Annotated in this window: 51 protein-coding genes and 5 pseudogenes (1 of these 56 only partly in view); 33 read left to right on the top strand and 23 right to left on the bottom strand. The window is 67.0% G+C overall.

Annotated elements, in window-relative coordinates; translation table 11 throughout:
- The 5 genes from ACFWGJ_RS06155 to ACFWGJ_RS06135 form a co-directional block, all read right to left on the bottom strand.
- A protein-coding gene (locus tag ACFWGJ_RS06155) for a cation-translocating P-type ATPase (protein ID WP_387321382.1) crosses the window boundary here: on the bottom strand, positions 1-2,608 show its 5' portion. The gene continues 128 nt to the left of window position 1, outside the view; 2,608 of the gene's 2,736 nt are visible here — the first part of the coding sequence; it begins with the start codon at positions 2,606-2,608; the stop codon falls past the left edge of the window.
- Entirely contained in the window at positions 2,605-3,522 is a 918-nt protein-coding gene (locus ACFWGJ_RS06150; RefSeq protein ID WP_387321381.1) for a polyphosphate kinase 2 family protein, read from the bottom strand. The genes ACFWGJ_RS06155 and ACFWGJ_RS06150 overlap by 4 nt, the downstream gene beginning before the upstream one ends.
- Before the next feature lie 802 nt (positions 3,523-4,324).
- Positions 4,325-4,930 carry a hypothetical protein gene (locus ACFWGJ_RS06145; RefSeq protein ID WP_387321380.1) on the bottom strand — a complete coding sequence of 202 codons (606 nt, stop codon included), beginning with the start codon at positions 4,928-4,930 and terminating at the stop codon, positions 4,325-4,327.
- Positions 4,931-5,354: 424 nt separating this feature from the next.
- Complete coding sequence (locus ACFWGJ_RS06140; RefSeq protein WP_387321379.1) at positions 5,355-6,059, bottom strand: phosphotransferase; 705 nt, start codon at positions 6,057-6,059, stop codon at positions 5,355-5,357.
- Positions 6,060-6,116: 57 nt separating this feature from the next.
- Positions 6,117-6,269 carry a hypothetical protein gene (locus ACFWGJ_RS06135; RefSeq protein WP_387321378.1) on the bottom strand — a complete coding sequence of 51 codons (153 nt, stop codon included), beginning with the start codon at positions 6,267-6,269 and terminating at the stop codon, positions 6,117-6,119.
- Between the two features lie 363 nt (positions 6,270-6,632).
- On the opposite strand from ACFWGJ_RS06135, the gene ACFWGJ_RS06130 reads away from it, so the two are divergent.
- The 3 genes and pseudogenes from ACFWGJ_RS06130 to ACFWGJ_RS06120 form a co-directional block, all read left to right on the top strand.
- Positions 6,633-7,073 carry a hypothetical protein gene (locus ACFWGJ_RS06130; protein WP_387321377.1) on the top strand — a complete coding sequence of 147 codons (441 nt, stop codon included), beginning with the start codon at positions 6,633-6,635 and terminating at the stop codon, positions 7,071-7,073.
- A 194-nt stretch (positions 7,074-7,267) separates the two neighbouring features.
- The gene (arr, locus tag ACFWGJ_RS06125; protein ID WP_387321376.1) at positions 7,268-7,678 is read left to right on the top strand and encodes an NAD(+)--rifampin ADP-ribosyltransferase; all 411 of its coding nucleotides are present in this window, start codon (positions 7,268-7,270) and stop codon (positions 7,676-7,678) included.
- A 37-nt stretch (positions 7,679-7,715) separates the two neighbouring features.
- Positions 7,716-7,865, top strand: a pseudogene (locus tag ACFWGJ_RS06120) (transposase); the annotation flags it as partial.
- Positions 7,866-7,920: 55 nt separating this feature from the next.
- Here ACFWGJ_RS06120 and ACFWGJ_RS06115 read toward each other — a convergent pair.
- Both ACFWGJ_RS06115 and ACFWGJ_RS06110 read right to left on the bottom strand, forming a co-directional pair.
- The gene (locus ACFWGJ_RS06115) at positions 7,921-8,112 is read right to left on the bottom strand and encodes a hypothetical protein (RefSeq protein ID WP_387321375.1); all 192 of its coding nucleotides are present in this window, start codon (positions 8,110-8,112) and stop codon (positions 7,921-7,923) included.
- Between the two features lie 325 nt (positions 8,113-8,437).
- Positions 8,438-9,424, bottom strand: coding sequence for a helix-turn-helix transcriptional regulator (locus ACFWGJ_RS06110; protein ID WP_387321374.1), 987 nt, complete (start codon positions 9,422-9,424; stop codon positions 8,438-8,440).
- Between the two features lie 218 nt (positions 9,425-9,642).
- Between ACFWGJ_RS06110 and ACFWGJ_RS06105 the strand changes: the two genes are divergently transcribed.
- Positions 9,643-10,329 carry an alpha/beta fold hydrolase gene (locus tag ACFWGJ_RS06105; protein ID WP_387321373.1) on the top strand — a complete coding sequence of 229 codons (687 nt, stop codon included), beginning with the start codon at positions 9,643-9,645 and terminating at the stop codon, positions 10,327-10,329.
- 239 nt (positions 10,330-10,568) lie between these two features.
- Here ACFWGJ_RS06105 and ACFWGJ_RS06100 read toward each other — a convergent pair whose 3' ends face one another.
- On the bottom strand, positions 10,569-11,012 hold the full coding sequence (locus ACFWGJ_RS06100; RefSeq protein ID WP_387321372.1) for a winged helix-turn-helix transcriptional regulator: 444 nt from the start codon (positions 11,010-11,012) through the stop codon (positions 10,569-10,571).
- 92 nt (positions 11,013-11,104) lie between these two features.
- Here ACFWGJ_RS06100 and ACFWGJ_RS06095 point away from each other — a divergent pair, with 92 nt between their 5' ends.
- From ACFWGJ_RS06095 to ACFWGJ_RS06075, 5 genes and pseudogenes are all read left to right on the top strand, one after another.
- Positions 11,105-11,944 carry an SDR family oxidoreductase gene (locus tag ACFWGJ_RS06095; protein WP_387321371.1) on the top strand — a complete coding sequence of 280 codons (840 nt, stop codon included), beginning with the start codon at positions 11,105-11,107 and terminating at the stop codon, positions 11,942-11,944.
- 503 nt (positions 11,945-12,447) lie between these two features.
- Positions 12,448-13,368 carry a helix-turn-helix transcriptional regulator gene (locus tag ACFWGJ_RS06090; protein WP_387321370.1) on the top strand — a complete coding sequence of 307 codons (921 nt, stop codon included), beginning with the start codon at positions 12,448-12,450 and terminating at the stop codon, positions 13,366-13,368.
- Between the two features lie 912 nt (positions 13,369-14,280).
- Positions 14,281-14,574: a hypothetical protein gene (locus tag ACFWGJ_RS06085; RefSeq protein WP_387321369.1), complete on the top strand. Its 294-nt coding sequence runs from the start codon at positions 14,281-14,283 to the stop codon at positions 14,572-14,574.
- A complete protein-coding gene (locus ACFWGJ_RS06080; RefSeq protein ID WP_387321368.1) occupies positions 14,574-15,755 on the top strand; it encodes an amidohydrolase family protein in 1,182 nt (393 codons plus the stop codon). Before ACFWGJ_RS06085 ends, ACFWGJ_RS06080 begins: the two co-directional genes overlap by 1 nt.
- 231 nt (positions 15,756-15,986) lie before the next feature.
- Positions 15,987-16,067 (top strand): annotated as a pseudogene (locus ACFWGJ_RS06075) (hypothetical protein); the annotation flags it as partial.
- A gap of 297 nt (positions 16,068-16,364) precedes the next feature.
- On the opposite strand, the gene ACFWGJ_RS06070 reads toward ACFWGJ_RS06075, so the two are convergent.
- A complete protein-coding gene (locus ACFWGJ_RS06070; protein ID WP_387321367.1) occupies positions 16,365-17,336 on the bottom strand; it encodes an aldo/keto reductase in 972 nt (323 codons plus the stop codon).
- A 147-nt stretch (positions 17,337-17,483) separates the two neighbouring features.
- Between ACFWGJ_RS06070 and ACFWGJ_RS06065 the strand changes: the two genes are divergently transcribed.
- The 6 genes and pseudogenes from ACFWGJ_RS06065 (at position 17,484) to ACFWGJ_RS06040 (ending at position 23,014) form a co-directional block, all read left to right on the top strand.
- Positions 17,484-18,089: a TetR/AcrR family transcriptional regulator gene (locus ACFWGJ_RS06065; protein ID WP_387321366.1), complete on the top strand. Its 606-nt coding sequence runs from the start codon at positions 17,484-17,486 to the stop codon at positions 18,087-18,089.
- 200 nt (positions 18,090-18,289) lie between these two features.
- Positions 18,290-18,682: an ester cyclase gene (locus ACFWGJ_RS06060; RefSeq protein WP_387321365.1), complete on the top strand. Its 393-nt coding sequence runs from the start codon at positions 18,290-18,292 to the stop codon at positions 18,680-18,682.
- The gene (locus ACFWGJ_RS06055) at positions 18,675-19,772 is read left to right on the top strand and encodes a Gfo/Idh/MocA family protein (protein WP_387321364.1); all 1,098 of its coding nucleotides are present in this window, start codon (positions 18,675-18,677) and stop codon (positions 19,770-19,772) included. The genes ACFWGJ_RS06060 and ACFWGJ_RS06055 overlap by 8 nt, the downstream gene beginning before the upstream one ends.
- Positions 19,773-19,941: 169 nt before the next feature.
- Positions 19,942-20,522: pseudogene (locus ACFWGJ_RS06050) on the top strand (transposase family protein); the annotation flags it as partial.
- 224 nt (positions 20,523-20,746) lie between these two features.
- Positions 20,747-21,532 carry a 3-beta hydroxysteroid dehydrogenase gene (locus tag ACFWGJ_RS06045; protein WP_387321363.1) on the top strand — a complete coding sequence of 262 codons (786 nt, stop codon included), beginning with the start codon at positions 20,747-20,749 and terminating at the stop codon, positions 21,530-21,532.
- Positions 21,533-22,105: 573 nt separating this feature from the next.
- Positions 22,106-23,014, top strand: coding sequence for a LysR family transcriptional regulator (locus tag ACFWGJ_RS06040; protein WP_387321362.1), 909 nt, complete (start codon positions 22,106-22,108; stop codon positions 23,012-23,014).
- A 141-nt stretch (positions 23,015-23,155) separates the two neighbouring features.
- On the opposite strand, the gene ACFWGJ_RS06035 is transcribed toward ACFWGJ_RS06040, so the two are convergent.
- Positions 23,156-23,374 carry a hypothetical protein gene (locus ACFWGJ_RS06035; RefSeq protein ID WP_387321361.1) on the bottom strand — a complete coding sequence of 73 codons (219 nt, stop codon included), beginning with the start codon at positions 23,372-23,374 and terminating at the stop codon, positions 23,156-23,158.
- A gap of 149 nt (positions 23,375-23,523) precedes the next feature.
- Positions 23,524-24,267 carry an alpha/beta hydrolase gene (locus ACFWGJ_RS06030; RefSeq protein ID WP_387321360.1) on the bottom strand — a complete coding sequence of 248 codons (744 nt, stop codon included), beginning with the start codon at positions 24,265-24,267 and terminating at the stop codon, positions 23,524-23,526.
- Positions 24,268-24,335: 68 nt separating this feature from the next.
- Here ACFWGJ_RS06030 and ACFWGJ_RS06025 point away from each other — a divergent pair.
- The 4 genes and pseudogenes from ACFWGJ_RS06025 to ACFWGJ_RS06010 form a co-directional block, all read left to right on the top strand.
- A pseudogene (locus tag ACFWGJ_RS06025) lies at positions 24,336-24,602 on the top strand (winged helix-turn-helix transcriptional regulator); the annotation flags it as partial.
- 474 nt (positions 24,603-25,076) lie between these two features.
- Positions 25,077-25,817 carry an SDR family NAD(P)-dependent oxidoreductase gene (locus ACFWGJ_RS06020; protein ID WP_387321386.1) on the top strand — a complete coding sequence of 247 codons (741 nt, stop codon included), beginning with the start codon at positions 25,077-25,079 and terminating at the stop codon, positions 25,815-25,817.
- A 295-nt stretch (positions 25,818-26,112) separates the two neighbouring features.
- A complete protein-coding gene (locus ACFWGJ_RS06015; protein ID WP_387321359.1) occupies positions 26,113-26,886 on the top strand; it encodes an alpha/beta fold hydrolase in 774 nt (257 codons plus the stop codon).
- 721 nt (positions 26,887-27,607) lie between these two features.
- A pseudogene (locus ACFWGJ_RS06010) lies at positions 27,608-27,824 on the top strand (siderophore-interacting protein); the annotation flags it as partial.
- On the opposite strand, the gene ACFWGJ_RS06005 reads toward ACFWGJ_RS06010, so the two are convergent.
- Complete coding sequence (locus tag ACFWGJ_RS06005) at positions 27,802-28,701, bottom strand: helix-turn-helix transcriptional regulator (protein ID WP_387321358.1); 900 nt, start codon at positions 28,699-28,701, stop codon at positions 27,802-27,804. The pseudogene ACFWGJ_RS06010 and the gene ACFWGJ_RS06005 sit on opposite strands and share 23 nt — an antisense overlap.
- Before the next feature lie 201 nt (positions 28,702-28,902).
- On the opposite strand from ACFWGJ_RS06005, the gene ACFWGJ_RS06000 reads away from it, so the two are divergent.
- From ACFWGJ_RS06000 to ACFWGJ_RS05990, 3 genes are all read left to right on the top strand, one after another.
- Positions 28,903-29,064, top strand: a complete 162-nt coding sequence (locus tag ACFWGJ_RS06000; RefSeq protein WP_387321357.1) for a hypothetical protein — start codon at positions 28,903-28,905, stop codon at positions 29,062-29,064.
- A gap of 148 nt (positions 29,065-29,212) precedes the next feature.
- Complete coding sequence (locus ACFWGJ_RS05995) at positions 29,213-30,127, top strand: MBL fold metallo-hydrolase (RefSeq protein WP_387321356.1); 915 nt, start codon at positions 29,213-29,215, stop codon at positions 30,125-30,127.
- 100 nt (positions 30,128-30,227) lie between these two features.
- Positions 30,228-31,715, top strand: a complete 1,488-nt coding sequence (locus tag ACFWGJ_RS05990; RefSeq protein WP_387321355.1) for a carboxylesterase/lipase family protein — start codon at positions 30,228-30,230, stop codon at positions 31,713-31,715.
- A gap of 577 nt (positions 31,716-32,292) precedes the next feature.
- On the opposite strand, the gene ACFWGJ_RS05985 is transcribed toward ACFWGJ_RS05990, so the two are convergent.
- The 3 genes from ACFWGJ_RS05985 to ACFWGJ_RS05975 all read right to left on the bottom strand — a co-directional run bounded on the left by ACFWGJ_RS05985 (position 32,293) and on the right by ACFWGJ_RS05975 (position 34,843).
- Complete coding sequence (locus ACFWGJ_RS05985; protein ID WP_387321354.1) at positions 32,293-32,646, bottom strand: helix-turn-helix domain-containing protein; 354 nt, start codon at positions 32,644-32,646, stop codon at positions 32,293-32,295.
- A 307-nt stretch (positions 32,647-32,953) separates the two neighbouring features.
- On the bottom strand, positions 32,954-33,439 hold the full coding sequence (locus ACFWGJ_RS05980; protein WP_387321353.1) for a winged helix-turn-helix transcriptional regulator: 486 nt from the start codon (positions 33,437-33,439) through the stop codon (positions 32,954-32,956).
- A gap of 657 nt (positions 33,440-34,096) precedes the next feature.
- Positions 34,097-34,843 carry an SDR family NAD(P)-dependent oxidoreductase gene (locus ACFWGJ_RS05975; protein ID WP_387321352.1) on the bottom strand — a complete coding sequence of 249 codons (747 nt, stop codon included), beginning with the start codon at positions 34,841-34,843 and terminating at the stop codon, positions 34,097-34,099.
- A 411-nt stretch (positions 34,844-35,254) separates the two neighbouring features.
- On the opposite strand from ACFWGJ_RS05975, the gene ACFWGJ_RS05970 reads away from it, so the two are divergent.
- From ACFWGJ_RS05970 to tpx, 5 genes are all read left to right on the top strand, one after another.
- Positions 35,255-35,950, top strand: a complete 696-nt coding sequence (locus ACFWGJ_RS05970) for an SDR family oxidoreductase (protein WP_387321351.1) — start codon at positions 35,255-35,257, stop codon at positions 35,948-35,950.
- 101 nt (positions 35,951-36,051) lie between these two features.
- Positions 36,052-36,315, top strand: coding sequence for a type B 50S ribosomal protein L31 (locus tag ACFWGJ_RS05965; RefSeq protein WP_387321350.1), 264 nt, complete (start codon positions 36,052-36,054; stop codon positions 36,313-36,315).
- Positions 36,316-36,455: 140 nt separating this feature from the next.
- Positions 36,456-37,298, top strand: coding sequence for an aldo/keto reductase (locus tag ACFWGJ_RS05960; protein ID WP_387321349.1), 843 nt, complete (start codon positions 36,456-36,458; stop codon positions 37,296-37,298).
- Between the two features lie 52 nt (positions 37,299-37,350).
- Positions 37,351-38,133 (top strand): MBL fold metallo-hydrolase, encoded by a 783-nt coding sequence (locus ACFWGJ_RS05955; protein WP_387321348.1) that lies wholly within the window; start codon positions 37,351-37,353, stop codon positions 38,131-38,133.
- Between the two features lie 39 nt (positions 38,134-38,172).
- Positions 38,173-38,679: a thiol peroxidase gene (tpx, locus tag ACFWGJ_RS05950; RefSeq protein WP_387321347.1), complete on the top strand. Its 507-nt coding sequence runs from the start codon at positions 38,173-38,175 to the stop codon at positions 38,677-38,679.
- 497 nt (positions 38,680-39,176) lie between these two features.
- Here tpx and ACFWGJ_RS05945 read toward each other — a convergent pair whose 3' ends face one another.
- The 6 genes from ACFWGJ_RS05945 to ACFWGJ_RS05920 form a co-directional block, all read right to left on the bottom strand.
- Entirely contained in the window at positions 39,177-39,587 is a 411-nt protein-coding gene (locus tag ACFWGJ_RS05945; RefSeq protein ID WP_387321346.1) for a hypothetical protein, read from the bottom strand.
- A 262-nt stretch (positions 39,588-39,849) separates the two neighbouring features.
- Complete coding sequence (locus ACFWGJ_RS05940; RefSeq protein ID WP_387321345.1) at positions 39,850-40,197, bottom strand: UBP-type zinc finger domain-containing protein; 348 nt, start codon at positions 40,195-40,197, stop codon at positions 39,850-39,852.
- Positions 40,198-40,335: 138 nt separating this feature from the next.
- Positions 40,336-41,196 carry an enoyl-CoA hydratase/isomerase family protein gene (locus tag ACFWGJ_RS05935; protein ID WP_387321344.1) on the bottom strand — a complete coding sequence of 287 codons (861 nt, stop codon included), beginning with the start codon at positions 41,194-41,196 and terminating at the stop codon, positions 40,336-40,338.
- Between the two features lie 40 nt (positions 41,197-41,236).
- Positions 41,237-41,659 (bottom strand): OsmC family peroxiredoxin, encoded by a 423-nt coding sequence (locus ACFWGJ_RS05930; RefSeq protein ID WP_387321343.1) that lies wholly within the window; start codon positions 41,657-41,659, stop codon positions 41,237-41,239.
- 654 nt (positions 41,660-42,313) lie between these two features.
- Complete coding sequence (locus ACFWGJ_RS05925; RefSeq protein WP_387321342.1) at positions 42,314-43,792, bottom strand: MFS transporter; 1,479 nt, start codon at positions 43,790-43,792, stop codon at positions 42,314-42,316.
- Positions 43,793-44,202: 410 nt separating this feature from the next.
- The gene (locus tag ACFWGJ_RS05920; RefSeq protein ID WP_387321341.1) at positions 44,203-44,712 is read right to left on the bottom strand and encodes a hypothetical protein; all 510 of its coding nucleotides are present in this window, start codon (positions 44,710-44,712) and stop codon (positions 44,203-44,205) included.
- Positions 44,713-45,173: 461 nt separating this feature from the next.
- Between ACFWGJ_RS05920 and ACFWGJ_RS05915 the strand changes: the two genes are divergently transcribed.
- On the top strand, positions 45,174-47,264 hold the full coding sequence (locus ACFWGJ_RS05915; protein ID WP_387321340.1) for a SpoIIE family protein phosphatase: 2,091 nt from the start codon (positions 45,174-45,176) through the stop codon (positions 47,262-47,264).
- An 81-nt stretch (positions 47,265-47,345) separates the two neighbouring features.
- On the opposite strand, the gene ACFWGJ_RS05910 is transcribed toward ACFWGJ_RS05915, so the two are convergent.
- Complete coding sequence (locus tag ACFWGJ_RS05910; protein ID WP_387321339.1) at positions 47,346-47,840, bottom strand: winged helix-turn-helix transcriptional regulator; 495 nt, start codon at positions 47,838-47,840, stop codon at positions 47,346-47,348.
- Between the two features lie 1,361 nt (positions 47,841-49,201).
- Here ACFWGJ_RS05910 and ACFWGJ_RS05905 point away from each other — a divergent pair.
- From ACFWGJ_RS05905 to ACFWGJ_RS05885, 5 genes are all read left to right on the top strand, one after another.
- Complete coding sequence (locus ACFWGJ_RS05905; protein WP_387321338.1) at positions 49,202-50,866, top strand: FAD-dependent oxidoreductase; 1,665 nt, start codon at positions 49,202-49,204, stop codon at positions 50,864-50,866.
- Between the two features lie 97 nt (positions 50,867-50,963).
- Positions 50,964-51,764: an alpha/beta hydrolase gene (locus tag ACFWGJ_RS05900; protein ID WP_387321337.1), complete on the top strand. Its 801-nt coding sequence runs from the start codon at positions 50,964-50,966 to the stop codon at positions 51,762-51,764.
- 52 nt (positions 51,765-51,816) lie between these two features.
- On the top strand, positions 51,817-52,656 hold the full coding sequence (locus ACFWGJ_RS05895) for an enoyl-CoA hydratase/isomerase family protein (protein WP_387321336.1): 840 nt from the start codon (positions 51,817-51,819) through the stop codon (positions 52,654-52,656).
- Positions 52,656-53,930, top strand: coding sequence for an MFS transporter (locus ACFWGJ_RS05890; protein WP_387321335.1), 1,275 nt, complete (start codon positions 52,656-52,658; stop codon positions 53,928-53,930). Before ACFWGJ_RS05895 ends, ACFWGJ_RS05890 begins: the two co-directional genes overlap by 1 nt.
- 14 nt (positions 53,931-53,944) lie before the next feature.
- On the top strand, positions 53,945-54,652 hold the full coding sequence (locus ACFWGJ_RS05885) for an alpha/beta fold hydrolase (protein WP_387321334.1): 708 nt from the start codon (positions 53,945-53,947) through the stop codon (positions 54,650-54,652).
- 20 nt (positions 54,653-54,672) lie between these two features.
- Here the strand turns inward: ACFWGJ_RS05885 and ACFWGJ_RS05880 are convergent, their stop codons facing one another.
- Complete coding sequence (locus ACFWGJ_RS05880; RefSeq protein WP_387321333.1) at positions 54,673-55,269, bottom strand: TetR/AcrR family transcriptional regulator; 597 nt, start codon at positions 55,267-55,269, stop codon at positions 54,673-54,675.
- Between the last annotated feature and the right edge of the window lie 213 nt (positions 55,270-55,482).

Below are 55,482 nucleotides of genomic sequence, written 5' to 3'. Positions count from 1 at the left end.
GGATCCGGTTGAAGACGTCGGCCTGCACCACCAGCACGGCGAGGACGCCCTCGACCAGCAGCGTCCGGTTGAGCTGCCTGCTGTCGAAGGTGTCCGTGCTCAGTACCGTCCCGAGCGGGCTGCGGCACTCCAGCGCGGAAACGATCAGGCAGAGCGCGAACGCGGTCAGGGCGATCGAGTTGCCCACGGCGAGGGAGTCGTAGCGCTTCTCGCCGAGGACGAGCACGCCCAGCAGCGCGGCGGCCGTGAACGTCCCCGCGAGGCCGACCGTCACCATCAGCGGACGCGTCATCACCGGTTCGCCGCGCGGCCGCGGACGACGCGTCATCAGCCCCGGGCTCACCCGGTCGAAGCCCAGCGAGAAACCGAAGGCCGCGTTGACGAAGAAGTGGATCCACAACACCTGGGCGGGAGCGAACGGCTCCCCGTCCGCGATGTCGAACAGCACCGCGCCGAGGAACGTCAGTACGAACACGACGAGCAGGATCAGCACGAACCGGATGTACTTGGTGAGGTTGTCGTAGATCTTCCGGCCCTGCTCCACGGCGAAGACGATCGTGGCGAAGTCGTCGTCGGAGAGGATCATCCGCCCCGCGTTCTTCGCGACGTCCGTGCCGGAACCCATCGCGATGCCGATGTCGGCCGCCTTGATGGCCGGCGCGTCGTTGACACCGTCCCCCGTCATCGCCACCACGTCGCCCCGCTGCTTCAGCGTGTCCGCCAGCAGCACCTTGTGCTCGGGCGCCACCCGGCCGAGCACCCCGATGCGGTCGATGCGGGCCAGCCGTTCCTCCTCGTTCAGGGCCGCGAAGTCGGCCCCCAGCATCGCCTCGCCCTCGATGCCGACCTGCCGGGCCACGGCGGCACCGGTGACGACGTCGTCACCGGTGACCATGCGCACCCGTACACCTGCGGCCTGGGCGGCGTCGACCGCCTCGCGCGAGTTGTCGCGCGGCGGGTCGACCATCCCCACCAGGGAGGTCACCCGCAGCCTGGTGACGTACGCCAGGAGATCGCCGTCCGCGTGGAACTCCGCCGGGTCCAGGTCCCGGGCGGCGGCGGCCATCACGCGCCGTCCGGCCCGCCCCATCCGTTCCAGCTCCTCCTGCGCGCGCCGGCGCAGCGCCGCGTCGAACGGAACGCTCTCCCCGGCCGACAGGGCCGTCTCCGTGCGTTCGAGTACGGCGGGCGCGGCGCCTTTGACGAAGCAGCGCACCACGTCCCGGCCCTTGGCGTCGCGGGCCGCGTGGAAGGTCGCCATCAGTTTGTACGCGGGGTCGAAGGGCAGCGTCGCGAGCCGTGGCAGCCGCTCACGGGTCTCCGTCACGTCCAGACCGGCCTTGTGCCCGAGGACGATCAGAGCGCCCTCCGTGGGGTCCCCGACCACCTGCCCGTCGCTGGTGAGCGTCGCGTCGTTGGCGACCAGGTACGGCAGGATCGCCCCCTCGATGTCCGGAGTGCTGCCCGCCGCGTGCCGGACCCGGCCCTCCAGGCCGTACCCGGTGCCGGAGACGGTGTACCGGTCGTAGGGGTCCACCACCTCCACGACCGTCATCTGGTTCATGGTCAGCGTGCCGGTCTTGTCGGAGTTGATGGCCGAGACGAAACCCAGGGTCTCGACCGACGGCAGGTCCTTGACGATCGCGTGCCGCCTGGCGAGATCCAGCCCGCCCAGTGACAGGATCGTCTGCGTCACCGTCGGCAGCGCCTCCGGCACGGCGGCGATAGCCAGGGACACCGCGCTCACGAACAGCACGTCCCACGCCTCGCCCCGCTCCCGGCCCAGCCAGAACATCATGATCATGGTGAGTCCGGCCGCGCCCACGATCCACAGGGTCAGCCGGTCCAGCTCGCGGGTGAGCGGCGAGGGCGCGCGCCGGGTCGCTGACAGCATCCCGGATATCCGGCCCAGTTCGGTGCCCGCCCCGGTCGCGGTGACCACGAGCACTCCGCTGCCGTGGGTGACCGGGGTGTTCATGAACGCCATGTCCGACTGCTCGCCGGGCCCCGGGGCCGTACTCCGCACCACGGCGGTGTCCTTGGCGGCGGGCACGCTCTCCCCGGTCAGCGCCGACTCGTCGATCTGCAGCGCGACCGCCCCCACCAGCCGCCCGTCCGCGGGCACCTCGTCCCCCGCGCTGAGCAGCACCACGTCGCCGACCACCACCTCCTCGGCGGGGACCTCCCGCTCGGTCCCGTCCCGCCGCACCCGCGCGGTCACCTTCGCCATCGCCTTCAGGGCGTTCATGGCGCTCTCCGCCTTGCCCTCCTGGCGCAGCCCGATGACGGCGTTGAGCAACGTCAGCGCCAGCAGCACCACCGCCGTGCCCCACTCCTGCACGAGCAGCGACACGACGGCGGAGGCCACCAGGATGATCTGCATGTACGAGGTGTACTGGCCGGCGAACCGGCGCCAGCCGGGCACAGCCCGTTCCTCCGGCAGCGTGTTGGGCCCGTCCTCGGCCAGCCGCCGCTCGACCCGCTCGCCGCTCAGCCCCACGGCCGGATCGACGTCCAGCGCCGCGGCCACCTCGTCGGCCGTCCGCGCCCACCAGTCCCGCGCCGCCGGCGCGGCGGACGCGGCGGTCCCCGGCGCCCGCGCGGTCATCGGGCGGAACTCCCGTCCGGCCTCTCACTCTCCAACTGCTTCCGCGCCAGCTGCAGATCGTGCCGGGCGGCGTCGTCGATCTCCGGATACCGCGGGTCGAGTTCGATCAGCGTATGGGCGAGCACCGCCGCCGCGCAGGTCCTGGCGAACCACTTGTGGTCCGCGGGCACCACGTACCAGGGCGCCCACTCGGTGCTCGTCGCGGAGAGCATCGCGGAGAACGCCGACTGGTACGCGTCCCAGGAGGCGCGCTCCCGGACGTCCGCCGCCGAGAACTTCCAGTTCCGCTCCGGCACGTCGATCCGCTTCAGGAACCTGACCCGCTGCTCCTCCCGGGAGAGGTTCAGGAACAGCTTGACGATCCGGAAGCCGTTGTCCGTCAGATACCGCTCCCAGTCGTTGATCTCACGGTAGCGCCGACGCCACAGCGCCTTGCGTGGACGGTCCGGCAACTGCTGCCGCGCCAGCAGTTGCGGGTGCACCCGTACGACAAGGACCTCCTCGTAATAGGACCGGTTGAAGATCCCGATCTCCCCGCGGCTCGGGAGCCGACGGGCGTAGCGCCACAAGTAGTCGTGGCCCAGCTCCTCGGCCGAGGGCACCTTGAAGCTCGACACCCGCACTCCTTGCGGGTTCACACCGCTCATGACGTGCCGGATGGTCCCGTCCTTGCCGCCGGCGTCCAGCGCCTGCAGGCACAGCAGCACCCCGTGACTGCTCTGCGCGGCCAGCCTGCGCTGGTGGTCGGCGAGCAGCGCGACACCGGTGCGGAGCAGCTCCTGACCGTGCTTCTTGTTCGCGATGCCGGCGCGGTGGCCCGGATCGAAGTCTTCGGCCAGGCGCACCTTGCGACCGGGTTCCACCCGCAACGGGGCGATGAACTCGGCGATCCGCTTCGCACGTTTGTCCTTCATGGGACACCTCGTAACCGACTAGTAGCAGCTCTTCCGGCGCACCACGCGCGACGACCGAGAAGCCCTCGACGACCAGGTGGATCAAGCCCCGGGCGGCGAGGAAGACCTTGTCCTCCACCACGGACATCGGGCCCTGTACGAAGTCCAGGGTTCCCGGGATGAACAGCGGCACCGAGGCGAGGCCTGTGAGGCCGCAGACAGCCACCTGCTCGGCCTGGGGGCGTCGGTACCGGCTGCTCGTGTCCGCCATCGCGGGCCTCCGTGCTCGGGAGCCGGTGCGGTATGCACCGCCGTACACCGAAAACTGCCCCGGCCCGCCGGTGCGGGCATCACCCTCCCGGGGTGACGCCCGGACCGCCGGGAAGCGGACCGCGCCCCGAGGAACAGATGACGGCCGAGCTTGATCATCTGCTTTCGACAGCGGTCGGCCGATCGCGTCGTACGGTGGCCGCCCGGCAGGTCACGCGTGGGAGCGGATGCGCCGTACCGGAGGGACGAACATGCTCGGTCCTGTCCGGTCGCAGTGCACGCGCGAGGGCGGGAACATTCGCGGGCGCGTGCTGGTTAGACGAGGTGTGGTTATGGAGGGGGACAGTGTCCCCGGGCCTCACCTATAGCCCATGAGGACGATCGTTCGGCTGAAGCCTCATGGAGCCTTTCGCCGCGTAGGCGACCGCCCCTCCACAACCACGCCTTACGTGACAGCCGATTCTGCTGTTCTCGGCCGTATGCCGATCAGGTCGGAGATCAGTGTGGGCGGCAGGTCGGCTGGGGGCGGTCTCGTTGCTGCGCGTGCTGGCTGTCAGTCGAACATGTCCGCGTAGGGGTTTGGTTCGCCGGTCATGGGGTCCAGGCCCGCGTTGAACCGACGTTCCTGCTCCTCGTGATGGACGAAGGTACCCACTCGGCCCCGCAGTGAGCGATCGCTCAGGGGGCACGCGTCGAATTCAGCAGTCATGAGTCGTCGGAGGAACTCGGCCATGCCGCAGTCGAACAGGGCCCAGCGCGGATTGTCGTGCCTTCTCCAGACGATCACAGGCCAGTGGTCGGGGTTCGGTCCGGTCATGAGCCAGCCGAGTTCGTTCGCGTTGCAGCCGCTGCCCCAGGGCAGCACCCGGTCAGCTCCCGGAGCAACCCCGGGTACCCCGCCCTCCGTAGCCCACAGGTCGCGGAAGCCGGCTGCGTGACCGGTAATCGACGCCTGCCAGCCGTTCCCGGTCGGCAGAGGCGGCAGGACGATCAGGTCATCGATACAGCCGCCACCGTAGACAGCCATGAAGTGGCGATAGTCAGCGGGAAGAGGAGTGCTCAGGTGTGCTTCGACTGCCGTCCAGTTCACCCGCTCGTCCGCACCCCATTCGTGGTGCAGGATCCGCTGCAGCGCCTTTGTATCCGTTCGACTGGCCACCTGTCCTCCTGCGGTTTGTGCCGCTCGTGCTGGTGCACGATATCCGGCCGAACGCCGACAAGTGAGGTCGGCTGTCGTCGGAGGCTTGCCCACATGAGGATGGCGGCGAGGCGGAGTGCAGCCGGGTAAGCGACGGTGAGTCTGTCCGTCCGTGGTGCCAGAGCGGGCTACTGCCTGAGCCGGTTGGAGACAGCTGGAGTTGCGGTGCTTGGGCGGCATGTGGCTCAGTCCCAGGTGGGTCAGACATCTACACCCTAGGCGCGCGGCAGGGCGCCAGGCCGTCAGCACGCGACGTGGACCGGAGCCTGAGAAGTGATATCGGTCGCCGGTCGCGGAGGAAGTCCGCCAGCGGCTGACGGAGATGTTCACGCCCGTCCAGCCCTCGGGCCATGAGCGTCGGTGTTGAGCCACAGGAATTGGCTGTTCAAGGCCGGTAGGGCGCCAGGTCACGTATCAATTCCACTGCGGCGCCGAGGAGTTGTACCTCGCTGTCGCTCGTGGACGGGTCGGCCGCCCGTCTGTTCCTGGCTTCTGTGAGGTGGCCGGAGTGGGTGTCGGTCAGGGTGATTGCGGGGGCGAGGTGTGCGAGCAGTGAGGTGAGTACGGCCCGCGCCGGTGCCGCTTGGGCGGTGTTGCCGGCGGCCACCTGCGCCAGGATCAGGGCCGACATCCCGCAGTCCAGTGCGGGTGGCCCTTCCTCGGTGTTGCGCCAGTCGATCACCATGGGCTTTCCCGAGGTGAGCATCACGTTGTCCGGGTGCAGGTCGAGGTGGAGGATTCGGATGCCGGGATCGGCGGAGACCCGTGCGGGAACCTTGTGCAGGCGGTGCAGCAGGCCGGCGAGCTCTGCTCCTGCCTCCTCGGCAGCGATCGTGCCCTGCACCAGTGCCTGGAGCATGGACGGACCGTGCAACCGCTGCATCACCAGGTCGGTTCGCCGCGCTGTGCAGTGTCCGGCGCCTTCCGGGTCCCGCAGACGGGGCACCGGATACCCGTGCTCGGCGAGGTAGGCCATCACAACGGCCTCTGTGGTGACGCCGCCGCCGTCGCGATACCGACGAAGGACCCAGTGATCGTCGATGGCGAACACGTCCGCGCTGCGCCCGGAGCCGAGTAACTCACCCGCCATGCAGGGATCCTATCCGCCAGGGGGAACGCCGCCTTTCCCGTGCGCTGCCGCACCGCATCACGTACGCATGTCGAGTCTTGCGAACGCCTCGACCTCCACGGTCGCCACCTCGCCGACGCTCGCCGGTGTGCGCACCTGGTGGCCGCGGGGCCCACTGTCCCGCTGGTTCGCCGCGTTGGCCCAGTGGTCAGCAGATGCTCGCCCGAGCATGCCGGCAGGTGGGGGACCCGGATGCGCGCCGCGCGGGGCGCTGCCGTCGGCCGCCTCGGCGCAGGATGGTCTTCCCGCGGGCGCCGACGAGGTGGACGGCCTCGCCGAGCCGCGTGCTTCGTGGCGTCGGGTGATGGACTGGCCACCGGTGCTTATTACGTCGGCGGTAGTGGTGGTGACGGATGACCCTGGTGGCGGCCACAGCCGCGGGCAGGCACCGCACGATCGGCGTAACAGCCGTTGTGACGCCGGTGACAGGATCACAACAAAGAAGCCTACAACTGCCGGCGGGGCTGCCCGGTCTCACTGTGCGTGGACGGCGACGACCGACCGTCCTGCCATGAGATCACAAGGGGGAACACCATGAAGTCGATCCGTCACAAGGCAGCCACCGCCGGCGCCCTTGCTGTTTTGGCCCTGGGCGGCACGCTTGCCGTGACCACACCGGCCTCGGCCGCCACCGCGGGCGCGTACAACGGAGCGTGCGGCACGGGGTACGAGGTCTTCACGTCGACTCCGGTCAATTCCTCGCAGACCACCGTGGCCGCGACCACGTACGTTGCGTACAGCTCGGCGGACGAGCAGTGGTGCGCCGTCACCGTGCGCAACAAGCCTGGTGCCCGCGTGTTCATGGAGGTCACCCTGGACACCTGGCCGACCAGCAGCACCCCGGCCAGGGACGCCGGCTCCTACACGACGTTCGCCGGCCCGGTGTACAAGGACCTCCCCGAGCCGGGCCTGTGCATGACCTGGAGCGGTTCGATCGACATCTACTACAACTCCGACCGCGGCCTGTGCCCCTGACCAGATGGCAATCGGCGTGATCGACCTTCGGACCCACGGGGCCGACTGCTCGCGCAGCACATCACGTCGTAGTGAAGATGGATCCGGGGGAGGGGGCGGGAAAGGTGTTGCCTCCACCCCCGGAAGTGCAGGGCCGCACAGGTACGGCATGCTGTCGCGGCATCTTGGTTTGATTGGTTTGATAACCTGCGCGAATGGACGAGGTGTTGGACGAGGGGCCGTTCTTTCACGGCACGAAGGCCGAGTTGCGGGTCGGAGATCACCTCACCGCCGGTTTCCGTTCCAATTACCGGCCCGAGATCGTGATGAACCACGTGTACTTCACCGCGTTGCGTGACGGCGCGGGACTTGCCGCCGAACTCGCCGCTGGTGAGGGAGCCCCGCGCGTGTATGTCGTCGAGCCTACCGGGGAGTTCGAGAACGACCCGAACGTCACCGACAGAAAGTTCCCCGGCAATCCCACCCGCTCCTATCGCAGCAGGGAACCTCTCCGGATCGTCGATGAGGTCACCGACTGGACGCGGCAGACCCCCGAAGCTCTCCAGATGTGGCGTGACCGACTGGCCGCAATCCGTTCGGACGACCGCGCCGAAATCATCAATTAACACCTGTTCCTACATAGTCAGTTGACGGTTGTGCTGAGTGCGGGGCGCCATCGTTCCTGACGGCTTGTGGGAGTTGGCAGAACCGCTGCTACCGCCGACCCGCGTGCGTCCGCAGGGCGCCGGGGTCGCGAACATCGCTGATGAGGCGGTGTTCGCCGCGATTGTCTACGTCTTGGTCAGCGGCTGCGTATAGGGACGGACTGCTGCCGCCTTGCTCACACCGCGACGGCCCCGACAGGTCATCAGTTGTCGTGGTAACCGGCAGGTGCGCTGTTGCCCTCGTGGTGGCCGGTGGGTGCGACGCCGCCGTCGATGTGACCGGCGGGCTGAACGCGGTGACTGTCCCATGGCTGTGCGAGCGCCGACGCCGCCGGAGACAGACCCATCACCACGGCCGCAGTGGCTACGAGGATGGTGATCATACGTTTACGCATTTTCTTCACCCTTGTGCTGGAATCGCAGCGGGCCCCTGGTGGGCCGCCGACACACCGCCCATCTTCTCTGGGCTCGCAGCGAAATGTCGTGTTGTTTTCCAGCGTCTGACGCACTGTCCTCGTACACAGGCGCGCCAGGGGAGCGGTGACTACCGCCGTTCACCACGGCCTCTGCCGCCTCCGTCTCCAATGCGACAGCAGCGCCTGCCGACATCGCGGCCATCACCGGTGAGACCATTCGCCGGGCGATCCGGAACCGGTCCAGCCTTCCAAGGACTCCTCCAACCGAGCGGTCATTTGAGCCAGTTCTTCTTCAGGCCGTCCATCAGCTCCGGTCCGCCGCCTCCGCCGTGGCGGTGGCGGCGGTGGCGGCGGTGAAACGCGCCGCGAGTGCCGCGACCGCGGCACGCAGTTCCTCCCCGCCCTCGACGCGGAAGGCGAACGGCACCCGCGCCAGCCACTCCTGCGCGTACATGTCCGGGTTACGGGTGCTGCCGACCAGCACGCATCCGTCCCTCAAGGGCTCAAGGCGCCCCATGGGCGGGTGGATCCACGGAGTCACCTCGGTCAGGGGAGCGTCGAACACCACACGGGTGGAGAACTCCCATCCCAGGCCCAGGTTCTCCTCAAGCACCGCCACCGGGTCGAGGCCCTCGGGCGGCTCGAATCCGTGCTCGGTCGGCCGGACCGCACGGACCCGGTCGGCCCGGTAGGTGCGGATCGCGTCCGCGCGATGGGAGTGGCACAGCAAGTACCAGCGCCCGTAGCGGATGACGATGGACCACGGATCCACCTCCGCCTCCCACTCGTTTCCCGCCTCGCTGCGGTACGTGACCGACACGCGACGCCGGGCCGCGATGGCGTCGACGAGCTCGCTGGTGATCGCCGGATCGGGGTGGGCCGCGTATGGGTCCGCTGCAGCCGACGCGTACTCCCGCAGCAGTGCGGCCTGTTGACCGACGCTCTCCGGGAGCGCCTTGACGACCTTGCCCAGGGCAGTGCCGATCAGGTCGTCGGTGTCGGCCGCGGTCGGCTGGCCGCTGAGTACCGCCATCACCAGGCCCACGGCCTCGGACTGCGTGAAGTGCACAGGTGGCAGTCTCGTCCCGCGCCCTAGCCGGTACCCACCGTGCGGCCCCCGGGCCGACTCCACGGGGATGTCGGCCTCGCGGAGGATCTCGACGTACCGGCGCGCGGCCCGCTCCGTGACGCCCAGCCGCTCGGCGAGTTCGCCGGCTGTCGTACCGGGGCGGGTCTGAAGAATCTCCAGGGCGCGCAGGGCACGTGCGGTGGGGCTGAGATCATTCGGCACAGGAGCAGGCTAATCCGCTCAGCTCAGCTCTGCGCCCGAAGGGATCCGGGGCGTCGTGCCGGGCCAGGAGGGAGAGGGCGACCGGGCCTGTTTTCCATCCGTGTACTGCCGGTGGTCTTCGCCCAGGGCGTTCGGGCGGTCACCGCACAAACCGGCAGTGGATTGTCCGGATCACCTTCTACGGTGGCGTCCATGCAGTCGGAGAAGAGGAACTGACCATGGACATTCTGCTCATCGGTGGCCTGTGGCTGAACGGATCCGCGTGGGACCGTGTCGCGTCCGCGCTGAAGCCGCTCGGCCATCGACCTGTGCCGCTCACCCTTCCGGGCCAGGGGGACGGCTCCGTGTCCGCCACGCTCGACGACCAGTTGACGACGGTGCTCGCCGCGGTCGACGCGGCGCCCGGCAAGCCCATGGTGGTGGGGCATTCCGCCGCCTCCACGCTGGCCTGGCTGGCTGCCGACCGGCGGCCGGACCGGTTGGCGAAGGTCGTCCTCGTCGGTGGTTTCCCCACCGCCGACGGCCAGCCGTACGCTGACTTCTTCGAAGTGAGTGACGACGTCATGCCCTTCCCCGGCTGGGGTCCGTTCGAGGGGCCGGACGCCGCCGACCTGGACGAGGGGGCCAGGCGAGAGTTCGCGGCGGCCGCGGTCTCCGTGCCCGCGGGCGTGACCAAAGCGGTGGTGCGGCTGGCGGACGAACGGCGCTTTGACGTTCCGACCGTGGTCGTATGTCCGGAGTTCACGCCCGCGCAGGCGCAGGAATGGATCAACGACGGCGACGTCCCGGAACTCGCTCGGACCAAGCACGTCGACTTTGCCGACATCGACTCAGGCCATTGGCCCATGCTCACGCAGCCTGTCGAACTGGCCCGCATCCTGGCTGCCGCAGCCGACGCGGCCTGACGGGAGAATCTTCGGACACGAACGACACCTTGAGAGGCAATCCCGGCGCTGGTGCGACCCGCTTGCCGGCTCCATCGGTACGGGTGTGCTGGTTGTGAGGGAGCGCCTGACCAGCTTGAGCACCAGTTCTTCAACCTGGCGACAGATCTGGTTGCGCCCCTCACGGCGCTAGGAGCTGCCCCCACGGACACCGCACGAGGCACACTCCATGTTGCTGCTGCCACGGTCGGTGTTCGTCGTCAGGAAGATGACGCTGTTGAGGTCCCGGGACGGTCAGTTGGCCCGCTTGGCCTGGTGCTCGACCCTTGCGCGGCGGATGCTCCGCTTGCTGCCAGCCGCTGTGTGATCCGGTCGAACAAATCCGTCAGCGGCGCACCGACGTCTTGGCCGAACTCCGTTAGTCCGTAGGTGACTTGGGGCGGCGTCGTCGGCTCGACCTTCCGCCAGACCAGGTCGTCCTGGACCAGTGCGCGCAGTGTCTGAGTGAGCATCTTCTCGCTGATGCCCTGGATGCTGTTGCGCAGTTCGTGAAACCGAAGGTCGTTGCTTCGCAAGGAGATCAGCACCCAGATACCCCATCTGCTGGTCACGTGGTCCACCACGTCGCGGGCAGGGCAGTCGGTGTGAAACACCTCATACCGATGACCCGCCTCGGCCTGCGTAAGCTGCGCGCCTTCTCTCATGTTCGGAGCTTACCTCTGGGTATGTTCTTACGAAAAGTAAGCCCGCCTCCTAGTGTCCATTGCCGCAGTGCACAACGGATGAGGAGCTGAACATGATCGTGGTGACCGGGGCTACCGGGAATGTGGGCCGGCCTTTGACGCTGGCCCTGGCCAAGGCGGGCGAGCAGGTGACGGCGGTGTCTCGGCACGCGGCGGCAGTGCCGGACGGGGTCCGGCACGTATCGGCCGACCTGGCCGATCCGCAGGGCCTCAGTCCCGCCTTGGACGGGGCGAAGGCGTTGTTCCTCCTGCTGTCCGGCGACCTGCACGCCCCCGAAGCCAGGCCGAGCGACATCATCGACCTGGCTGCTGCCAACGGGGTCAGCCGAGTCGTCCTGCTCTCGTCGCTGGGCGTGGTGACCAGGCCACTCGGCCCGTCTCGGATCGCGTTGCGCGCGCTGGAGAACACGTTGAGGGAATCCGGCCTGGACTGGGCCCTCCTGCGACCGGGCGGTTTCGCCTCCAACGCCTTGGCGTGGGCGGACTCCGTCCGCACGCACGGGACGGTCGCCGCGCCCTTCGGCGATGTCGGGGTTCCGATCGTGGACCCGGCGGACATCGCCGAGGTCGCGGCAGCCTGTTTGCTGGACGACCGGCACACCGGCGGAATCTTCGAGCTGACCGGGCCCGAGGTGATCACGCCCCGTCAGCAGTCGCAGGCCATCGCCGCCGCGCTCGGCTCGCCGGTGAGATTCCATGAACTCACCCGCCAGGAGGCCAAAGCGGCGATGACCCAGTTCGTGCCGGCGGAGCTCGCGGACGACACCCTGGACATCATCTCCGCCCCGAACCCCGCTGAACTGCGGATCAGCTCGGACGTGGAGCGAGTCCTCGGTCGCGCTCCGCGCCCGTTCAGCAACTGGGTCGCCCGTCATATCGCCGCCTTTCGCTGAGGCACAACTCAGGTGAAACGCCCGGGCGGCCCCGTGTGACTACGGCCGCACGGGCCCGCCCCGTCGCGTCACCGCCCACGACCATCCACTCGCCTTTGTCCACCTGGGCCGAAAGAGCCGATGAGCTGGTTGGGAGGCCTCACTCTTCCTCCTCGTCTGCATCCAGCAGCGCGTGACATGTAAGGGCCAGGCGGCCCGTTTCGATTTCCGGCGTCACCACGGACACCCGCGCAAGCGGGCCTCGGGCTGTTGCTGGCACGGCAACAGCCTCCACTACGCTGACGCCCACATGCACAACGTTGCGCTCGCGTCACGAGCGAAGAACGAAGCCATGCCCTCTGGCCTGTCGCATCACAGCCTCGTACAACTACCTGTTAGGGGCATCTGTTCGGCGTTCGCGTAGCGAATAGTCTGCAACTGCCTTGTGGTGTCGAGCTGTTGCGGATGCGAGTTTCCGCAGGAACGGGGGAGTGATGAATGAACTGGTGTTCGACAGTGATGACTTGAGCCTTACCGAGGACTTCCTCAGCCGGGCCTACGCCCGTCTGCGCATAGACCACTGCGGCACCAACAGCATCAGAACCCGGATGCGCCGCGATGTCATGCCGTCGGTCACCGTGGATGAACTCGACTTCAACTACGAGATGAGCTACGCGGTAGCGCCGCTCGGCAAACTCGCCTTGTGTACGGTGCAGGAAGGCACAATCGCGGACAACACCTTTCACGGGGTCAAGGATTCCTACGGCCCGGGTGACATCGCGGTGCTCGCACCGCCGACACAGCCGTACTCGGGCCGCGTGTGCGGCGCCCGCTACAACGTCATGATGATGGACACCCACCTGCTGAACCAAGTCGCAGACGTCGAACCGACCGGCGCCCCGGTGCGGCTGACCAGCCATCGGCCCCACTCTCCGGCCGCCGCAAGCCAGTTGAAGCACCTCATCGCCCATCTGCGCGACCAAGTGCTCTGCGACCCCATCCTGTGCGAGGAGCCGCTCATCGTCTCGGCCAGCGGGCAGATGCTGGCCGCGAGTGTTCTGGCGGCGTTCCCGCACTCGGCCCGTATCGACGCGGACGCGCAGGACCGCAACGACGCACACACCCTCACCCTGCGCCGAGCCCTCGCCTACATCGACGACCACGCTGAAGAGCCCATCACCGTCGCCGACATCGCGGCTGCGGCCCATGTGACCGTTCGTGCTCTGCAGTACGCCTTCCGCCGCCACCTCGACAGCACGCCCACAGCCCACCTGCGCTGGGTTCGGCTGGCCAACGCTCATCGGGAACTGCAGGCGGCCGACCCCGGCACGGGCGTCACGGTGACCGGCATCGCGGCCCGCTGGGGCTTCCACCAGCCCAGCCGTTTTGCCGCCGCCTACCGCGTCGCGTACGGGGTCCTGCCCTCGCGCACCCTGCACACGTAGCAGATGAGGAGTTGAGTTGACACGCCAGCTGAGCTGCGTGGAAACGTAGGTCTTCGGAGACGCTCAACGGCCCTGCGCGCGGATCGCGACGACGAGGGCTCACACCGACTGCGGGAGGGCAGCTGGGGATCCTGCCGGTCGTGGAGTTGTTCGCTCTCCGTGTGTCCGGCTTTCGACTGCGAGCGTCCGCGTGCACAGGTTCGATCTTCCTGGCCGAGACCGAGGCAGAGACCCGATCGGGGCTCTCCGGACCGCCTCACCGAGGAACTCGTGCCAACGACGACATGAGCCCACAGGCATGTCGTCATGTCGTCGACGGAGAGACCTGAACTCGACCGGCAGCAGGGTCCGGGCCGCCAGCCGAGCCGGGCGCCTCAACCGGCAAGAGGATCCATATCGCCAGCCAAAGAGTCGCCGTTGATGCCGTCGGCATGAGGTCCATGATTCCTGCGGAACGGACGGCCCCGCTGCACGATAAGCGAAACATCGGTCGCGCAAGGTCCCGTGGACGAAACTCCGGCCGCCCTGCCAGGGAGGCCAACTGTTCCTAACAGAGCCGTTGGACGTGGCGGTGTGTGATCAGGCAGACGGCGGGTGCGAGGAAGGCTTCGTGGATGACGCCGTGCCTTTTCCAGCGGATGCGCAGACGGCGGAAGCCGTGGAACCAGGGATCGTGCGCTCGACGACGTAGCGGAAGATACCCAGGCTGCGGCCGAGGGGTTCGCCTCGCTTTGCGATCACGGGGCGGATTCCGCGCTGCCAGAACAGGTGGCGGTGCTTGTCGTGGTCGTATCCGCAGTCGGTCAGCAGGGCATTCCGAGCCGACCCTACAGGCGCCCGGGGCTTCGTCGTCCTGGTGTGCCGCTGGGTCGTGGAACGTTCGGCTATCGAACCTCCGCCACATTTGCCTACGTGATGACGCAGGACGACAAGCTCGGCACCTTCGTGAGCGATGTCCTCGTGGCGGAGGGCAAGCTGGTCGCCATCGGTGCGGATCTGGCCGACGAGCACGCCCGCGTCATCGACGGCACCGGCAGCGCCGTCCTCCCCGGCTTCATCGACACACACCGCCACAACTGGCAGGGCGCCCTGCGCAATCTGGGCCCCGCCTGGACGTACGAGGAGTACCGCAGCCAGATCCAGATCGGACTCGGCCAGTACTTCACCCCCAGGACGTCCACATCGGCAACCTCGCGGCAGACCTGATGTCCCTGGACGCCGGGGTCACGACCGTGCGGGACGAGTCCCACATCAGCAACAGCCCCGCGCACTCGGACGCGGCCATCGCGGCGCACTGGGAATCCGGCATCCGCGCCGTCTTCGACCACGGCTGGCCGTCGACGAACGCCGAAGAGTGGCAGTTCGGCAGCGTGCACACCCACCCGGACGACATCCGCCGTATCCGCGACGAGGTGCTGTCCGACGACTCCGCGCGGGTCACCCTGAACGCCATGCTGCGCGGACCGGAGTTGTCGACGCTGCACGTGGCCGAGCAGGACATCCGTCTCGCGCGTGACCTGGGGCTGCGCATCAGCATGCACGTGGGTCTCGGCGAGTGGGGCGCGCAGCAGCAGGCCGTGCGGCAACTCGCGGACACGGGGCTGCTGGCCTCGGACATGACGTTCATCCACCTGTGCACGTCGACCGACGACGAACTGCGCATGGTGGCGGCGCACGGCGCCACCGCGTCCGTCGCCGGAGCGCTGGAGGCGTTCATGCCGGGCCTCGGCCATCCCACCACCAACCGGCTTCTGGCCGCGGGCATCCGCCCGAGCCTGAGCGTGGACACCGAGACGATCGTGAGCGGAGACATGTTCGGCGTCATGCGCGCCACGCTCGCCTACCAGCAGCTTGTCCTCGCCGGCGCCGCGGGCCCCATGGGCCGCCTCCCCGGTCTCCCCACGTTCGACGCCGCGGACCTGCTGTCCTTCGCCGCCATCGAGGGCGCGCGGGCGGCAGGTATCGACGACCGCACCGGCAGCCTCACACCCGGCAAGGACGCGGACCTGATCATGATCCGGCTCGACCTACCTCCTGCCGGCGACACACGCCGCCGCGTCCATCGTGGCGGGCGGCCACGCCGGCAACGTCGTCGCCGGTACGGTCCTCAAGGAGGACGGCGTCCTCAAGCGCGGCGAGGCGGTCTTCGAGGCGGCGGCGGCCTCCCGCGACCGGCTGTTCCACGCCGCCGGTCTGCCGCATCCGGCGTGAGTCCGCCGCGACAGCGGGGCGAACTCGTTGACGACCCCCTTCGTGGCGGCCCCCGCCCGCACCGCTTGTCGGACCAGGTGCGCACCTGGCCGCGATTGACGAGCACGTTGGCTGCTGCCTGCAGCTGGTGGGAGCGGCGAGGTCGACCAGGCGCGTATTGCTGCGGACGCGCATAGCAAGGTGATGCAGGGTCCGGTGGGCCGTCACCTGCGGGTTGGACAGGTCGGCCAGTTCGGGCAGGCACAGGGCCGGAGGGCAGACGCGCGGCAGGTCCTCGCTGAGCAGCTTCGGGACTTCCTTGACGACCATCCCGTAGCGGTGCCTCGGGGTCGGCCGCGCACCAAAAGACCGGTTCGCGGCGTCTCACCCTCGAAGACCTGGCGGAAGTCCGCGCATTGCGCGAGACCGTGCGTGAGGTGCTCGAACGGGCGGACGCGGACGCGGTCGAAGCTGCGGCTCTGATCAACGACGGTCTGCGTCGCAGCCTCGCCACCCCGGTGCTGCGTCACGAGGACGACCGCTGGTGGACCGACCTCTGCGACGACGGGAGCGGTCGGGCCAGGCGGGGGAAGTCCGTTCGCGTCGGTACTGCGCCCCGGGCTGCCGGTGCAGGACCTGCTCAGCGATCAACAACTCCTCCCGCTCAAAATGGATACGCGCCGACGACCAGCGCGAGTACCCCGCATCCCAGTCCCATGACCTGCGTACTGCATGTGCACAGTCTCAATGGGAACGCGGCACATTTCGCCCGGATTCCGACCCGCGGTGTACGTGGTGGTACGTCTTCAGCGGTCGATGGCGGCCATGTTGTCGGCGTCGTAGCGCTCGCCGGAGGCCCGGGGCAGGTCGTTCAGGCGGGCGACGTGGCTGGCAGTGAGCTCGATGCGGTCGGCGGCGGCGTTCTCCTCCAGCCGGGCGACTCGCTTGGTGCCGGGGATGGGCGCGATGTCGTCACCCTGGGCGAGCAGCCAGGACAGGGCGACCTGTGCGGGCGTGGTGTCGATCTCGGCGGCTACGGCCCGGACCTCGTCGACGATGCGCAGGTTGCGTTCCAGGTTGCCGTCGGCGAAGCGGTGGTTGGTGCGGCGCCAGTCGTCGGTGTCAAGATCGTTCAGGGAGCGGATGCTGCCAGTCAGGAAGCCGCGGCCAAGAGGGGAGTACGGCACGAAGCCGATACCCAGTTCGCGCAGGACAGGCAGGATCCCGGCCTCCGGATCGCGGGTCCACAGTGAGTATTCGGATTGGACCGCGGTGATTGGATGCACGGCGTGAGCGCGGCGGATCGTGGCGGGGCCGGCCTCCGACAGGCCGATGTGGCGGATCTTGCCTTCGGCCACCAGTTCGGCCAGCGCGCCAACGGTCTCTTCGACGGGCGTACCGGGGTCCACCCGGTGCTGGTAGTAGAGGTCGATGTAGTCGGTGCGCAGGCGCTTCAGTGAACCCTCCACGGCCAAACGGATGTTGGCCGGGGTGCTGTCCGGGGCCGTGCCGCCGGTGTGGGACATCAGTCCGAACTTGGTCGCCAGTACGACCTCGTCCCGGCGCCCTTGCACGGCCCGGCCGACCAGCTCCTCGTTGATGAAGGGGCCGTACCCCTCAGCGGTGTCGACATGGGTGACCCCGAGGTCCAGAGCGCGGTGGATCGTGCGGATGGACTCGTCGTCGAACTGGCCGGCGCCGGTGTAGAACGCCGACATTCCCATGGCTCCGAGACCGATGCGAGAGACCTTGAGGCTGCCGAGCGAAACGTCTTTCATGGCGCGGACTTCCCTTCCCATCAGTTAAGTACCGTTCGGTGCAGAACTTAGCACATCAAGACCGACCGGTACTGAACTGCGTTCGCCGCCTCGGCGGGATGAGACTGCTGGTCGGCGTACATCTGTACCGAGAGGTACGCTTGAGGGATGGGTGACTCCCGAAGGGCCGTCATGGGCCGGCCCCGAGAATTCGACATCGACCAGGCGCTCGAACGGGCGATGCGGGTGTTCTGGGCCCGAGGGTACGAAGGTGCGAGCCTCGCCGAACTGACCGGCGCCATGGGGATCACCAAGACGAGCATGTATGCGGCCTTCGGCAACAAGGAGCAGTTGTTCCGCAAGGCTCTCCAGCGATACGGCGAGGGGCCGGCCGCTTACGCGACGCGCGCCCTGGAGGAGCCCACCGCGCGGGCTGTGGCCTTGGCGTTCCTCCGTGGAGCGGTCTGCACCACGACCCCTTCTGGCGGACCCTCCGGGTGCCTGACCGTGCAGGGTGCGCTGGCGTCGAGCGACGAGAGCCGGGCCGTCCACGACCTGCTTGTCGACTGGCGCAACGGCGCGGGGGTCCGCCTTGAGGAGCGCTTCCGGCGCGCCGTCGACGAGGGTGATCTTCCGCGCGACGCCGACCCTCGGCGCCTTGCCCGGTTCATCATGACGATGGGGTTCGGTATCGCGGTGCAGGCTGCCAACGGCCTCGGTCCTGCCGAGCTCGATGAGATCGTCGACACGGCGTTGCTCGGCTGGCCTGCGTAGCGGCTGCACCCCTTCGCTCACCGCGGTGGGCAATCTCCTTCCTTGGGGGCCGTGACGGTGCGGCAAAACTTCTGTACCGTACGGAACAGAAGTTTCGCGCAGTGGTTCCTACCCTGCCGACGAGCACCGCGACGAAACCGTCAAGGGCCGTCGCGCAACACCGAGCACGACCTCTGCTCCGGAGACCGAAGAAGGAGATCATGTCCGACGCCGACCTGCGCGAGTTCTACCTGCGCTACATCGGGGCGCTCAACGCCCACGAGATCGACCGCATGGACGAGTTCATCAACGACGAGACCACCCTGAACGGCGAGCCGGGCACGCGGAACCAGGTCATCGCTGTGCTGAACGGCATCATCGACGCGGTCCCGGACTTCCACTGGGAGCTCCGGGAGATCGCGATCGATGGTGATCGCCTGGCCGCCCGTCTGACCAACACGGGCACGCCCGCCAAGGAGTGGCTCGGTGTGGCTCCCACCGGCGCCTCGTTCGAGATCGTCGAGTACGCCATCTATCAGGTTCGTGACGGGCGGTTCGTGCACATGACGGCCCTGCACGACGCCGAGACCCTGAGGCGGCAGCTCGGTGCCTGACCTCCGTAAGCCGATCGGGGTCGGCATCGTCGGCCTGAGCGCCAGGGGAGGCTGGGCGGCCGGGGCTCACCTGCCCGCGCTGAGAGCCGTCGACGGGATCGAGCTTCGCGCGCTGGCGGCGAGTTCCGAAGCCTCTGCCCAGGCCGCGGGAGCGGCGTATGGCGTACCCGCGTACACGTCGGTCGAGCAGCTCGCCGACGACGAGAACGTCGACCTCGTCGTTGTCGCCGTCAAAGTGCCTCAGCATCGGGACCTCGTATTGCCCGTGCTGAAGGCGGGAGTGCCGGTGCTCTCCGAGTGGCCGCTCGCCGTCGACCTGCGCGAGGCCGAGGAGATGGAGCGTGCCGCCGGGACGACGCGCACCTTCGTCGGTCTTCAGGGACGCTCCTCGCCTACCTTCCGCTGGCTGGCCGACCTCGTGTCCGAAGGATTCGTGGGGCAGGTGCTCTCCGCCACCGTCGTGGCGTCATCGACCGAATGGGGCACTCCGGTGTCTGCGAACATGGTCTACACGCTCGACCGCGAGCTCGGCGCCACGATGCTGACCATCGCGTTCGGACACGCGATCGACCTGGTGTCGATGGTCGTCGGCGAGCTTCAGGAAGTGGTCGCTACGACCGCGACCCGGCGCCGGCAGGTTCCCCTCGGGCGCACCGGGCAGGTCGTTGCGATGACCGCCGAGGACCAGATCGCGATCTCGGGCACCGTGGCGGGCGGGGCGATCCTGTCCGTCCACCACCGTGGAGGCGCGGCATCGGGTGCAGGGTTCTCTCTGATCATCGACGGCACGGAGGGGAGACTTGAGATCACCGCCGCCGAGTTCCCGCACATCGGTCCGGTCACGGTGCGTGGCACACGCAACGGCGGTCGGCCTGCGGAGGTTACGCCGCCCAGCGGCTACGACGACTATCCCGGCCTGGCCGAAACAGCGATCCACACGCTGGCGCACGCCTACTCCGCGATTCGGGACGACCTCGTTCACGGAACAGCTGTAGCCCCGGACTTCACCCACGCCGTCAAGCGCCACCGACTCCTTGACGCGATCGCACGCTTCGCCGCCACAGGCCAACGAAAAGCCCTCCATCCTTAGTCGCGCAGCCAGTCGAATTCGACACTGTTCGACGTCGCTGCGCCACCTCGGCCCGGCCCCTGTCATGTGTGCCGGCATACTCGGCCGCACGCTGACCGATCGAGAGCGGACACGAGCGAGCGTGGCGTTCGGCGCAGCAGAACCCGACAACGGTTCTGCTCAGCTGTTCATGGGGACCTCATAGCGTCATCTCGCCTGCCTGATCGAGGAGTTGGCGGCGCATGGCAGGCTGGCCTTGAAGGCCGCGCCGTCGTGCTGTAGGGGGCGGAGTCCGCAGGCGGGCGGAGGACGCCAGGGCCCGCCACCAGCTGGTGTTCACCGACCGGCTGGTGGTCACGCTGATCCATCTTCGTCACGACTTACCGCCTTCGGTGCTGGGAGCAGAACACCATGAAGGTCACCGTGATCGCCGACTGGCGGGGTCACACGCTATGGACCTAGGCCCTGCGGCTTGCACGGATGCACGACGCCAGGGCCACCCGCCACGAAGGCGTCGCTGACTGCTTCCAGCATTTCCCCGAGCCGAGGTCCTCCTGGACGACGGCTACCTCGGCCCGTGCCGTGACCACCGCGGGCAAGCGATCACCCCTCCGAGAAGGCCGCGGCCGGGAGCACTGCCCAGCAGAGTTGAACGTGACCTCCACCGGCAGTCCTCCGACCGCGTCACCGTCGAAACACGCCCTCGCCGACCACAAATGCTGGGAACAACTGACCCGCTGGACCCACCGCCACGACCGCCTGCCCGTGACGGACTTGCTCACGCCACGTGTGCGCAGCGTCCGGTATGTCGCCGCGGTCATCGCTGCCGAGTTGAGCAGCTCGCGTTCTCTCAGCGGGGGAGTGGTTTCGATGATCCATGCGCGCGGCGCGGCGTAGTCGCGGCGTTGTTCGAGCAGGGCGGCGCCTGTACGTATCCCCGCCAGTGCGGCCTCATGCGGGGTGGCGTGGTCGGGGCGGTGAGGACACCGTCGTGCATGACTTCGTTCATCGGTGTGCCCGCGGACAGGACTTCGGAAGCCGCCGACGGCGTCATCCACCTCGCGTTCACGCATGACTTCTCGGACTACGCGGGTGCGGGGCGTACCGAACGCGCGGCCGTTCGGCGAATGCTCGATGCCATTGAGGGAAGCGGCCGGCCGTTCCTGCTCGCCTCCGGCCTCGTCCATCTGACCCCCGGCCGTTCCGCCAGGGAGGACGACGCCTCGCCCCGTCGCACCGCCGACTCCGTACGCGGCGGTAGCGAGAACCTCGCCCTGTCCTGTGCCGACCGAGGCGTCTGGCCGGTGGCCCTGCGGTTCGCCCCCACCGTGCATGGCTCGGGCGACGGCGGATTCGTCTCTGTGCCGGTCGACATCGCCCGCACCCGCAGCCCTGCCGGATGCATCGGCGACGGTTCCTCCCGCTGGGCCGCGGTCCACGTTGCCGACGCCGCGCGCCTGGTGCGGCTCGCGCTCCATACGGCTCCCCCTGCATTCCGCGTCCACGCGGCCGCCGGGGAAGGCATCCCCTCACGCGACATAGCCTCCGCACTCGGCGACTTCCTAGGCCTGCCCACCGTTTCGGTCCCGCCCGAGGACGCCGCAGAGCACCTCGGCTGGATCGGCCACTTCTTCGGCCTCGACCAGCCGACGAGCAGCGCACGCACACGCGAGTTGCACACCCACCGGCCCGACACTCCTCGGCGACATCGCTGCGGGCGCGTACACGGAGCATGGGCCGCGGCAGACAGATACGCATCCGTTCGAGGCACGCGCCGCTGATCAGCGGCGACGCGCGGTGGCTATACGCTCGAACACCGTGCTGGGCGCCCGTAGCCTCCCAGCCCGCCTGCTCCCCGTGCTTGCGAGGACGGCTCCGACCACTACCAGCCGACGAAGTCGGACCGCCGCACCACCGGAAGCCGAGCGCGGGCACTGTCGAGGGGCCTGCTGAGGGCGTTTTCACACCGAAGCCCCGTTACCTGCAAGAGGCCGTACTGCCGTGCCCGATCTCATGAGGGCACCTTGGTTGCGGTCGCTGAATCCGTCGCTGCGCAGCTCTCCCTCGGAGGTGATGAGTCCCGTTTCCGGGATGCCGTGGGCGTGCAGGAGTCCGTCAGGTCGTGGCGGACTGGCGGCACATCGAGGCTCCGGCGATTCCGGGCGACTTGGGAAGTTCAACAGGACCAGCCGGAGCTTCGTTGCGTGCGGCAAGGCCACGCTGTTGGTCGGCAACTGACCATGATCGGCAAGACTATGAACCGGCCCGGGGGCAAGACTGCTCTTGCATAGAGAACCGCAGTAAGGTGCCGTGCGGGGTATTGGCGTTGCCTATAGCGGTCGAAGGTCGGACGAATGAATCTGCGGCAGTACGAATACGCTCTCGCCGTTGCCGAGGAGGGCTCCATGACGGCGGCAGCGGAGCGCCTGCGAGTCACACAGCCGTCTCTGTCGCAGCAGATCGGCACCTTGGAGAAGCATCTCGGGGTGAAGCTGTTCACTCGCACTCCGGCCGGGGTCACGGTAACGGTGGCCGGGCGGGCCTTCCTCGCGGAGGCGGCGATCGCGACGACCGCGTCCCGGCGGGCCGTCACTGCCGCCCGCGCCGCCACCGGGGAACTGGCGGGCGAAGTGATCATCGCTGTCCACATGGGTCTGGGCGCTCGGCAGCTTCCTCAGGCGTTGGGGCAGCTGCGCCATCGCCATCCGAAGCTGCAAGTGACGCTCCACGAGGAGCCCGACCCCGCGGACATGGAACGACTCGCCCGCCAGGGCGTCCTCGACATGGTTCTCGTGCACCGCGTCCCCGCCGGCTGCGCATTCGACGTGCACGCTCTAGGCGAGGAGTCCTACGTCGCTGTGCTGCCAAAAGGGCACCCGCTTCTCGCGGGCGGCGCGGCTCTGCGCCTGGAGAACTTGGCATCAGAGGGGTGGATCCGGTTCCGCCGCGCCAGCCTGCTCGACGACTACCTCGCCCGGCTGCTCGCCGATGCGGGCCTCAGCACGCACACGGTGGCCCGAGCGTCTCAGATCTCCACGGCGGTGCGGCTCGTGGCTCAGGGGCTCGGTGTCACCGTGGTCCCGGCTTCGGCCCTTCCGGAGGGCTTCGAAGAACTGGCCCGTCCACTCCTGCCTTCCTTGACCGAACCCGTCCTCGTCGGCGTGCGCCGCCATGCGAGTCCGGCGGAGAAGGCCGTGCTCGATCATTTCAACCAGCAGAACTGGTCAGGCATGGACCTTCTCACCCGGTCCGCTTCCGTTTGAGTGTCCGCTCGCGCTGCCATCGCGCCGACGCCCGGCAACTGGGTTGCGCATGGGGCCGCTGAGTGCGCGGCCTCACGCCGGCCGCCTGACCGCGGGGGCAGGACCCAGGGCTATTGCGTGTAGTCGATCTGTCCAGGTTGATCAGGTGATGCCGAGGGCTGTCAGGGGTCGCTGTGGGTCGCGGGCGGCATGACGGCAGGCGGCGGCGATGTTGGTCCGGCCGTCCTGGCGGAACACGCTGATCGCGAGGTTGCGCAGGGTGGCCATGGTGCGGGGCAGGCCGCCGCTGCGGATCCTTGAGGCGTCCTCGGTGAACGTGGTGTCGCGGAGACGGCAGGCACGGTCTTCGGTTGTGGTCATGTGGACTCGACACCAACATGATCAACGAGCCCGTGCCTGCGTGCGCCTGTATCCGGTCTCGAAGCAAGCAGCCATGACGGCCCATCACCGGGCGATCTCGCTCAAACCGCGGCCACGCAAGGCCCCTGCGCCAGGCAACCGGCACCCCGTCAGCCTGCCTTCAACAGCAGGTCGGTGAGTGCGTCCGGCACGGTGACCATGCAGTCATGGCCGCTTTGTAGCTCCCACACCTGCGACGCAGCGCCGCCCGGCTGCCCGGCCGGAACGGGGCGGCGCGTGACGTCCCCCGGTTCGCTGCCGACACAGTGGATGTGCGTCCGGGAAATCGCATCCACGGCCGGGTTGTCCAGCCGGACCGGCTGCAGGAAGCAGCGCACCGACTCGTCCGACAGCATGGTGCGCAGCCACGCCGTGTCCTCCGGGTCGGTCACCCCGAACAGACCCATGGGCGAGGGCATTTCCGGCACGGGTGGGATGCGCCAGGGGGCGTCGGAGGCGGCGGCCACGTCGATCAGTCGCTGGGTCTTCTCGGGTATGACGTCCAGCGCGCTCTCGCCGTCGGTCGGAACCATCGCGTCGACGTAGACCAGATGCGCGATCCGGTCCGGGACCTCGCCGGCCACGCCGGATATGACCATCCCGGCGTAACTGTGCCCGACCAGGACCACGTTGGTGAGATCCCTCTCGCTGAGGAGCGCGACGATGTCGGCGATGTGGGTGTCCAGGTCGACGTCCGGAGTGAGGAGGTGTTCCTTGTCGCCGTGGCCGGTCAGCGAAGGGGCGTACACCTGATGCCCGGCCCGGGTGAGCAAGGGAACCACCCGGTCCCAGACACGCCCGCTGTGCCAGGCACCATGGACAAGAACATAGGTTTTCGTGTGCGACGTACTCATGCGGAAAGACGCTACTGAGCCGATAGGTACCTCCTGGTAACCTTCGGCCATGCACGAGACAGCCGGACGTCGTGGTCCTGTTCGCCCTCAGTCGCGGACCCCGTCGGCACGGTGAACTCGTCGACCTGGTCGGTGGCATCTCTCGCAAGGTCCTCACCCAGACACTGCGCAGACTTCAGAGCTACGGCCTGACCGAACGCCATGCCTATGCCGAGGCGCCCTCACGGATCGAATACAGCCTCATCGACCACGGTCAAACCCTCACCGAACTCATCGCCGCCCTGACCGACTGGGCGAAGAGGTATGGCGCCGCCGCCGACTTCCAGGAAGCGGCGCAGCACGACCGCCACCTCCGGCTCCTGACCCGTGACGGCCACCGGACAGGTGATCAAGAAGGGCAGCGTTTGAGCGGTCTGTGCGCCGAGCAGACAGTCCGGCTCGCAGCCTGTCGCTACACCGCCCGCGACCCATCAACGGCCCCCGCCAGCCCTCGAAATTTCCTGACCAACCGGACGAATCGACTACACGCATAGACCCTGGGGCAGGACCCGCCCGCCCCCGGCAGGTCGTCCACAGCGTCAAGGCATAGAGAATGCCAATGCGGGCCATGCAGTGAGACTATTTTCCTCTATGGCCGATCCGTTTTATCGTGGCACGCACCTAGGGCGGCCGTCGGCATCGGAAGACCACAGAACAGCGGTTTTCTGCACTGAACGGCAAACCCTGCAATGCCAGTTGCGGAAGCAGCATGCGCGAATTCCTGCACCTGGCACCAACTGCCGCGATCGAAGGAGAAAGCTGTGCGCCTCATGAACAAGGTGGCCCTCGTCACGGGCGGAAGCGCGGGACTCGGGCTGGCGATCGCTCGAAGGTTCGCCGCGGAAGGCGCCCACGTCTACATCACGGGACGACGGATGGAAGCACTCGAAACGGCTAAGGCTTCCATCGAGGGACGTGTCACCGCCGTTGTCGCGGATGCCACCGCGTCGGGTGATCTCGACAAGCTGGTCGAATCGATCCGTCAGGAGAGCGGGCACCTCGATGTGCTTGTTGCGAATGCGGGCAGTATCGAGCGGGCGAACTTCGGGAACGTGACCGAAGAACACTTCGACCGCACCTTCGACCTCAATGCCCGCGGCACGTTGTTCACGGTCCAAAAGGCGCTTCCGCTTCTGCGAACGGGCGCCTCGATCGTGCTGCTGGGCTCGATCACGGCGTTCAAGGGGGATCCGGGGGCAGGTACTTACAGTGCGGCCAAGGCCGCCGTGCGTTCTTACGCGCGCACGTGGGCGGCGGAATTCGCCGACCGGGGGCTTCGGGTCAACGTGCTGAGTCCGGGCCCGATCGACACGCTCATCATCGATGGACAGGCCGAGTACTTCGGGCAGGATCCGGCGGCCCTCCGTGCCCGGATGAGCACCCTCGTCCCCATGGGCCGCCTCGGGCTCCCCGAAGAGATCGCACATGGTGCACTGTTCCTCGCCTCGGACGAGAGCAGCTTCATGACGGGTGCAGAGCTCTGCATCGACGGTGGTATGGCTCAGGTGTAACCCGCCTCGCCCAGACCGGAACCGGGCCACCGGGATCAGCGGGAAAGGCCGCCTGAGGAACTTCACCAGGCACAGGAGAGTCGGCGGAACCTGTGCCTGGTGAGGGTTGTTGGGATCGGACCGCGCTTTGAGTACCCGACGAATGTGACGGTCGCCGAGTGCGCGGACGGGAACGCCGCTGCTCCTGGACGGCCCGGCAAGTAGTACGACACGACCACACCCGGGCCGCAAGCGACAGGGATGTGCACCGAAGGCCGTCCCTGGCTGGTGACCCAATTCAACGAGAAGGTACCTGATGCGTTTTCTGGCTGTCCACGGCGGCTGCCATGGAGCATGGGCTTGGGATTTCGTGAAGCCCGAAATGGTCAAGCTGGGCCACGAGATGGTGTCGGTGGAACTTCCCGGCCACGGAAGCAGACTCAGCGAAACAGCTACGCTTGAAGCCTATCGCGAGGCCGTCGTCGAACTCATGGAACCTGGCGACGTACTCGTCGGACACTCGTCCGGATGCGTGATCGCCATCCTCGCCGCGAACGAGCAGCCGGAGCTGGTTTCACATCTCTGCCTGGTGGCCGGCATCCTCCCCGTCGAGGGAATGCCGCTTTCTTTTGAGAGAGAGTCAGCGAACCCTGGAGACATCGAGGACCTGCACGCCGTAAACGGTGCGAAGCTGGAAACCCACATGCGGATGACCGAAGGCAACGAGGCGTTCTACTTCGAACGCCCCGGCGCAGTCGCGGCGTTCTACAACGATTGCTCCGAAGATCTCGTCGACTGGGTTTTTCCGAAGCTCGTTCCGGAGCCGTTGGCACCTCTGGCGGTCCCCGTATCGGTCCCGAACTTCTGGAAGCAGCACGACCTCTCACGTAGTTTCATCATGGGCTTGCAGGACACGACCTGCTTTCCCGCCCTGGCGCGCCAACAGGCGCAGCGCCTTGGCGTGGTCCCGCTGGAGATCGATACAGGGCACTCACCCTGGCTGAGCCGACCGGCCGAATTCGCCAGCCTCCTGGTCGCGGCGACGAAGACCAAGCCCGTTGGGCCACTTATTTCGACATCGATCAGTTGATGGTCGGCTCCAGGCGGCCCGGGGCCCGCCACCGTTGACTTCGCGTCACGATGCCGTCCAGGCCGATCCGTGAGGGCTGCGGGGCATTGGCGTCATGATCCGGTACCCCGCGTTCCTCTTGCATATGCCGGAGGCGTACGGCAGAGATTCACTCGTTTGAGTCCCTATCTCCATGGCGCCCTGAACTCTGCGTGAGGCTACCGTGAAGGGATGGAGTCCGAACCAGGGGCAGACGACCCCGCATGCCTTCGAGTTGAGGTCCTGGCCCGTGAAGAAGAGCTGCGGGGACTGGTGAAGGAGCTGGGCGCAAGAGGATATTTCGATGCCAGTTGCGGCGTACGCGACGCGGCTGACTCACTGCTGAAGGTCGGCCGGTTGCTCCCGACGGACAGATGCACGGGTGTCCGGCCTTCATCGAACTGGATGTACGGGGATGTCCCCACGGAGCGCGCAGGGATGGCTACGGGTGCAGTACGGATGACTGCCATGACCCGTAGGGCCGTGCGACTGAGGAAGGAACGGCGACCGAGCGACGGCTGGTCCTAGCGTGAGTCTGAGCGCCAATCGGGCAACGACATCATGGCGCCCGACCCCAGCCCCGCGATCCTTCCAGCCGACGACCGGAACGTACTGCCGTTGAAGGCACTGCGTCACGCACACCCAGCGCCCGGGAACAGAAGTTGGTCACATCTGGTCTCCTCGGCAGGGACGCCGACCGCGTGTCGCAGTCGGCGACCGGGTCCGCACCCGCGAGCCGGAGGGGACGTTCACGCTGCGGCCCGACGCCGCGCACCACGTGTTCGTCGGCGAGGAGACGGCATCGGCCGCCTTCGGACCGATGCCGGGCACACCGGACCGTGCAGCTCGTGCGACAGGTACTCGTGCGGGAGGCCGGCTGGGACCGGCGGGCGGTACTCACCAAGCCGGGGCAGGCCCCGTGGTGTTCGCGACGGCGGCGCGCCCGGCGGAGACGGTCTGGGCGAGTAGGCGCAGCGCGCTCTGCGAGGCCGAGTCACGGGGAGCCGTGGCGAGTACGAGATGGAACTCGCGGTTCTGCGGCGGCTGCAGACTCTGCTGCGCCACCATGAAGGCGCCTACCCACGGGTGGTGCATCTCGTACACGCCCGACTCACAGGGGCGCACACTGTGATCGGCCCACATCGAGGCGAATTCGGTACTGGACGTGCTGAGTTCGCCGATCAGTGAGGCAAGTCGGTCGTCGTCCGGATGGCGCCCCGCCACCATGCGCAGGTTTTGGACGACAGCCCTGGCCTTGTCGGCCCAGGCGGCGTACAGCGCACGGACCTGGGTGTCCAGAAAGATCAGCCGGGTCAGGTTGGGCCGGTCGTCCGGATTCTGCGGCGCGGAGAAGTCCAGGTGGGGGGCGAAGAGGGCATGGCCCATCGCGTTCCACGCCAGCACATCGCCGCGGCGCCCGCTGACCAGGGTCGGGACGTCACCGAGAGACTCCAGCAGCTCCAGTGTGGAGGCGTCGGCGCATTCCTCGGGCGGCCGACGGCCGACCGGACGCCGTCGCGCACCTTGGGCCAGGTCATGCAGGTGGTGGCGCTCGGCCTCGTCCAGCCGCAGGGCCTGGGCGAGGGCGTCCAACACCTCGGGGGAGGCCCCCACCGCGTGTCCCTGCTCAAGACGCGTGTAGTAGGAGGAACTGACTCCGGCCAGCTGCGCCAGTTCCTCACGTCTGAGCCCGGGCACCCGCCGCCGGTCCCCGTAGTCCGGCAGCCCGATGTCCTCCGGACGCAGGCGGGCCCGGAGGTTCTGAAGGAAATCCGCGAGTTCTCGCTGTCCGTGCACAAAGTCAGTATGCGGTCGTGCTCCGCACGGTGCCTGACCCCGCCAGGGATAGGCATGCACGGTGCCTGACCCCGCCAGGGATAGGCATGAGAAGGTCTGGCTCCCCTTCCTGATCCGCAGTGACAGTGGTTCGGCATCGACCCGCACGGAAGTGGCGGGGATCAGTGCTGCCCGGTTCCCACGTCCTTCGAGGATCCCTTCATGTCCCGGTCGACCGACATCACCGACCTTCCCGTCACAGCTCCCGGCGATTTCCGCATCGGAGGCGGCCTGCGGGCCAACCGCCTCGGCTACGGCACCATGCAGATCATCGGCTCCGGTTACTGGGGGCCGCCGCGAGTGGAGTCGCTCAACTCGGCCTGATCTGGCTGCTGCACAACGCACCGAACGTACTGCCCGTCCCCGGTACCTCTGAGGTGGCGCCGCCCCGGCGCACATGCACCGCGAGCACCCGCATCCCGACCCGTACCCAGCCCGCACGCAGAACCGACCGATCGAACTGGAGACAAGCATGGACACCATCACTCTGGGCGACGTCACCGTGACCCGTGTCCGGGAGTACTTCGGCCCCGTCGATCTGACGCCCGAGGTGTTCGTGCCGGACAGCCCCGCCCAAGCATGGGAGGATCACCGCTCCTGGCTGGTACCGGACTTCCTGGACGCCGGGACCAACATCGTGAACTCCGCGATCCAGACCTGGGTGCTCCGCAGCGAGGGCAAGACCATCCTGGTCGACACCGGAGTGGGCAACCACAAGGATCGCCCGTACGCGCCGGTGTGGAGCCGGCTGGACACCGACTTCCTGGGCAACCTGGCTCGCGCCGGGGTCCACCCCGAGGACGTCGACATCGTGATCAACACACATCTGCACGTCGACCACGTCGGATGGAACACCTACCTCGACGGCCGGACGTGGGTGCCGACGTTCCCCAACGCCACCTATCTCATGGCCAAGGCGGACTTCGACTACTGGAATCCCGCCAACGAGAACAAGACCCTGCTCGGCCGCGGCAACCAGAACGTCTTCGAGGACAGTGTTGCCCCCGTGCACCAGGCGGGTGTCACCCACCTCTGGGAGGGCAGTCACCGGATCGACGGCAACCTGCGCCTCGACCTCGCCCCCGGCCACACCCCGGGCTCGTCGGTACTGAGACTGGACTCCGGACCGGACCGCGCCCTGTTCGTCGGCGATCTGATGCACAGTCCGATCCAGATCGTCGAGCCCGACGCCAACAGCTGCTTCTGCGAAGATCCCGCCGAAGCCCGTGCCACTCGCCGCAAGCTCCTGGGTACGGCGGCCGACGACAACGCACTCGTCCTCCCCGCGCACCTCGGCGGCCACGGCGCCGCCGAAGTCGTACGCGAGGGAGACAGGTTCGCCCTCAAGGGCTGGGGGCCCTTCGCCAAGTACACCGAGCGGGACTGAACCCCTAGGAAGCCGGTGGCCCCCGAGTCCCCGCGCGACCGAGCAGCCCCGAGCCCTGGTGGAACCGAGCAAGCCTGAGTCTCTACGGAAGGAACCCGCTGTGCAGAACCACCCCGACCTCCTCGTGACCACTGCGCAAGGAACCGTCCGCGGCGCGCGCCAAGGTGGGGCCCTCACTTACCTGAACATCCCCTACGCCGCCCCGCCTCGCGGCGCTGCCCGGTTCGCGCCACCGCAGCCGCACCCGCCGTGGGACGGCGTACGGGACGCCACCGTGCCCGGCTCCAACGCACCGCAGTCCGAACGCAGGCTGGGCACACTGGCCATGACCCCCTACTTCGGTACCGGCTGGAGCCGCGGCGAGGACTACCTCACCGTCAACGTCTGCAGGCCCACCGCCGGCGACGACCTGCCCGTCATGGTGTTCGTCCACGGCGGGGGATTCGTCGCCGGATCGACGCGGTCGCTCCTGTACGACGGCTCCGCGTTCGCCCGTGACGGCGTCGTCCTCGTCACCCTCAACTACCGGCTCGGCATCGCCGGTTTCCTCGACATCCCCGGCGCGCCCGTCAACCGCGGTCTGCTCGACGTGGTCGCCGCACTGAGCTGGGTAAGGCAGAACGTCGCCATGTTCGGCGGTGACCCGGAGAACGTCACGCTCTTCGGCCAGTCGGCCGGAGCGACGATCGTGGGGGGTGTCCTCGCCACCACCGAGGCTGCCGGCCTGTTCCGCCGGGCGATCGTCCAAAGCGGCAGTGGCCTCGGAGCGTTCACCACGGAGCAGGCCCGTCGCGTCACCCGGGCAGCGGCCGACGCTCTGGGTATCGAACCCCGTCTCGACGACTTCGCGGACATCTCCGACGAGCGCCTGGTTGAGGCCGCTTCGCAGCTCGCTGGCATCGATCTGCGTACCGAGACCCACCGCGACCCGCTGATCGGGCTCAGCCCCTTCAGTCTCGTCCTGGACACTCAGCCCGCCGAATCCGTCGCCGCCGGCCTCAGCGCCGACGTCGACCTGCTCGTCGGCACCAACGCCGAGGAGGGAAACCTCTACCTTGTCCCGATGGGCACGTACGCCCCCTCGACAGCCGCCGACGTGGACGAGGCGGCCGCGCGCTCGCACCCGGATCCCGCCCGGCTCGTCGAGACCTATCGAGCATCCCGCCCCGAGGCGTCCTTCGCCGAACTACGGTCTGCCATCATGACCGACGCGCTGTTCGGCGCGGGCAGCCGAGCGCTGGCCGACGCCCACGCCGGCCACCCGAGATCCGCCACCTACGCCTACGAGTTCGCCTGGCCTTCCGCATCCCTGAACGGAGAGCTCGGCGCTGCCCATGGGGTCGAGCTGCCCTTCGTCTTCGACCTTACGGATCGCCCCGAGCTGTACGGCTTGCACACCCTGCTCGGCCCCCACAAGCCCCCGGTCGGCCTCGCCGCCCGCGTCCACGAGACCTGGATCCGGTTCGCCAGGACCGGCGACCCCGGCTGGACCCCCTATGACCCCGAACGCCGTACCACCATGCGCATCGACGCCGACTGGACCCAGAGCGACGACCCGCGCGGCCAGGAACGACGGGCCTGGACGTGACCCGCTTCCCGGACGCGGTGAGGCTCGAACCATCCTGGTCACCTCGTCGTAGGTGACCGCGGACAGCTTGGCCCTGCCCGGAGGGGTGCCCTCGGGCAGGGCAATGGAGAAGCTGGAGGTGGCGGCGTGGCGGCGCGGTGAGACGGCAGTACGGCTGGGGTTTCACCGGTCGGGTCGGTTGCCCGGCCGTCACGTACCGTCAGCTCGTCAGGTACCGTCAGCTCCTCGACCCGGGGTTCGAAGACAGGGCGTACACCGTCGTCGCGAATGGCGAGCTCGACCCGGGCATGGTCACCACCGACGTCACAGACGGCCCTGGCCCGTGAACCCAACGGGCCCCGCCCCCGACGCTGCAGGCGCCAGCCCAAAAGCCCGGGTGAGTAGACCCGGGTCCGCGAAGTGCTCAGTTACCTGGCAGCCGCCACCTGACCGCCACGGGACTGCTCGGGTCATGGCAGGCCTGGCATGACGTCAGGGATCTGGTGGGGAGGCTGGACGACTCGGCGTCGTGAAGTGTGAGAGCCAACAGAGCACACCGGCTCGCTACGCTGAGGTGAGGGCGATTTGGCAGGCAGTCTCAACAGCTGAGGGAATCCGTGGACCGTTGACGCGTGTTCGGGGCGGACGTGCTCGCCGGATCGTCGCTTGTGCAGGCGTATGCGACCAGCTCGTCGAGAGATTCTCCGAGTGCGTGTGCAACTGCGGCAATGACGAAGAGTCCTGGTGCCATGGCACCCGGTGACTCGATGCGTTTGAGAGTTCTAGATGAAGTCCCTGCCGCTTCTGCCAGTTGTGCCGTCGTCCAGCCGTGCTGATCGCGAAGCGTGCGCAGTCGGGCCCCGGGCCCCTTGGCGCACTTGAGGGTCGTCAGTTGAGGCTCGACCTGCCATACGCCAACCCTAAGCTCGGCAAAATGTAGTTTTGGTTGCAAAGTGGTGCGATAGGGACTTAAGGCAGTTAATCGGCAGCCTTGATGCTGTCTCTATGTGCCCGGCTGTACGTGTGGCTGCGTTCTTGCATTTTGGAGCCGATGGTAAGAAGGCTGCTCCAGTGGGCAGGTGAAGGTCTTCGGTGGCTGAAGTCCCGCTCGTTAGGGGTCTCCGTCGCGCGAAAGTGATGAACCGGCCGGCCGTCTCTCGTGCGGTGCTGCACGGAAGGCTTGAGCAGGAAAGGAATGTTGCCTACCGGCGGACGGCCACGGGTCATCGAGGTCCAGCGTGCAGGAGAGCCGCTTGCGGTCACTGCCGTCCGGCCGCCCCGGCAATTCCTTGGTGATAGGCGTCCGGTCGGACAGTGGCTACCTCCTGCCACGGTACTTCGCGGCCGCGGTCATCGATGAAGGCGACATGGACAAGCCGGTTGGACTCCCGGGCTCGGCGTTCGATGCTGGGTTCGCTGGTCCACGGCAGGAACTTGTCACCCCACTGCTCAAGGGCGCACAGGACCACTTCCAGTTCTCGCCCGGCGTCTGTGAGGGTGTATTCATGTCGAGTGCGGCAGCCCGGCTCCCGGTAGGGCATGCGGGACATGACTCCGTATTCAACGAGCGTGTTGAGTCGGCGGCTCAACACGTCGGCGGTAATCCCCAGTGAGGATCTGAACTCGGAGAAACGTGTCGTCTCGGACATCGCCTCGCGGAGGATGAGAAGGGTCCAGTCGTTGCCGAGCATGCCTAGACTTCGCGATACGGCGAAAGCCGAGTTGCGCGCCTTTGAAGATCCCATGACTTTAGCATACCCTGAGTCGTTCTTTCCATTCCAGGTAGGCGGGTTGCTTCCCTCATGGCGCCCGGCGTCATTAGAGTGCTCATTGAGGTTGCGGTTGCCGGAGCATTAAAATGCAGTTCCTGAGAAGTTTTCGGTGCGACCTCGTACTGGTCGACCTCGGAGCATCCGGTTTCACGCTGGATGGCTATTCTCCGTCAGAGTTCACCAGGGTCTTCTATCGAATGACGCAGATCTGACCTGGCCAGTGGGGGAGGCGCAGCTTTCTTTGGCTGCTCATGCGTCAGGAGGTGCGCAGCCTGGTGTGCAGTGCGCCGCGGTGCATGGTGATGAGTGGCATCCCGAACCGCGCACGTTGCTGATCGGAGGTGCTCGCAGGGGCGTGTAATAGCGAGGGCCGACGTGGCCCGCGTTGCGGGGCAGGGGGGCCCTTGGTGAACGTCTTCGGCTTGCGGCCTGTGCTACCTGATCCGATGCGCGAAATGCGTAGGACGGAGAGGGTGGTTGTCCTGCAGGCCTCTGCGGGACAACCACCGGGAGGGGAACGCCGAAACGCTGACGCGACGGCCATGTGGACGGCTGGCGGGTTCGGCACCTCGTGATGGGGGCGAGGATCACCCAGATGGGATAGAGGGCGGCGGGCTGGTCGGCCCGGGGTCACACGGCGGTGAATCCGCCGTCCACGGCGAAGATGGCGCCGTGGACGAAGGAGGCTTCGTCGGAGGCGAGGTAAGCGACCGCGGAGGCGACTTCACGCGGTTCACCGACGCGGCCCGCAGGGGTGGCGGTGGCGAAGGAGTCGATGGCGCCTTCTCCCATAGCCGCGGTTCCGGGAGTGTAAGTGGGACCGGGGCTGACGGCGTTGACGCGTACTCCGGACGGACCGAATTCGGCTGCCCACGTCTTCGTCAGCAGATTGATGGAAGCCTTGCTCGACCCGTAGAGGCCGGCGCTGGCAATGCCTTTGGCCGTGACACCGGTGGTGATGTTGATGATGGCGCCGGCGTTCCTGGAAGCCATCGCGGGGGCAATGTCACTGACGAGGAAGTAGGGGGCCTTGACGTTGACGTTGTACATGTGGTCGAAGTCGGCTTCGGTGGTATCGGTGGTGGTTCCGAAGGTGTAGATGCCGGCGTTGTTGACGAGGATGTCGATCTGGCCGGTGACGGCGGTGGCCTGTTCGGCGAGGGCGTGGGCGCCGTCCGCGGTGCTGAGGTCGGCGGGGACGAAGTCGGCCTTGTAGCCGGCGGCGCGGAGCTGCCTGACGACGTTGTCGCCCCGGGTGGTGTCGCGGCCGGAGACGATGACGTGGGCGCCGAGTTCGGCGAGTTTGTCGGCGATGGCCTGGCCGATGCCGCTGGTGGATCCGGTGACGAGGGCGGTGGTCCCGGTGAGTTGTGTCATGGCAAGCCTTCCCACATCTAAGTTGTGAATAACAACTCAACTATGCTTGCGATCCCGGGTGAAGTCAAAGGGGCGGCCTCCGCTCTCCCCGGGGAGGCTCGCGGCCGGGCGGGTAGCTGCGGTGGCCATTGACGCTCCGCCCGCCCCGATGGGCGCGGAACCGGTGACCTCTGGGGGCCCGCATGCGCGAACGAGCGTCTCCGTGCGCCTTTCGCGAGCCACTCGGAGCCGGGTCTGCCTTCCGTCCGATTCGGATGCGGGAAACTGTGCGGCCCCGCGACCGCGGGCGCCTTGCTGCGGCGGCGGGGTGGTGTGGGTCCCTGACGCTGCGGTGCCACTCCTGAGTGTAGTCTGGGTTGTCTGAGGCAATCCAACTAGTGGTTGGACTGCTGTGGAGTCCTGGAGGACCAGATGAAGATCAGCGGCAGCACGGTTTTGGTGACCGGAGCCAACAGAGGCCTCGGCAGGCACTTTGCCGAGCAGCTTGTTGCACGTGGAGCCACGGTTTACGCAGGCGCGAGGAACCTGGAATCTGTCACCGTTCCGGGTGTGATCCCGGTACGGCTGGACGTGACGGACCCGGAGTCCATCGCGGCCGCAGCCAAGGCAGCGAGCGGCGTATCGATTGTCATCAACAATGCAGGGTCCTTCACCGGAGCCTCCGTAACCGACGGCTCCATGGACGACGTGCGGCTGGAAATGGAGACGCACTACTTCGGCCCCCTCGAAGTGGCCCGGGCCTTCGCTCCGCAGCTTGCCAAGAACGGCGGTGGCGCCATCCTCAACGTGCTGTCGGTGTTGTCGTGGCTGACCTACCCCGGATTCAGTGCGTACTCCGCCGCGAAGTCCGCGGCCTGGTCCCTGACCAGTGCTCTTCGCAACGAATACTCCGCGCAGGGCACGCAGGTCACCGCGCTCCACGTCGGCTTCATGAACACCGACATGGTCGGGCATATCGAGGCGTCCAAGCATGAGCCGGGCGACATCGCCAAGTTGGGTATCGACGCCATCGAAGACGGCGCGGCCGAAGTCATGGACGAACAGTCCCGCCTGACGCAGGGCAACCTCGCCGGTGGAGTAGCAGCGTTGTACGCGTCCATCGGGTGACCCCTCGGCGCACCGAAGAACCGATCTGCCCGGCTTCGTCTCGCGGGCGAGAGTCAGGCAGTGCCCCGCAGCAGGAACACATCACGAAGTGGAGAAAACACATGAAGCCCGGAACCCACCCCGTCCTGCGTCATGTCGTCTTCCGCGACACGGCCGCAAAAACTGCGTTCTTGACGAGGTCGACGCTTGATTCCGACAAGACGATCGAATGGGAGGACGGCGAGACGTACCCCGTCATCGACGTCGAGACGTCCTCAGCCAGTCACCCCTTCTACACGGGAACAGCGCGCGTGCTCGACACTGCCGGGCGCGTCGAGCGTTTCGAGCGCCGTTATGGAAAGCAGGACGACGACGCTCGATCGTGAGGGGGCGCGTGACCTTGCGGACCAGATCGCCGGATGCACGTGACGCACCGCCCGGACTCAGCCACAGCGCGCTGGTCGTCTCACACCCCTTCCCGTAACGCATCTCATCGTGTTGCACCAAGCGCCAAGAGGTGAAGAACATGAAGAAAATTGACATACCCACCGTCACCCTGAACACCGGGCATGCCATGCCCCAGGTCGGCCTCGGCACCTGGCCCCTCGCGGGCCGGCAGTCAACGGACTCCATCCTGGCCGCGATCAGCACCGGCTACCGCCTGATCGACACCGCTGCCGCGTACGGCAACGAAGACTCCGTCGGGGCAGCCGTGCGCGAAAGCGGTCTTCGACGCGAAGAGCTGTTCATCACCACCAAGCTGCGCGGACGTCACCAGGGCGACGCTGCGACCGTCCGCCAGGGTCTCACCGAGTCGCTGGAGGCCCTGGGACTCGACTACGTGGACTTGTACCTCATCCACTGGCCGAACCCCAACCGTGGCCTGTATGTCGAAACCTACGCAGCGCTTTTGGAGCTTGCCCAGGAAGGACTCATCCGATCCGTGGGCGTGTCCAACTTCACCGAAGAGCACCTGCGAAAGGTGGCGGACGCCACCGGTGTACCCCCGGCGGTCAACCAGCGCCAGGTCTCGCCGTCCCATGCGCAGGCCGCATTCGTCAATGCCCTGTCCACTGACTCGACCGTCATCCAGGCATGGAGCCCGCTGGAGCGCAACTCCGGCGTCCTCGAAGACCCTGTCATCGTGAGCATCGCCGAACGCCTGGACGTCTCACCGTCCCAGGTCGTCATCCGATGGCTCATCGAGCGGGGCCTCACCACAGTGCCGCACTCAAGCAACCCCGAACGCCAGCGGCGCAACGCCGACGTCTTCCACTTCTCCCTGGAAACGGACGACATCACCGCGATCACCGCACTCGACAGCGGGAAACCCACTGAGCTGACACCGGACACCTTCGAAGAGCTCTAGCAGACCCGAAGCATCGCATCCCCTACCGCCGCCTTCGTCAGGAGCAGAACCCATGCACGGCAACGTCACGATCACCGATACAGGTCAGGTCCGCATCCACAACTACGCCTCACCCGGCGACGGGCTCTTGGCCAACACTCAGTTGATCGAGACACCGACACGGATCATCGCCGTCGACGCTCAGTTCGTCCTTGCGTATGCCGACGAAGCGGTCGCCTATGCCCAGACTCTGGGCAAGCCCATCGACCGCCTGATCATCAGTCACTCGCACCCGGACCACTACCACGGGGCCGCCAGATTCGGCGCACCCGTGCACGCCCTGCAGGAGACCATCGAAGAGATCGTTGCCGCTGGGGACGCGACTGATCTGCCCACCGGCACCCCCATACACTGCGAGGACGTGACCCCGACCGTCGCCATCGCTCCGGGGATCGAAGTCATCGATGGCATCCCCTTCGAGTTCGAACAGGTCACGGGCGGCGAGATTCACACTTCCCTCGTAGTGAAACTCCCCGAGCAAGGCGTCCTTCTTGCCGCAGATCTCGCCTACAACCATGTCCACCTGTGGCTACGGGACCGGGACTTCGACGGCTGGCAGGCCAACATCGACCGCTTCGCGGCTGAGCACGAGTACAACGTCATCATCCCCGGCCACGGGGCGCCGACCGGCCCCTCCATCTGGGCCGACCTCACCGACTACATCAACGCCGGCCGCGAAGCGCTCGGAGACGACGGCGACGCCTACAAGAAGGAAATCACCGAACGCTTTCCGGACTACCAGGGCGCGCCACTCATCGATATCGCCAACGCCTTCATGTTCGGCCGCAAGGGCTGACAGCACCCTCCTGCCCTGATCCAATGTTCGGAGACTCACATGTCGAGCACCATCCATCTTCAGGGCGCACCCGTCACCGTGTCCGGCACGTTCCTCCACAGCGGCGATCAAGCACCGGCATTCAGTCTGGTCGCCAACGACCTCTCAGATGTGGCACTGTCGAGCTTCGCCGGCCAACGGAAGATACTCAACATCTTCCCGAGCGTGGACACCGACACCTGCGCTGCCTCTGTTCGAAGGTTCAACCAGGCTGCCGGCAGCCTGGACAACACGGTTGTGCTCTGCATCTCAGCCGACCTTCCGTTCGCGCAATCGCGCTTCTGCGGAAGTGAAGGGCTGGACAGTGTCGTGACCCTTTCCACCCTCCGTGGTCGAGATTTTCTGCAGGCGTACGGAGTGGAGATCGCTGGCAGCCCTCTCGCCGGTCTCGCTGCGCGTGCCGTGATAGTTCTCGACACGAGCGATCGCGTCCAGTACTCCGAACTCGTCGACGAGCTGACGGAGGAACCGGACTACGACACGGCCCTCAAGGCTTTGCAGTATTGATCTGTCCGGGGTGGCGCCGGTTGGTGCGCCCGGTCCCGTTCAGACAGCCGTCGATGACGTCCGGGCGGTGTTGGACGCGCTGTAGGCCGCGGGGGAGGGCGGGCGCGTTCGAAGCGATGGTCGTCGGTGAAAGGCGATGTGACCAGACCGGCCGCGCACCCCACCACCGGCGTCTGACCCCGCCGGCCCCAGGCGGCGGCTCGTGACGGAGTCATCGCGACCCCGCCGCGTCGTCCAGGACGAGGAAAACGCCCTTCGCCACCGCAGATTCCGCCTGGCGCCGCATGTCCTTCTGCCGTTGCATTGCCCGCAGGGCGCTGGGCCGTCGCGGCGGCTCGGCCGTCATCGCCGGCTGGTCGAAAGGACCGTGTCCCGGCCGGGCGGCTGTCGACGCCTGCATCGCCGGTACAGGCGGAAGCCGAACATTTCCTGGCTTCCATCGGCACGACCGCGGCTTCACTTGTCACCGGACGCTGAGGGCGAACGAAGGTCCAGGGCTAGAGACCGAGGCGTCGGGGACGGGCGTCTTCCCGGCCGAACGTCAGCACCTGCGCAAGTACGTCCCGTAACCGCTGTATGTCCTCTTGAGGGGCTTCAAGCAGCGCCTCGATCTTTGTGTTCGACAGCCCCAGGTCATCCAACGAAGCAGGCTTCAACAACACCGTGAGCAGGTGGGCGGACAGCGCGACCTCGCGGACACAGCCATATGCCGTGCCGTGATCCTGTGTCACCAAGCAGTGTGTGTCGAGACCGAGTGACACATTCTGATGAGACGGTGCGCCGATGTTGCTCATGAACAGAAGGAAGAAGCCCTCACCCTTGTCGTCCTCGGCGACACCCGCCTGCATGACGTCGTTTGCCTGGTCGACCTCGGTGACTACCGCACGAGCAGTGAATCTGTAAGTCATGCCTGGGTTGTAGCAGAAGCCTCAAGCAGGACCGCAGTCAGGAGGACTCGGCCGGCAGAACCGATGTCTTTGAGGACACCGCTGGTCGCTGATCGCACGGACGATGTCCCAGCAGCCTTCCAGAGTTGCACTCCGCGTCAATACAGCCTGCCGTAGAAGTGGTTCAGCCTACACGTAGCATCCCCTGCCTGCGGCTACGGTGCTTTCGGCGTCGACGCGTACCTCTTTGGAGCCTTCTTATCGGCGACTACGAATGCCATCGTCACGGGTGCAGACGGGACTGCCAGTCGGTGGGAACCCGTCCTGCAGGACCCGGCACCGGCTGCCCAACGGGATGTGCGTGGGGCGGGGAGAGGGCGGGTCCCTGGAGACCGGACTGGGTGCGGTAGTTCCAGAACCAGGACTCTCCGGGCTCAAAGCTCTGTATGACCTCGTGGCCCGTTTGGCGCCAGTGTTCCTGCGCGTGCTGTGAGGGAGAGTCGTCGCAGCAACCGATGTGACCGCACTCGGCACATCGACGCAGATGAAACCACCAGCCGCCGGTCGCCTCGCACTCCACACAGCCAGTTCCGGAAGGCAGTGCCTCGGGGTTTATGTGCTGTTGCTTCATGTTGGTGTCTCCTTGGGCACGGGGCAACGGGAAATGACGCGGGACCGTCCGGCGCTCTGTTGCCGCGAAAGCAGTGCGCTCGGTGGACGCTCTGCCGATCGCCCGGACGGCCCGCGTGGGTGGGGATCGCCCCGGGTGTCAGTCCGTGGTCGACGTCTCGGGGAAGGTCCGGCCCATCTCGGCGCCCAGGTTGCGCTCGATGTGGGTGTTCTTCTGCAGCCCGCGGTTGAACAGCTGGGCGTTGATGGACTGGAACTCCGGACGGGAGGCAGCGTCCCAGAAGGCATCGGACTGGCGAGGGAACACCTCGTCCGCGGGGAGCGTGAACTCGTTGACGAACTCCTTGATGCCGACGAGGACTCGGCGGTCCCACTTGGACACACGGGTCGCGTATGCGTCCACGAAACTCTCGAACTGCGCGTCGGGGATCGCGCGGTTCACGTAGCCGTACTGAGCGGCCAGCGTGCCATCGAAGTCTTCGCCCCCGAGCATGATCTCGAAGGTACGTGCGCGGCCGACGAGGCCCGACAGCCTGGCGGTGGCCCCGCCGCCGGCCACCGCAGTGAAGCCCACTTCCATCTGCCCGAGGATTGCCTTCTCAGCGCTGGCGAAACGAATGTCCGTGGCCAGGACGAACTCGCTGCCGGCGCCGCGGGCGATGCCGCGGATGGCGCTGATGGTGACAGCCTTGAGCCTGCTGAGGCGCACGAGGATGTCGACCCATGCGGCGTACCCGGTGGTGCCGGGAAGGGCCTCCGCGATCTGGGGGTCCGCTTCGAGGTCGTAGTGCGCGAGGTAGAAGTCCGTATTGGCGCTGTCGAAGACGACCACCTTGGCCTCGTCGTTGGACTCCAGCTCCGTGAGCAGGTCCTTGAGGTCCTTCATGAGCCCCGGACCGATGACGTTGACAGGCGGGTTGTCGAAGGTGACGCGCCACAGGGCGGGCGATGTCTGGGCGACGATCAGCTGAGTCGGTTTGAAGTCAGTGACGAATGACATGTGCAGTCCTTCTTGTTGTGTCTGTTCTGTGAGCCGCGGCTCACTTGGAGAACGTTGCCGTCAGGGTGATGGGGGCTGCGATGGCCTTGGAGAACGAGCACCACGCACGGGCCCCTTCGGCCATCTCCCGGAACTTCTCCTCGGTGGCCCCGGGAATCGTGGCTTCCGTGATCACGTGGATGCCGGTGATGGCCGGTCCATGGTCGTCTGTGCCCATGGTGACCTCGACAGATGTGTGAACAGACTCGACGGTGAGGCCGTTCTGATTCGAGATGTTGGCCAGAGCGTGGTTGAAACAACCAGCGTGGCCGGCAGCAAGGAGTTCCTCAGGGATCGCTCCCGGCGCGCCCTCGAAGCGGCTCGCGAACGTGTAGGGCGACTGCAGGGTGTCGGTGGTCGTCGAGATGCTTCCCTCGCCATCCCTGAAAGCCCCGCGCCAGTCCGAATTGCCGACGACGATCATGTTGACCCTTTCTCCGCATTGCCCAGGATCCGCTTAGGCAACCTGAGTCTGTTGAAACAACTTAGACCACTGGGATTGTAATGGCAACCCAGCATGCTGCTGCTTGGTGTCACGGGCACGGTTGCTGCACCCGTCGCGAACCTCGGGTCGGCAGTGCCTCCGGCGGCGTGGTGGGCGGTGCGACATTGAGATTTGAAGTGTGCATTCGGGTTAGAGCCGCCTCGGTGCGGGGGTGGCGCCATCCTGGGCCTCCGGGCGGCGAGTCATGGGATGGGCCCCTCGCGGCCCCGGACGTGGGGGTCCGAGGGTTGCATCCACCTGCCTGCTGGGTGGCGATTGGCAAGTCAGCCTGGGGGAGGTTCCCTGCACTCCGAAAGCGACGCGAAGGCGCCGTCAGTGACGCGAAGGTGCCGTCGCAGGGCGTCTGCCCGGACGTGAACTGCTCTCCTTGAGGGGGAAAGGCCTGTGCGGCGGCGACGGACGGGGCGTCAGGGCTTGTCGGTCTGCGCTCTTGGCTGTGCAGCATGACCACTTCGTTCGTCCTCGCCCTCGTGCAACGCCCTCCCTGCACCGGACCTGCGCTCGGTGCAAGGAGGGCGGGCACTGCTGTGGCGCGGACCATCGGTCAACATGAGGTGCATCTCGCGACAGCGCTCATGTCGCCGTGCCTGCCGGCCTGATGCCGGCGGGGCCCGGGTCGAGCGGAGGTGCTGTGATCGCGCAGTGCACGCGCGAGTCGGGCGCGGGAGCCGCGGGCGCACCGGCTTCGCCCTGCCGCAACTGGGTGTAGGAGATCATGGCTGCTGCGACGAGCAGGCCGGCGCACCACAGCATCGCCTGGTCGAAGGTGGCGGCGAAGGTCTCCGCGGATTGGTAGCTGTCTGCCTGCATGCCGGTGAGCAGGGGAAGTGCTGCCACGGCGATGAGTCCAGCTGCGCGGGCAGTCGCATTGTTGACGCCGCTGGCGATACCGGCCCGCGATGTATCAACCGAAGCCAGCACCGTGGCCGTCAGGGGAGCGACGAGCATCACCATGCCCGTACCCAGAACCAGAAGGGCGGGCAGGACGTGTGACACATAGTCCGTGTTGGCCCCGGCGCGCATCATCAGCAGCATCCCGCAGGCAGACAGAAGCGATCCTGCCGTCAGAGGGAGCCGGGGGCCGATTCTCTCGCCCAGGGAACCAGCTCGGCCTGACAGCAGCAGCATCAGGAGCGTGGTCGGCAGCATCGCGGCCCCCGCCGCCAGCGCTGAGTAGCGTGCCGCAATCTGAAGTTGCAGAGTGGCGAGGAAGAAGAACCCGCCGAACGCCGCGTATACGAGGAGCGTCACGCCGTTGATCACGGTGAACTGGCGCGACCGGAACAGTGCCAGGGGAAGCATCGGGGCCTCGTGGCGGCGCTCTGCGCGGATGAACCAGGTGGCCGCAAGGACTCCGAGGATCCCGGTGAGCCAGTCGGTTTCGATGAGGGCGTAGGTGAGCAGGCCGAGAGCGAGGGCCCCGAGGAAGGCGCCGGCGATGTCGAACCGGTGCCGGTCCAGGGCCGCTTTGCTCTCAGGGACATGCCGAAGGGCGACAGGGATGCCGATCGCGGCGATGGGCAGGTTCACCAGGAAGACCCAGCGCCAGCCGGGACCGTCCACCAGCCATCCTCCGAGGAACGGGCCCACTGCGGCGCCTACCCCACCCAGGCCGGACCACAAGCCCACGGCGCGCGCCCGGTCCTCGGGGTGAAAGCTGGACTGGATGATCGCCAGCGATCCTGGTGTCAGAAGTGCACCGCCAACGCCCTGCAGCGCCCGCGCAGTGATCAGAGTTTCCGAGCCCGGTGCCAGCCCGCACAGAAGAGACGCCAGGGCGAACCACGTCATCCCCACCACGAAGATGCGTCTGCGGCCGAAGCGGTCGCCCAGGGATCCGCCGAGGAGTATGAGGGCTGCCAATGTCAGCATGTAGGCGTTGGCCGTCCATTGCAGCTGTGCGAGGCCGGCTCCGAAGTCCTCACCGATGTGGGGCAGCGCAACATTGACCGCCGTGGAATCCAGCAACGCCATCGTCAGGCCGAGCGACGTGGTGAACAGCACCCATCGGCCGGCGGCTTGGTTGACTCGTAGTCCGGCAGAGGTGGGCATGTGCGTCAGCTCCTTGCACGGCAATCCGCCACTCGCGCTCTGACGCGAGCGGTCCTGGTCCAGGTGCGGCGCCTTGCGCAGAGCAAGGACCCCATCGTGAGGACGCGGTGCATGTCTAGAAAGGGGGATGGGCGGCGCTTCACGACCGGTGGTGTGTGCCGCACCAGAAACGGCTCATTCTCACGGACCATCTGAGGTGTAACTAACAAGTTAGCTTGAGTGAGGTGGGTCGGGCAAGCTTCGTGTGCGCCGGACGGCCGGTCGCGCCTCCATCCGCGGCCCGTGCTGGAGTGCCGGACGGGGCGGCGATGGGTCGTCGCACGCACGGCTCGTGATGCGTACGGCGCGGTGACCGCGAGGCGAGAGGCGTAGGCGGCGAGTGCAGTCGATCACCCTGCCGTCGCAGTCGGCTATTCGGCAGAGAGCGGCCCTTGCAGCTCCTGGCGCAGCCGGACCGTCGTGGACGCAGTGAGTCCGAAGCTTGCATGTCGCAACTCCGCTCCCCAGCGGCTGATGCGGTCCAGGTCGCTGAGCTGGCGGTTGAGCTGCGATGCCCTGAAGCTTTCCATGCTCACCCGGAGGGGCCTGTCGTGGATCTTCAGGGCCCGTGCCCGCTCCTCAAGGGCCGCCCCGCTCGCGAACACCGCGAAGTCCACGCAGCCGTGCAGATGTGCCCTTGCCGCGTTCAGTGCTGCTGAAGCGGCAGGCTCGGACGCGTCGTCCGGACCGTCGGTGCCGGCGCTGTGGCAGTAGTCGCTCAGATAGAAGGCCCCGAGCCCGCGCTTGACGGCATCGAAGGCGCGAGTGTCACCGAGACTCGCCGTCCACACCGAGTCAAGCAAGGGGCGCAGTCCCAGGGTGAAGGAATTCCCTGCCTGCGGAGCGAGGGACTCGTGACCGCGCATCAGCCGCTCACTCACACCGGCGCAGAACACTGAGCGTTCCCCGTCCGAGGCTTCAGCGAGCCGTCGGGTCAGGCATGCCTCAAGGTCTCGCCACGAACTCATTGCGGTATCAAGCCCTTCGTGCGGTGTGGGGAGCCTGGGCGTGCTGCCGCGCGCTCTGCGGGATCCTGTCGGGGACTGCCGTGTGTCCTCGTGAAGGGTGGGCGTGCTGCTCGCTCCTCAGCCTAAGCCGCCTGGATTCACATTGCCAACTCAGATGGGCTTCGGGCATTCCTATTCGGAGCCGACCATTGACGGGGGCTCGGGCGGCCGTCCCGCGGCAGGAGGCAGGGCGGCAGTACGCTGGAGACCAGAGCGCGGAGCGGAACGACAGAGGTCGGGCGGCGGTGCCAGTGGAGCTCTCAGACCCCCCTCGGCATGACCCGGCCTCAGGGCCTGGCACACGTGACGAACTTCTGCTGGCCGCCAGCAGACGCTTGGCATACGAACTGGACGCCGCGGCAGTGACGGTATTCCTGCCCGTGCCCGGTACCGCCGAACTTCGCGCGGCTGCGGTGGCCGTCACTCCGCTCGGCGTCGGTTCCATCGAGAAGGTCTTTGTTGACGACGAGGTCTATCCATCAGCCCGGGCATGGCACAGCGGCAAGGCGGCAACGTCGCATTCGGCAGCGATCATGGCGGGTCACCCTCTGCTGTCTGTGTTCGCTCCCTTTCCCTATCAGGCTTCCGCGGCCCCCTTGCTGTCATCGGGCCGTCCCCTCGGAACGATCACAGCCTTTTGGCTGCGGGCGCACAGCGAGACGCATCCGGAGGAGCTGGAACGGCTGACCGAAGCTGCCGCGGATCTTGCAGCACATCTGGACAGACTGGCTCGCGAAGGGACTGCACTGGCGCCTCCGGCGGTGCCCTTGGTAGGAGCTGTCGAAGACATGGAGGCAGGCGCCGAACACATCACTGCCTCCACCGCTCCTCTGATCTACCACCTCCACAAACTGGCGATCCAACTTGCAGACGCGCCTCTGACCCGGGACGTCATCGACTGGACGATCGAACGGGCCGTAGAAGGCTTCGGCGCACAGGCCGTTGCGCTCGCCTTCATCGACGGCGAGCGCCTCCACCTGGTCGGAGCCGCGGGCTGCGCCGGGGAATACCTGCGCACGTTGGACGGAGCCTCGCTGGGCGGCACATCCCCAGAGGCTGAAGCGATCACACGCTCGCGGCAAAGACTCTACGATCCGACAGACCCGCGTACTCGTGGACGCTTGGCGAAGACACAACCGGACGGTGGATGCATCTGGGCCGTCCTGCCCCTGTCCGACGGACGGCAGTCCACGGGCACATTGTCGGTGGCCTTCGCCAGCGGGCGCTCCGACATCATCGCCGAGGAAGCAACCCTGACGGCTCTGGCGACGATCGTCGCACAGGGGCTCGAACGCGCTCGCGTCAACGAAGCCCAGCACGCCCTGGCGGAAGGGCTGCAGCAAGCACTTCTCCCACGGATGCTGGCCCAGCCGGCCGGGGTGGTCGCCACCAGCAGATACGCGTCGGCGACCAGCGGAATCGAGCTGGGCGGGGACTGGTACGACCTGATCGCCCTCCACAACGGCAAGATCGCCCTCGTCATCGGTGATGTGGAGGGTCACAACACCTCGGCCGCAGTTGTCATGGGGCAACTGCGCAGCGCCGTGAGGGCCTACGCCGCCGAGGAGCACGAGCCCGGCAAGGTCTTGGAACGGGCCAACCAGGTGCTGGTCGACCTGGACACCGATCTCTACGCGACCTGTTGCTGCGCGCTCTTGGACCCTGATACCGGAGTTCTGCAGGTGGCCACCGCCGGCCATCCGGTGCCCGCGGTGTGCACCGTGACAGGCACGCTCGTGTCGTCCGACCTTGACATCGGGCTTCCGCTCGGAGTCGAGGCCGAGGCGCTCTTCGAGACGACGGAGCTGCGGCTCCAGCCGGGGACTCTGCTCGCCTTCTACACCGACGGCCTGGTCGACTTCGGCAGTGTCCTCGACCCCCAGGTCCTGCAGGATGCCTTCCGTGGCGGCGGCCACCTCGAAGCCCTGGGCGACGGCCTGATCGGCGATTTTGAAGCCCTGCACGCCAGTCATACCGATGATGCGGCTCTCATGCTGGTCTACTACGAGGGGCCCTCGGCTGAAGCACGGGAGAACGTGCGGCAGTTGAAGATCCAAAAGCGTGATCTGCACGGCGCCCAGCGCACGCGCCACCTGATCCGCGGATGGCTGGAGGAGTGGGGTCTGCCTGACATGGCGGACGAGGAAGAGCTGTTGGTGTCAGAGGTCGTCACCAACGGTCTTGTTCACGGCGACAGCGACGTGTACGTCTACGTGCGCAGGTATCCCGAGCACGTGCGGGTGGAAGTGCGCGACAGCGATCCCCAGCTGGCTCGGACCGTCACCGTCCCGCGAGAAGAAGACCAGGCCGAGGGCGGCCGGGGGCTGGTCATCGTCTCCGCTCTCGCATCAGCATGGGGAAATTCGCCCAGCGGCCGCGGCAAGACGGTGTGGTTCGAACTGCCCGTCCCGGGTGCCTCGCTCTGACCCCGTCCTGACTGCGATCCCGAGGCGCCTCAGCGGCCTGCTGCAGCAACGTCACGGCCGTATCGACGGCTCGGTCGCCCTTCAGTTCGCTGCTCCGCCGGACTCCTCAGTCGGCTCTTCCGAGGGGTAGGCAGGTGTGCGGACGGTGGCGACATCCACCCACGGCACTTCGTAGCCATGATCGTCCACGAACGCGACGTGGACAGGCCGCTGGGTGCGCTGCGCCCTGCGCTCGATGGTGGGCCCGTCCGACCAGGGAAGGTGGCGGTCGCCCCACTGCTGCAGTGCACCGAGCACTACTTCCAGCTCCCGGCCGGCGTCGGTCAGGTGGTACGCGTAGCGGGTGCGGCTGCCGGGCTCCTGATAGGGCTCGCGGTACATGACCCCGTACTCCACAAGCGTCGTGAGCCGACGGCTCAGAACGTCCGCAGCCACACCCAGGGCCGACCGGAAGTCTGCAAAGCGCGTCGTGCCGGTGAGGGCCTCCCGAAGGATGAGCAATGTCCAATTCTCGCCCAGAACTCCCAAGCTCCTGGTGACGGAGCAGCTGGAGTCATGCATCCATGAAAGTGCCATACCGGGAATGGTACCTGAGTCGTGAGTACGGATCCAGAAGTGCCATTCCGGGCCGCGTTAGATGATGAGCGACATGAATAAGGTTTCCGCGGGCTTATCGAGAAGCGGGGGAGCGGGGCATCGGGCGCCTGTCACCCGTTCTTGGTGGCGTGGCTCACGCATACGCCTGAACGGTCCGTGGGGGAGCGTCCTGGCGACGACGAAGATGATTTGACCGGCCGGGCCCCACGGGAACGCCCGGGCGTCCGGGCGTCCGAGCGCCGGACAGGCGCCCGGCGGGGACCCGCTGGTCACCGTCCGATGGCGCTGGGTTGGCCTGCTTCTGACGGCTTGGCTTCCGGTGTTCTGATGGGCTCACTCCGGCGTTTGTCGCCGGGAACTCGGATCCTTTTCTTAAATATACGGCCTGCCGGGCTGGAATTGTATGGCCCGGATTCATGCTCTCGGCGGATCTCCGCGTGGAGAAACTGCTGGCGAACCGGCAACTGAATGTGTGCCGAGAATGCTGTCGGTCGGCAGGGGAGCCGGGAAATCGCTCTACCGGGTTAATTGCCGGAGGGGGCTTTACTTTGTCGGCGGAGGCTGTCGTAAAGAAGGGAATCCGGTCAGAGTGTCCGGTTGCCCGCACGACAGAAGTTCCCGATTGCTTGACGGTGTTCCGGTGTCAGGCCGACGTGGTTCTGCCGGTGTGGCGGTGCGGTGTGGCGGTGCCGCGAAGGAGTGTGCTGGATTGCCGTTTCAGACTCAGCCTGTTAGGTTGTGCGCTAGGAGTCAGCAGGTCATGAGAGTCGGCCGTCAGCACCGACCGAGATCGCGGGTTGGGATGACGCCGACGCGGGCTCCTTCTCAGTAGGCGCGACGGAGCGCACGGTGAGTGCCGGCGTTTCGTGATGCTGGGGATCCGGAGTGCCTCCGCGTGGGAAAGGGCGAAGCGCCCGGTGCTGGACCGCCCCGGGCCTCTGGTGCGGCCCAGGGATTTCCGGCCTTATGCATGCTGCTCGGAGTACGAGGGGCCGGGAACCACAGCCGGGCCGCTCGTTTGGAAGCGATTCCACGCGAGGGGAAAACTGACGTTTCCGCGAAAGCCTGGATTCTTGGCACTCAGGTTATGAGGTGGAGCCCGGCCGCTGTTCGCCGCGTATTCCAGGTCGGTGTCGGTAGTTCGCACAGGGGTGCAGTCCAGCGGCATCCCACAGCCGGCCACGACGGGAAGGGGTGCGCGCCGCGACGATCCTGACCGCCTTCCCCATGTGACGAGTGGCCGTACGGACAAGGACGCTCCCCGCCGCCAGAGAAGCAGCAAGCCCGTCCGACCCGACCGGAAGCCGCCGTGTGCGCGGCGTGAACAGAGGACGCGAACAATGTCGACTCCGCAGCCGAGCGACGCAGCACCAATCTTCAGCGAGACTGACTGGTCCGCGCTGAAAACCTACGGAATCCAGCAGGTGACCGAGGCCGGTGACACCCTCTTCGAAGCCGGTGAAGCTGTCGGGGACATGATCCTCGTGGAGTCCGGCGGGATCGAGATCTTGCGACCGCCGGGTTCCAGTGAGGAGGAGGTGGTCGTTGCCAGCTACGGAGCGGGCCAGTTCAGCGGTGAGCTCAATCTTCTGACAGGTCAGACGACGTACCTCAATGCTCGCGTCTCTGCGCCGGGCGTGGTCTACCGCGTTGGACCGGCATCCTTTCGACGGCTCATGGACGAAAATCCGGACCTCTCCGACGTGGTGCTGAAGGCGCTCCTGGCGAGGCGGGAGAACCTGCGCTCCAACGCCGCCGCTCGCAGCATCGTCATCGTCGGCCACGACCCGTCGGCGACGGCGATGGCCCTGCGCACCTACGCAGCACGTCAGCGGCAGCCGCATACCTGGGTCGTCGCCGGCACTCCGGCCGGGGAAAGCCTGATGCACGCAGTCGGCACGTCGACTGACGAGCTGCCCGTGGTGATCACTGCAACGACGGTACTGCGCCACGCGACCCCGTCCCTCTTGGCCGAACACCTCGGCCTGTCCTACCAGCACGTTGAGGGCAGGACCCTGGACCTCGTTGTCATCGGCGCCGGGCCGGCCGGGCTGGCCGCGGCTGTGTACGGTGCCTCGGAAGGACTGCAGACGGTGGTCCTGGACTCGGTGGCCGCCGGCGGTCAGGCCGCAGCGAGTTCGAGGATCGAGAACTACCTCGGATTCACCTCCGGTATCAGCGGCGCGGACCTCACCGGCCGTGCGGCGGTACAGGCCCAGAAATTCGGGGCCCGGATCGCCAGCCCCTGCGAAGTCGCCGAGCTGAAGGCCGACGGAGACATCCTCCAGGTGATGCTGAAAGACGGCAGAGAGATCGACAGCCGCGCGGTGGTCATCGCCACAGGCGCCAGTTACCGCTCACTGCCGCTGGCACGGTGGAACGATTTCGAAGGCGCGGGCATCTTCTACGCCGCCACGGAGCTGGAAGCACGCGCCTGCGGGGACAACCCCGTGGCGGTGGTGGGCGGGGCCAATTCAGCAGGGCAGGCTGCCCTGTACCTGGCGGGCCGCGGAAGCACCGTGAACCTGGTGGTCCGAGGCGGGGACCTGACCGCGGGCATGTCGTCCTACCTGGCCGACCGCATCACCGCTCATCCGGCGATCACCGTGCGCACCTCTACGGAAGTGACGCAGCTGCACGGGGGCGACCGACTGAAGGCAATCACCGTACGCAGCAACGCGGTCGAGGGCGACACCGGCACGGAAATCGAGTGTCTGGGCTTGTTCTGCTTCATCGGAGCCAGCCCCGCGACGGACTGGCTCAAGGGAGCGGCCGTGGACGAAGACGGATTCCTGCTCACGGACGTCTCCCTTGGCGACGACATGCTCGGTAGGCAGTGGGGCGAACTGGGCCGCCGTCCGCTGCCCTTCGAAACCAGCCTGCCGCGCGTGTTCGCAACCGGCGACGTACGGTCCGGCTCCATGAAGCGTGTGGCAGCGGCCGTGGGCGAAGGCGCCAGTGCCATTCGCTCCGTTCACGTGTCGCTGAACACGGTTGGCGTCTAGGCCCACCGAACCCTCAGCCTTTCGTTCCCGCGCGCCGGCGCCAGCGCTGCCACCGGTGACCGCCACGGCCCCTCGATATTCGCAAGAAGGACAAAAAATGACTGTGCCTCCTGTTCCTGTCGTCTTCATCCACGGACTGTGGCTGCATGCCTCCAGCTGGACACCATGGCTCGACCTGTTCCGCGCCGAGGGCTACGAGCCTCTGGCACCCGGCTGGCCCAACGAGCCCGACAGCGTGGCCGAAGCCAGGCGCAACCCTGAACTCGTGGCCGGAACCAGCATCACAGCAGCCACTGATCACTTCCGGGAAGTGATCGGTAACCTCCAGCAGGACCCCATCATCATCGGTCACTCCTTCGGCGGCCTGATCGCACAGAAACTCCTGGGGGAGTCCCTGGGCAGAGCAGCGGTGGCAATCGACCCCGCGCAGATGAAGGGCGTACTGCCGCTGCCCCTGGCCCAGATCCGCTCAGCACTGCCGGCCATGGGCAACCCCGCGAACCTGAACAAGGCGGTGTCCCTGAGCCGGGAGGCGTTCCGCTACGGCTTCGGAAACGCCCTGCCGCAGCAGGAATCCGACGACCTCTACGACAAGTGGGCCGTCCCCGGTCCGGCCAAGCCTGTCTTCCAGGCGGCAACGGCCAACTTCAATCCCCGGTCCCAGGCGAAGGTCGACACCGCCAACGCCTCTCGCGGTCCCCTGCTTCTGATCTCCGGTACCGAGGACCACACTGTGCCGGACGTGACCACGCGGGCGACGTACAAGCAGTACCGGCGCTCCAGTGCGGTCACCGACTTCAAGCAGTTCGACAACCGCGGCCACGCCCTGACGGTGGACAGCGGCTGGAAGGAGATCGCGGAGTTCGTCCTGCTGTGGCTCAAGGAGCAGCAGCTGTGACAGCCGTCGGACGGCGGACTCGTCCGCCCGGAGCGCAGACAGGGAGTACACCATGACCGCCTCGTATGAAACCATCCGCACACGCCGGGACGGCCACGTCCTGTACGCGACCTTCCACGCACCGCCGATCAACCTCATCGGTCCCGAACTCGTGCGTGATCTGGTGGGGTTGCTCCAGGAGCTCTCCCAGCCGGACGCACCTCGGGTAGTGGTGTTCGACAGCGCGGACGACGACTTCTTCTTTCCGCATGTCGACATGACGAAGGTTGCCGAGTACACGGCGGAGGCCGCCAAGGCCGGTGGGCCAGGCGACGCTTCTCTGGGCATGCTCTTTCGCAAGCTGAGCCAGCTGCCCGCCGTCAGCATCGCCAAGCTCCGGGGACGCGCCCGGGGAGCAGGAAGTGAATTCCTGCTGGCCTGCGACATGCGCTTCGCCTCCAAGGAACACGCCGTCCTCGGGCAGCCGGAAGTCGGCATCGGCGCCCCTCCGGGCGCGGGGGCCATCCAGCACCTGACCCGGCTCCTGGGCCGGGGCCGGGCGATGGAAGCGGTCCTCACATCGGCCGACTTCGACGCTGAAGTCGCCGAACGCTACGGCTGGGTCAACCGGGCCGTCCCCGACGCCGAACTCGACGAGTTCGTGACGAGCGTCGCGGTACGCATCAGCGGATTCCCGCGAGATGCGCTGATCGCGGCCAAGTCGGCCATCAACGCCATCAGCCTTCCCTCCCCTGCCGACGTCCGGGCGGACGCCGCACTGTTCCAGCAGCTCGTCCGCAGTGACGAAGTGCAACAGCGGGCGGCTGAGCTGTTCAAGCAGGGCTTCCAGACACGTGGTGCCACCGAGCTCGATCTCGGCGACGCCCTGGGACGGCTGAAGGCCGCCGACTGATGACGAACCCCGCCGCCGTTCACACCGCTCCCCGCCACGCCGCAGAAACATCCGGCACGGGCAAACGAGGATTCTGGATCGTCACCTCGGTCCTGGCCCTCACGCTCACCGCCGCCAGCGCGCCCACTCCGCTCTACGGGGTCTACGCGGCCGACTGGCACTTCTCGTCGATCACGCTGACCGTCGTGTTCGCGATCTACGCGGTCGCACTGCTCTTCGCACTGCTCGCATTCGGCACACTCTCCGACGCCATCGGCCGTAAACCCGTGATCATCGCCGCCCTGCTGCTCCAGGCAACCGGCATGCTCTGGTTCATCACCGCGGACAGCGTCACCTGGCTCGTGGTCGCCCGCATCGCCCAGGGCCTGGCAACGGGACTGGTCAGCGCGGCCGTCTCGGCTGCCCTTCTCGACCTGCAGCCGCCCGGCCGGACAGGACTCGCTGCGCTGACCAACGCCCTCATGTCGACGGCCGGACTCGGCGCGGGAGCACTGGGGTCCGGGGCACTCGTCGAATACGCGCCCCATCCCCAGCGCCTGGTGTACATCGTCGTACTGACCGCGGCCGTAGTGCTCCTGGTCGCCGTGATCCTCTTCGTCGACGAGACCGTGACGGCGAAGAGGCGGCCGCAGCTGTGGAGCAGCATCGCCGTCCCCAAAGCGCTTGTGCCTGCGTTTCTGGCGGCGGCACCGTGCCTGGTCGCGACACTGGCACTGGGAGGTCTCTACCTGTCCCTGGGACCGTCACTGGCGCACGAACTGAACCACAGCACCAACCACCTTCTGGGCGGAGCCGTGCCGGCGATGCTGTGCGGCACAGGGGCGGTGGCGACAGCGGTCATGAGGTCGTCCTCCGCCCGCAACTGCATCATCGTCGGCTGCACCACGCTCGCCGTGGGCCCGGGCCTTACCGCTGTGGCGCTCGGCATCGGAAACTCTCCGCTCTTCTACGCGAGCACGGTGATCGCGGGGGTGGGATTCGGAGTCGGCTACCTCGGAGCCCTGCGCAGCCTCGTGACCCTCGCTGATCCGGAACACCGCGGAGCCCTGGTCTCCGCGATCTACCTGGTCGCCTATACAGCCTTCTCGGTCCCGGTAGTTGTCGCCGGCGTAGTAACGACGCGCGAGGGCCTCGAACACACGGCCATCGGCTTCTGCGTCGTCCTTGCCGCACTCGCCATCACAGCGCTGGCGGCCACACTGCGAACGTCGAGCCGCGCAGCGCGCGTCGCACCCCCAAGCCCTGCGGGTCTTACCGATTCGCAGTCCTCCTGAAAGGAAACCCCGTCATGTCTGCCACCGTCCTGCTCGTCCATGGTGCCTTCGCCGATGGCTCCAGCTGGAACAAGGTCATCGCCCACCTCCGCGAAGCCGGTATCACTGCGCGAGCGGTCCCCAACCCACTGCGCGGACTGACCGCTGACGGTGAGTACGTAGCGAGCGTCGTCGCTCAGACGAAGGGCGATGTCGTACTCGTCGGGCACAGCTACGGCGGCCCGGTCATCACGTACGCCGGCAGCAAGGCCGACAACGTCAAGGGACTCGTCTTCGTCGCCGCCTTCGGGCTCGACAAGGGGCAGAGCGCCCAGACGGCTACCGAGGGCTACCCGGAACCTGAGCTGATCAGCGCCCTGCGGCCGTGGTCCTATCCGGGCAGCGAGGTGCCCGAGCTGACCATCGACGTGCAGAAGTACCGTTCCGTTTTCGCTGCCGACGTCACCGACGAGGAGGCCGCGGCCGGTGCTACCAACCAGCGACCGGCTTCAGGCCTGGCGTTGGGGGAGCCGCTGTCGGTGGAGCCGGCCTGGAAGCGTCTACCGAGTTGGTGGCTGGTGGCCGGTGCCGATCACGCCATCAACCCGGACTATCAGCGGGCCACTGCCAAGAACATCGGGGCGACGGTCACCGAGGTCGAGGGCGGCTCGCACTCGATCGCCGTCTCGCGGTCCGGCGAGGTGGCAGAGGTGATCATCGCCGCGGTTCGTTCCGTCTCCTGATCCTCGCGGATGCGTGAGGATCACCGGCTGTCGGCTGCTACCAGTCCATACCTGGTGTCCTTCAGGATGCGATCCGAAAGGGCAGGATCCGCATCACGCACAGCGCGGGAGAGAACGATGGCGCCGACCATCCCGGCCAGGAGAAAGTAGTCCGGGGCGGCCTCATCCTCACCCGAGGCCCGACTGCTGGCCGCGCCCAGTGCCCGTGCCATTCCGGTGACGCCCGAGGCGAAGATACTTTGCAGTTCTGTCGGTGCACGGCCCGCGTCATTGGCAAGTGCTGCGACCGTGCACCGGCTCTGCGGGTTGTCACGGTGCGAGGCCGACACGTAGTCGTCAAGAACATCGCCGAGAGATCCGGAAGCGGTCGGGCCGGTGGGCGAGGTCGGTTCTCGCTGGACCTCGGCGATACTGTTCTGCACCCCGCGCGAGCAGGACTCCTCGATGAGCGCTTCCTTCGAGTCGAACTGGCCGTAAAAGCCGCCGTGCGTCAGCCCAGAAGTTCTCATGATGTCGGCGATGGACACACCGTTGAAGCCATTCACGCGGAAGAGAGCGGAGGCAACGTCCAATACGCGCTCACGGTTGACTGCGGCTTGCTGACGTGAGACGCGCATCCCGACCTCCTAGGCGAGGGCTGCCTGCTCCCTGACTGTACAGATGTCATCTTTCTCGCATTCTATGATGGCCGACATGTAACGGGTGCACTCGACTGCTCTGTGGTGCAGATATACGCCTAGTAGTGCTTCGTTAGGTCTGTTCGTTGCGGCTGATCAGGAACATGTTGGATGGGTGGACGCACTTGAAGTAGGCCGTCTGCGGGCGGCGTT

Source organism: Streptomyces sp. NPDC060205, from assembly GCF_042728395.1.
Taxonomy (GTDB): domain Bacteria; phylum Actinomycetota; class Actinomycetes; order Streptomycetales; family Streptomycetaceae; genus Streptomyces.
Note: the sequence above shows the minus strand (reverse complement) of the source record. Positions and strands in the feature narration are given on the sequence as shown.

Excerpts from the sequence above, each read along its gene's own strand:
- ACFWGJ_RS06150 (WP_387321381.1), bottom strand. The coding sequence starts at position 3,522 with ATGAAGGACAAACGTGCGAAGCGGATCGCCGAGTTCATCGCCCCGTTG.
- ACFWGJ_RS06140 (WP_387321379.1), bottom strand. The coding sequence starts at position 6,059 with ATGGCGGGTGAGTTACTCGGCTCCGGGCGCAGCGCGGACGTGTTCGCC.
- ACFWGJ_RS06135 (WP_387321378.1), bottom strand. The coding sequence starts at position 6,269 with ATGCTCGGGCGAGCATCTGCTGACCACTGGGCCAACGCGGCGAACCAG.
- ACFWGJ_RS06130 (WP_387321377.1), top strand. The coding sequence starts at position 6,633 with ATGAAGTCGATCCGTCACAAGGCAGCCACCGCCGGCGCCCTTGCTGTT.
- arr (WP_387321376.1), top strand. The coding sequence starts at position 7,268 with ATGGACGAGGTGTTGGACGAGGGGCCGTTCTTTCACGGCACGAAGGCC.
- ACFWGJ_RS06115 (WP_387321375.1), bottom strand. The coding sequence starts at position 8,112 with ATGCGTAAACGTATGATCACCATCCTCGTAGCCACTGCGGCCGTGGTG.
- ACFWGJ_RS06105 (WP_387321373.1), top strand. The coding sequence starts at position 9,643 with ATGGACATTCTGCTCATCGGTGGCCTGTGGCTGAACGGATCCGCGTGG.
- ACFWGJ_RS06100 (WP_387321372.1), bottom strand. The coding sequence starts at position 11,012 with ATGAGAGAAGGCGCGCAGCTTACGCAGGCCGAGGCGGGTCATCGGTAT.
- ACFWGJ_RS06095 (WP_387321371.1), top strand. The coding sequence starts at position 11,105 with ATGATCGTGGTGACCGGGGCTACCGGGAATGTGGGCCGGCCTTTGACG.
- ACFWGJ_RS06080 (WP_387321368.1), top strand. The coding sequence starts at position 14,574 with ATGTCCCTGGACGCCGGGGTCACGACCGTGCGGGACGAGTCCCACATC.
- ACFWGJ_RS06070 (WP_387321367.1), bottom strand. The coding sequence starts at position 17,336 with ATGAAAGACGTTTCGCTCGGCAGCCTCAAGGTCTCTCGCATCGGTCTC.
- ACFWGJ_RS06065 (WP_387321366.1), top strand. The coding sequence starts at position 17,484 with ATGGGTGACTCCCGAAGGGCCGTCATGGGCCGGCCCCGAGAATTCGAC.
- ACFWGJ_RS06060 (WP_387321365.1), top strand. The coding sequence starts at position 18,290 with ATGTCCGACGCCGACCTGCGCGAGTTCTACCTGCGCTACATCGGGGCG.
- ACFWGJ_RS06045 (WP_387321363.1), top strand. The coding sequence starts at position 20,747 with ATGACTTCGTTCATCGGTGTGCCCGCGGACAGGACTTCGGAAGCCGCC.
- ACFWGJ_RS06040 (WP_387321362.1), top strand. The coding sequence starts at position 22,106 with ATGAATCTGCGGCAGTACGAATACGCTCTCGCCGTTGCCGAGGAGGGC.
- ACFWGJ_RS06035 (WP_387321361.1), bottom strand. The coding sequence starts at position 23,374 with ATGACCACAACCGAAGACCGTGCCTGCCGTCTCCGCGACACCACGTTC.
- ACFWGJ_RS06030 (WP_387321360.1), bottom strand. The coding sequence starts at position 24,267 with ATGAGTACGTCGCACACGAAAACCTATGTTCTTGTCCATGGTGCCTGG.
- ACFWGJ_RS06020 (WP_387321386.1), top strand. The coding sequence starts at position 25,077 with ATGAACAAGGTGGCCCTCGTCACGGGCGGAAGCGCGGGACTCGGGCTG.
- ACFWGJ_RS06015 (WP_387321359.1), top strand. The coding sequence starts at position 26,113 with ATGCGTTTTCTGGCTGTCCACGGCGGCTGCCATGGAGCATGGGCTTGG.
- ACFWGJ_RS06000 (WP_387321357.1), top strand. The coding sequence starts at position 28,903 with ATGTCCCGGTCGACCGACATCACCGACCTTCCCGTCACAGCTCCCGGC.
- ACFWGJ_RS05995 (WP_387321356.1), top strand. The coding sequence starts at position 29,213 with ATGGACACCATCACTCTGGGCGACGTCACCGTGACCCGTGTCCGGGAG.
- ACFWGJ_RS05980 (WP_387321353.1), bottom strand. The coding sequence starts at position 33,439 with ATGGGATCTTCAAAGGCGCGCAACTCGGCTTTCGCCGTATCGCGAAGT.
- ACFWGJ_RS05975 (WP_387321352.1), bottom strand. The coding sequence starts at position 34,843 with ATGACACAACTCACCGGGACCACCGCCCTCGTCACCGGATCCACCAGC.
- ACFWGJ_RS05970 (WP_387321351.1), top strand. The coding sequence starts at position 35,255 with ATGAAGATCAGCGGCAGCACGGTTTTGGTGACCGGAGCCAACAGAGGC.
- ACFWGJ_RS05965 (WP_387321350.1), top strand. The coding sequence starts at position 36,052 with ATGAAGCCCGGAACCCACCCCGTCCTGCGTCATGTCGTCTTCCGCGAC.
- ACFWGJ_RS05960 (WP_387321349.1), top strand. The coding sequence starts at position 36,456 with ATGAAGAAAATTGACATACCCACCGTCACCCTGAACACCGGGCATGCC.
- ACFWGJ_RS05955 (WP_387321348.1), top strand. The coding sequence starts at position 37,351 with ATGCACGGCAACGTCACGATCACCGATACAGGTCAGGTCCGCATCCAC.
- tpx (WP_387321347.1), top strand. The coding sequence starts at position 38,173 with ATGTCGAGCACCATCCATCTTCAGGGCGCACCCGTCACCGTGTCCGGC.
- ACFWGJ_RS05945 (WP_387321346.1), bottom strand. The coding sequence starts at position 39,587 with ATGACTTACAGATTCACTGCTCGTGCGGTAGTCACCGAGGTCGACCAG.
- ACFWGJ_RS05940 (WP_387321345.1), bottom strand. The coding sequence starts at position 40,197 with ATGAAGCAACAGCACATAAACCCCGAGGCACTGCCTTCCGGAACTGGC.
- ACFWGJ_RS05935 (WP_387321344.1), bottom strand. The coding sequence starts at position 41,196 with ATGTCATTCGTCACTGACTTCAAACCGACTCAGCTGATCGTCGCCCAG.
- ACFWGJ_RS05930 (WP_387321343.1), bottom strand. The coding sequence starts at position 41,659 with ATGATCGTCGTCGGCAATTCGGACTGGCGCGGGGCTTTCAGGGATGGC.
- ACFWGJ_RS05925 (WP_387321342.1), bottom strand. The coding sequence starts at position 43,792 with ATGCCCACCTCTGCCGGACTACGAGTCAACCAAGCCGCCGGCCGATGG.
- ACFWGJ_RS05910 (WP_387321339.1), bottom strand. The coding sequence starts at position 47,840 with ATGGCACTTTCATGGATGCATGACTCCAGCTGCTCCGTCACCAGGAGC.
- ACFWGJ_RS05905 (WP_387321338.1), top strand. The coding sequence starts at position 49,202 with ATGTCGACTCCGCAGCCGAGCGACGCAGCACCAATCTTCAGCGAGACT.
- ACFWGJ_RS05900 (WP_387321337.1), top strand. The coding sequence starts at position 50,964 with ATGACTGTGCCTCCTGTTCCTGTCGTCTTCATCCACGGACTGTGGCTG.
- ACFWGJ_RS05895 (WP_387321336.1), top strand. The coding sequence starts at position 51,817 with ATGACCGCCTCGTATGAAACCATCCGCACACGCCGGGACGGCCACGTC.
- ACFWGJ_RS05890 (WP_387321335.1), top strand. The coding sequence starts at position 52,656 with ATGACGAACCCCGCCGCCGTTCACACCGCTCCCCGCCACGCCGCAGAA.
- ACFWGJ_RS05885 (WP_387321334.1), top strand. The coding sequence starts at position 53,945 with ATGTCTGCCACCGTCCTGCTCGTCCATGGTGCCTTCGCCGATGGCTCC.
- ACFWGJ_RS05880 (WP_387321333.1), bottom strand. The coding sequence starts at position 55,269 with ATGCGCGTCTCACGTCAGCAAGCCGCAGTCAACCGTGAGCGCGTATTG.